The sequence below is a fragment of the Nocardia sp. NPDC004718 genome (assembly GCF_053601535.1).
This window is the reverse complement of record NZ_JBSGCA010000027.1, coordinates 57,512-104,258: the sequence shown is the minus strand read 5'-3', so window position 1 is coordinate 104,258 and position 46,747 is coordinate 57,512. Positions and strand designations below refer to the sequence as shown.

The window sequence follows — 46,747 nt, the reverse complement described above, 5'->3', positions numbered from 1 at the left end:
GCGAGACCTCCCCGCGCCGGGGGGGGGGGGGCGCCCCGCGCCCCCCCCCCCGGCCGCATCCGGCCACCGACCCCGGTCGGGGCAGGCGGATCGGCGTCGACGTCGGCAGTGTCCGGATCGGGGTCGCCGCGAGCGATCCCGACGGCATCCTCGCCACCCCGGTGGAGACCGTGCCGCGCGCGAAACCGTCCCGGCGATCGGCTCCCGCACCCGATATCGAAAGAATTGCCGAAATTGTGCGGGAGTACGAGGCAGTCGAGGTAATCGTCGGATTGCCGCGAACATTACGCGGGGAGAAAGGCACTGCGGCTACGCTGGCCAGCGCATTCGCTGAGCGATTGCGGGCTGCTGTCGGTCCGGTGCCGGTCCGGCTTTCCGACGAACGTTTGACTACGGTGTCAGCTGCACGTGCATTGCGGGACAGTGGAGTTCGCGCGCGTGGCCAGCGGCAGGTGATCGATCAGGCGGCGGCCGTGTCGATCCTGCAAGGATGGTTGGACGAACGGAGTGCGGTGTTGAGGTCGGTGGAAGCGGGACGTCCTGCGTCGTCCGGGGACGATGCATGACGGATCGGTGGGCGCGGGCCGAGGAACTGTTCCGACAGCGCGAAGCTGATCGGCGTTACCGGAGAGACGACCAGGCCTGGGGCGAGTACGACGGCGACCGGTACGACGACTACGACGACGACGACACGACCGTCATCCCCCGCTACGTCGACGACGAGGAAGAGCCGGAGCCCGCTCCGCCGCCACCGGCCCCACGGCGTGGCGGACAGCGCCCCAGGACGACGCGTGTCGAGGAGCCGCGCCGCTCGAAGCGCGTGGAGTCGAAACGCGCCCGGCCCGAGCGCTCCGGCCGCTCCCAGCGCGGCAAGCGATCCAGGGTCGCCTCTCGCAAAGCCGCCGAGCGCAAGAAGCGCCGCCGCAACCTATGGTTCGTCGCGGGTGTCTTCATCCTTCTCTTCGCCGGCGCCGTGATCTTCGCCGGGATGAAGCTGGTCGCCAGTATGGCTCCGCCGAAAGACTTCGCGGGGCCAGGGGGACCGCTGGTGGTGGTGCAGGTGCATCCGGGCGACACCTCCCAGCAGATCGCGGCGACGATGGTCGAGCGCGGCGTCGTGGCGAGCTCGGCCGCGTTCTTCCAAGCGGCCGTACGCAATTCGAACATGAACGCGGTGCAGCCCGGCTTCTACGCGATCCCCAGCCAGAGCCCGGCCGCCGAGGCGGTGTCGGCGCTGGTGAGCAAGTCCTCGCGGGTCGGCAATCTGGTCGTCTCCGAGGGACGGCTGCTGCACGACCAACACGACATGAGCACCGGCGGGCGGTACGACGGCATCTACCGCAAGATCGCGGAGGCCAGCTGCATCGGCACCGGCACCAATCAGAAGTGCGTGAGCTACGAACAGCTCGATGCCGCGGGCGCGAGCCTGGACCTGGCCGCGCTCGGAGTGCCGGCGTGGGCGATCCAGGGTGTCAAGGACTGCCCGGACCGGACACGGCAGCTGGAAGGCCTGATCGCCGCGGGCACATGGGATTTCGATCCGAGCGGGACGCCCGCGGAGATCCTGCGGCAATTGGTGACCGCGAGCGCGAAGAGCTATGAGTCCACCGGACTGCTGCAGTCCGGCGCCGACACGAAACTGACGCCGTACCAGACGCTGGTCGCCGCCTCGCTGGTAGAACGCGAGGCGAAGCCCCAGGACATGGGCAAGGTGGCACGGGTGATCGTGAACCGGCTGCGGGTCGATCAGATGCTGCAGTTCGACTCGACGGTGAACTACACCCTGGATCGCACCGAGGTGGCGACCACAGACGCCGACCGCGCCCAGGAAACCGCCTGGAACACCTATGCGATGCGTGGCCTGCCCAAGACCCCGATCGCCGCGCCGTCGTTGAACGCTCTGCGTGCCATGGAGAATCCGGAGCAGGGCCCGTGGCTGTACTTCGTCACCGTCGACAAGCAGGGCACCACCCTGTTCACCGACGACTATCAGGAGCATCTGCGCCTGATCGCACGGGCGCAGCGCAGCGGCATCCTCGACAGTTCCAAGGACAGCGGTGGCCGGTAATCGCAAGGCGGCGGTGCTCGGAAAGCCGATAGCGCACTCGCGATCGCCACAGCTGCACTCGGCCGCGTACCGCGCGCTCGGACTGGACTGGAGCTACGAGCGCATCGAATGCTCGGCGGAGCAGCTGCCCGGGCTGGTCGACGGGCTCGGGCCGGAATGGGTCGGGCTTTCGGTGACCATGCCCGGCAAGGAAGCGGCACTGGCCTACGCCGATGAGCGCACCGACCGGGCCGTGCTGGTCGGATCGGCCAACACCTTGGTCCGTCGCGACGCGGGCTGGCTGGCCGACTGCACCGACGTGGACGGTGTCCTCGGAGCGCTCCGCGGCGGTGGTGTCACCGACCTGACCGAGGGCGTGGTGCTGGGGGCGGGCGGCACCGCGCGGCCCGCCCTGCTGGCGCTGTCGGAGCTGGGCGCGAAGTCGGTGACCGTGGTCGCCCGGGACGCCGGACGGGCGCGCGGCGCGCTGGAACTCGCCGAGCGGCTTGGGATGATCGCGTCGCTGGCCGGTTTCGATGCCGGGGCGCTGCGTCCGATCTGCGCGGCCGCGGGAGCCGTGGTGAGCACCATTCCCGCCACGGCGGCGGCGGTGATCGCCCCCGCGGTAGCCGAGGCGCCGGTGGTGCTCGACGCGATCTACAACCCCTGGCCCACCCCGCTGGCCGAGGCGGTGGCCCGGTCCGGGCACACGGTGGTCAGTGGTCTGCAGATGCTGCTGAACCAGGCGTATGGGCAGGTCGAACTGTTCACCGGGCAGGCAGCGCCGCGCGCGGAGATGGCGGCGGCGCTGGACGAAGGGCGTCGTTAGCCTTCTCACCAGCGGTGCGTCTCTGCCCTTTCCGCTGCCGTGATCGCCGGTTATGCTGTCGTCCAACGCGTTTCAACGGGAGGGGTAGCGTTGTGTCGATTCGACTCGGAGTCACCGTCGCGATGGGGATCGCGGCATCCGCGTTCGTCTTCGCCGGACAGTCGGCGGCGAAAGCCGATGGCTGCGCATCGGCGCAGCCGACTTGGGGGTTCCAGTGCGTGGCCGCGGCGTCGAACGTCTCGCTGGCGAACTGCATGAAAGAGGCACCGCTGTGGCACAAAGACGGGAAGTGCATTCAGCGGAACGACGGTAGCGGCAGGTACGACCTGTGGATTCCGTCCAACTGAGACACGCAGGGCCGTAGTCGCTGCCGAGAAACACGGCTATGGTGTTTCGCATGAATGCTTGGTTGTTGCGGGCCGTCGTGCTCGGCGCGCTGGTGGTGGCGCTGCGTGCCGGGCTCGGGTTCGCGATGGTGTACTGGCCGACGCACGGGGCACTGATGCGCATCCTGTGCCTGGTCGTGCTGGTCGCGGCCATCGCGGCCTGGGGTGTGCTGGACGGTCGCAGGGACCGCGTCAAGAGCGGGGACGCCGAACGCGGCGCCGATCTGACCATGATGTGGCTGAAGGCCGCCGTTGTGGGTGGTGTCGGCAGCGGCCTGGCGTCCTGGATCCTGGACTGGGCTCCCCGGTTCGATCTGGGTGACAACGGCCTGCTGTTCGAACTCACGGCGGGCGCGGCGTTCATCATCCTGCTGATCTTCGTGCCCGCGCTGATCGGTGTCGGCGTCGGCCGGATGCTGGCCGAGCGGCAGAACGGCAAGGGGCGCTCCACCCCGCCGTCGCTGTACTCCGCCGCGGGCAGCGCGATCTGATTCCACGAAAAAATGGCGCGCCCGCAGCGGGCGCGCCATTTTTTTCGTCTCTCGTGCCCGACGCGGGCTAGAGCAGCACCGCGCCGCCGCTCGGACTGTCCTCCCGGGCGATCGCCGAGTAGGCGGCGGCCAGCAGGGCGGGATCGGGTCCTTCCAGGCGTCCGGGTTTGGCCAGGCCGTCGAGCACGACGAAGCGCAGCACGCCGGAGCGGGTCTTCTTGTCCGTCTGCATGGCGTCCAGCAGCTGTGGCAGCGCGTCGGCGTCGTAGCTGGTCGGCAGGCCGACGGCGGACAGGATCGCGCGATGACGGTCGGCGGTGGCGTCATCGAGACGACCCGCGAGACGACCGAGCTCGGCGGCGAACACCAGTCCGACGGAGACCGCGGCGCCGTGCCGCCACCGGTAACGCTCCCGCCGTTCGATCGCGTGCCCCAGGGTGTGACCGTAGTTCAGGATCTCGCGGAGGCTGGATTCCTTCAGATCGGCGGCGACGACGTCGGCTTTCACCTGGATCGCGCGACGGATCAGCTCCGGCAGCACCTCGCCGGACGGGTCGAGGGCGGCCTCCGGGTCGCGCTCCACCAGCTCCAGGATCACCGGGTCGGCGATGAAACCGGCTTTGATGATCTCCGCCATGCCCGCGACGATCTCGTTGCGCGGCACCGTCTCCAGGGTGGCCAGGTCGACCAGCACGGCGGCCGGCTCGTGGAAGCAGCCGACGAGATTCTTGCCCGCCTCGGTGTTGATGCCGGTCTTGCCGCCGACCGCCGCATCGACCATCGCCAGCAGCGTGGTCGGCACGTGCACGATCCGCACCCCGCGCATCCAGGTGGCGGCGACGAAACCGGCCAGATCGGTCGCCGCGCCGCCGCCGAGGCTGACCACGACGTCGTTCCGGGTCAGGCCGATACGCCCCAGCACCTCCCAGCAGAAGCCGGCGACCGCCAGTTCCTTGCCCGCCTCAGCGTCCGGGATCTCGATCCGGTGCGCGTCGATACCGGTGTCGGCCAGCGCCTTTCGCACCACTTCGGCGGTCTCGGTGAGCGGCGGCTGATGGAAGACGGCCACGGTGCGCACACCTTTGGTCGCGCTGTGGACGGACTCGACGAGTTCGCCGAGCAACCCGCGGCCGATGATCACCTGGTACGGGTCGGCGGTCCGGACTTCGAGACGACTCGGCTCTGTCACGTGGCTTGCTCCGATTCTGTTGGTGCTGTTGTCGACTGCTGCCGCGCCCGGGAGCGGGCGCGGCGTGCGCGGGCGCGCCGGGATCGGCTGCCCGCCGCCGTCTCCCCGTTGCCCGCCCCGCCCTCGGCGCCGGGTTCGCTCGTGCCGCTCCTGCGGCTGCGCCGGGAGCGCACGGTGGCGGTCACCGCCGCTTCCGCCGCGGCGCCGGTCGCGTTGTCGGTGGTCTCGGACTGATCGGCCGTCTTGCGCCGCGCCGCCCTTGCCCTCGCACGTCGGCGGGCCCGGGATCGGCTGCTGCCCTGCGGGATTCCGCTCGGCGGCGGCCGGAGATCCGTTTCGGCCGGTTCGACCGGCTCCATACCGAGCTTGGTCATGATCATCCGCACCACGCGGCCGGGACTGCGGCCGTCGGTACGAACCCGGACGGTGGCCACTTCCCGGTACAGCGGCCGACGGGTACGCATCAGTTCCCGATATTTCGCGCCGGGGTCGGCACCGTTGAGCAGCGGCCGCTGCGTGCTCGCGCCGGTGCGCCGAAGACCCTCCGCGACACTGATCTCCAGGTAGACGACGGTGCGGCCGTGCAGGAGCGCCCTGGTGTGCTCGGACAGCACGGCACCGCCGCCGAGCGAGACCACGCCGCGTTCGGCGAGGACGGCGCGGCGCACCACCCGCTCCTCGATCTTGCGGAATTCGGGCTCACCGTCTTCGGCGAATATCTCCGGGATCGTGCGACCGGTCTCCCGCTCGATGCCGGCATCGGTGTCGTACAGCTCGACGCCGAGTTCCCTGGCGAGCTTGCGGCCGATCGTGGATTTCCCCGCCCCCGGCGGTCCGACCAGCACCACGCGCGGGGCGCGCGGATCGGTCTGCACGATCATTGCGACCGACTGTCCGCGGGCACGTGCGGGCGAGTGCTGATGCGCTTGACGTAGCTGGTGATGTTCTCGACGGTCTCGGTGAGCGAGTCGCCGCCGAACTTCTCCAGCGCGGCCTGCGCGACGACCAGCGCCACCATGGATTCGGCGACCACGCCCGCGGCGGGCACGGCGCACACGTCCGACCGCTGATGGATGGCGACGGCCTCGTCGCCGGTGGTCATGTCGACGGTGGACAGCGCGCGCGGCACCGTGGAGATCGGCTTCATGGCCGCGCGCACGCGCAGCGCCTCGCCGTTGGTCATGCCGCCTTCCAGGCCGCCGGCGCGGTTGGTGGAACGCAGCACGCCGTCGGGGCCGGGGCGCATTTCGTCGTGCGCCTGGCTGCCGCGGCGGCGCGCGGTCTCGAAACCGTCGCCGACCTCGACGCCCTTGATGGCCTGGATGCCCATCAGTGCGGCGGCGAGCCGCGCGTCCAGCCGGTTCTCGCCGCTGGTGAACGAGCCGAGGCCGACCGGAAGTCCCTCCACGACCACCTCGACAACGCCACCGAGGGTGTCGCCGTCCTTCTTGGCGGCCTCGATCTCCGCGATCATCGCGGCTTCGGCGTCCTTGTCGAAGGCACGCACCGGGCTCTCGTCCACCGTGGCGAGATCGGCGGCGCCCGGCACGAGGCCGGAAGTGTTCTGCGCCGTGCCGATCGACACGACGTGCGAGACGACCTCCGCGCCGAACGCCTGGCGCAGGAAATTGCGCGCGACGGTGCCCGCCGCGACGCGCGCGGCGGTCTCCCTGGCGCTGGCGCGCTCGAGCACGTTGCGGGCGTCGTCGAAGTTGTACTTGAGCATGCCGGAGTAGTCGGCGTGCCCGGGCCGGGGCCTGGTCAAGGGTGCGTTGCGGGCCAGGTCGGCGAGTTCGGCCGGATCGACCGGGTCGGCGGACATCACCGTGGTCCACTTCGGCCACTCGGAGTTGGCCACCTCGATGGCCACCGGGCCGCCCATGGTGCGCCCGTGCCGCACGCCGCCGATGACGGTGACCTTGTCGGCCTCGAACTTCATCCGCGCGCCGCGACCGTAGCCGAGCCTGCGACGGGCCAGCTGCGCGGAGATCTCGTCCGACGTGACCTCGACGCCTGCCACCATCCCCTCCAGGAGGGCGACGAGAGCGGGACCATGGGATTCTCCGGCAGTTATCCAACGCAGCACATTGTTCATCTTCCCATGTCGACGCCCGTGCTCCGGAACGTGGCCCGCCGTGACGAACCGCACGCCGGGGAGCCGGGGTACCGCGGGCCGAGGCGCTCAGCGGGCTATGACGATGGGGCGGTCCACCGAGCGGAGCAGCGCGTCACCGACCGAGCCGGACAGCAGCCGCCGCAAAGTGCCTCGGCCGCGGTTGCCCACCACCAGCAGCTGTCCGTCGCGGGAGCGTTCGAGCAACCCTCGCTCCGGACGGTCGCGGACGACCTCGCGCCGGATGGTCAGCTCCGGGTACTGCTCCTGCCAGCCGGCCAAGCCGGTCGCGAGCAACGCCTCCTCGGTCCGACGCAGGGCGGTCCAGTCGGTGCCGATCGCGGCCAGCGGCTCGACCTCGCCCCAGGTGTGCACGGCCACCAGTTCGACCCCGCGGAGCGACGCCTCGGCCGCGGCGACCCCGATGGCGGCCTGCTCGGCGGTGGAGCCGTCCACGCCGACGATCACCGGGCCGGTGGTCGCCCGGTCCCACAGCGGCGTCTCGGCGGGGACCACCGCCACGGGGCATTCGGCGTCCCTGGCGACGGCGGTGCTGACCGAGCCGAGGAGGACGCGCTGGACGCGGCCGATCCCGCGCGTGCCGACCACGAGCATCGCCGCGCTACGGGAGCGCTCGATGAGTGCGGTGGCGATGTGCGCGGTGCGGATCTCGGTGCCGATGGTGATGTCGCGCACGGTGTGCGCGGCCGCCACGGCGGCGTCCGCCGCGCGCTCGATCGCCTCGTCCGCCTCGCGCACCCGCAGCAGCGCCGCCGGACGCGGGGGATCGTCGTCGTCGGAGCCGAGCGAGGACTCCACGACGAGCGAAATGTGCAGAGGAGCGTCGTGCAGCGCGGCGGTCTGCGCCGCCCAGCGGACCGCGACGATCGATTGTTCCGAACCATCGGTTCCCACGACGATCGGTCCCCGCGACGGATGCCTCGGATTCACTGGGCGGCTCCTTCTCGACGCTGCTTCCGCTGTACTGGCGCACTCGAGGGACGACTTCTCCGAGGTGCCGCAGCTCGAGCGCTGACGCGGCGGCGGCGGCTCGGAAAGTCGTTGCCCGCGATTGATACTACCGATGAATTGCTATCGATTTGCTGGCTTTCTGCGGCGCTCAGCGCGGTCCGGCGGCGTTCTGGTGGTGTCGGGCGGAGCGGACTCAGGTCGAGTCGAAGGCCGACGACAGCAGGGCCAGCAATGTCGCCAGGCACATCGCGGGGCCGTGCGGCACGGTGAGCGCGCTCTCGCCCGAGTCGGCGGTGCGGGAGCCGAATGCGCGTTGGCAGACCAGTGCTCCGAGCGCGACGCATGCGGTGAGCGCCGGTGCTCCGAGTGCCGCCCAAACCCACGGACGGGCGCCGCCCAGGGCGGTCGCCCCGCCCAGCATCACCGCGAGCTTGACGTCGCCCGCGCCCAGCGCGGCGGGTGCGGCGAGGTGCACCAGCAGGTACGGCGCCGAGAGCAACAGCGCGCCCAGCAGTGCGGTGGTGAAATGCTTTGTGTGCAGGGCATATCCGAGGACGGCCAACGCTCCAGAGCCGGTCAGCCGGTTCGGGAGGCGTCCTTCACGCAGGTCGAACGTCGTCAGTGCCGCGCACCAGACGGTGAGCGCGGCGCACGCGAGTGGAGTCATGGCTCCACCTTCGCCCGGTTCCGGCGCGGGTCACCCGCTCCGGCCCGGAATGTGCACAACCGGTTCGGGTGTGAACAGGCGATGGGTCAGTAGGCCTCTGACTGTCGAGAAATGCTGTGCCGCAATCTTTTTGAGCGAAAATTGATGATTCGACAGCAGTGCACGGCCATGCCGATCACGTGTTGGCTGTCGGTGTGCGGTGTGTCGGCGGTAGTTTTGACACATGCGTGCTGATCACCAGGGTCATGTGCCGGACTACGCGGCGCGGCGTGGCGCGCTGCGCAGCCTTCTGGTGGAGAACGGGGTGGACGCCCTGCTGGTCACCGACCTGGTGAACATCAGATATCTGACCGGGTTCACCGGCTCCAACGCGGCGTTGCTGGTGCATTCCTGGGACACGCGCGCCGCCGAGGACCGGACCGTGATCGGCACCGACGGCCGGTATCGGACCCAGGTCGCCGAGCAGGTTCCCGATCTGCGGGCCGAGATCGCGCGCGCCGCCGCTCGGCGGATCGTGCAACTGGCCGGGGAGTGGCAGGTCGGCCGGGTGGGTTTCGAAAGCCATGTGGTCACCGTCGACCAGCATCGCGGTTTCCTCGAACAGCGCACCGGCCTGGACTTCGTCGCCTCGCCCGGGCTGGTGGAGCAGTTGCGCATGGTCAAGGACGCCTACGAAGTGGAGCAGTTGCGGGCGGCCTGCGCGGCGGGCGATGCCGGCCTGGCCGCGCTGCTGCAGCACGGCGGACTGCGTCCGGGCCGTACCGAGCGTCAGGTGGCCAGGGAATTGGAATGGGCCATGTTCGAACACGGCGCCGAAGCGGTTTCGTTCGAGACCATCGTGGCGACCGGCGTGAACTCGGCTGTCCCGCATCACCGCCCGACCGACGCCGTGCTGGCCGCGGGTGATTTCGTCAAACTGGACTTCGGGGCGGTGGTGGGCGGCTACCACTCCGACATGACCCGCACCTTCGTGCTCGGCGCGCCGACCGACTGGCAGCGCGAGGTGTACGCGTTGGTCGCCGAGGCGCAGCGGGCCGGGCGGGAGGCGCTGCGCCCGGGGGTCCCGGTATCCGACGTGGACGCCGCGTCGCGGGCGGTGATCGAGGCCGCGGGGCACGGCAAGTTGTTCGTGCACGGCCTCGGCCACGGGGTCGGTCTGCAGATCCACGAAGCGCCCGGAATCGCGAAAACCGGAACCGGTACACTTCTGACTGGCGTGGCGGTGACCGTCGAACCAGGTGTGTACTTTCCCGGCCGCGGCGGGGTCCGGATCGAGGACACGCTCGTGGTGCGCGAAGGGGGCCCGGAGCTGCTCACCCACACCACCAAAGACCTGACCGTCGTCGACTGACGCCGGTCTGCCCGAGACCAAGCGGTAGAACGAGGAGATCCGAAGACAGTGGCGGACACCAGCGACTTCAAGAACGGCCTTGTGCTGAAGATCGACGGTCAGCTCCAGCAGATCACCGAATTCCAGCACGTCAAGCCGGGCAAGGGCCCCGCGTTCGTGCGGACCAAGCTGAAGAACGTCGTGTCCGGCAAGGTGGTCGACAAGACCTTCAACGCCGGTGTGAAGGTGGAGACCGCGAACGTCGACCGCCGCGACATGACCTACCTCTACCACGACGGCACCGACTACGTCTTCATGGACGGCGAGACCTTCGACCAGATCTCCATCGCCGAGGAGACCATCGGCGACGGCGCCCGCTTCCTGCTGGAGAACATGACCGTGCAGGTCGCCACGCACGAGGGCGCGCCGCTGTACGTCGAACTCCCGGTCTCGATCGAGCTCGTGGTCCAGCACACCGACATCGGCCTGCAGGGTGACCGCTCCACCGGCGGAACGAAGCCCGCCACTCTGGAGACCGGCGCCGAGGTGCAGGTCCCGCTGTTCATCAACACCGGCGACAAGCTGCGCATCGACTCGCGCGACGGCAGCTACCTCGGCCGGGTCAACGCCTGAGCCGCGGGCCGGCCGATTCTGGAATGATGTGACCGTGGCTGACCAGCCCGTGGACAAGAAGTCCACGTACAAGAAGCTCGGCGCGCGGCACAAGGCGCGCCGCCGTGCGGTCGACCTGCTGTTCGAGGCGGAGGCCAGGGACGTCGACGCCGCCGATCTGCTCGACGAGCGCGCCGAGCTCGCCGCCCGCGACCAGTCGGTCGCGCCGGTGCACGCCTACACCCGGACATTGGTCGAGGGTGTGGCCGACGATCTCGACCGGGTGGACGGAACGATCGAGTCGTACTTGCAGGACTGGACCTTGTCGCGGCTCCCGGCCGTGGATCGCGCGATCCTGCGCATCGCGGTCTGGGAGCTGTTCCACGCGAGCGACGTGCCTCCGGTCGTCGCCGTGGACGAGGCGGTGGAGCTGGCCAAGGAGCTGTCCACCGACGACTCCCCGTCCTTCCTCAACGGTGTGCTGGGGCAGGTCGTCCTGGTGGCGCCGCAGGTGCGCGCCGCCGCTGCCGCGACGAGGGCCCCCCGCCCGGAGTCCGAGGCGTGAACAAGTACCTCGTCCTGGCGATGCGCACACCGCGCTTCGATACCGCCGTGATCGAGCCGCACCGGCAGTTCCTGCAGTCGCTGCAGGATCTGGGGCGATTGCAGGAGAGCGGCCGCTTCACCGACGGCACCGGAGGCGCGTACATCATCTACGCCGAAAGCCTCGACGCCGCAAGGGAAATTGTGTTCACCGATCCGGTGCACACCACCGGGTCCTCGGAACTCACGATCTACGAGTGGGAAGTCACGGCGCCGAGCTGACTTCGACTGCGCGTCGGAGCCTGCGCGGGCTTCCCGGCTCGGTTCGCTTTCCTGCGCGGCAGCGTGAGGCCGGGCAACGCGACGTCCGTGCAACTCCTACCGGAGACCGCGCATGGCTCCCGCTGGTGGGTGTACGGATGCCCAGCGGGAGCACCGGAACCTGGGTTCCGCGCGGAGACCGAACCTGGACGTGCCGTCTGGATCCTGCCTCGACAGTATCCTCGTACCTCGACCGCACTCGAGGTCAAGCGAGGCGCTGACTTGCGGGTGTCTCGGCGGCTAACTCGTCATCAGCAGCGCTGTGACCGCGCCTGCGGTGGCGACCGTCGCGAGCGCGGCGCCGGTCAGGACGAAACGTCGCATGGGTACCCGTACGCCGTGCATGCGGCAGAACTCCAGGCACAGCAGTGTGGCGAGCGAGCCCCACGGCGTGACGATCGGGCCGACATTGGTGCCGATCAGCAACGCGAGGAGCTGATCGCTGTTCTGCGCGGGGATCACCGCCTCGCCCGCGGTGTAGGCGGGCAAATTGTTCGCGACATTGGACAGACCCGCACCCGCCGCGGCGGCTCGGAACGCGCCGGACGCACCCGAGTCGGTGCCGATCAGAGCATGCATCGAGTCGCCGAGGCCGAATCGGCTCAGGGTGGGCACCACCAGGAACAATCCGACCACGAACACGAGCAGTTGCCACGGGATGAGCGACAGCCGCAACGCGCCGCGATCGAATACGGCGAACGCCGCCAAGGCGATGAGCGCCGCGACCGTCGCCGCGACGCCGATCCGGTCGCCGACGAGGGGGATCGCGACGATGAACAACAGACAGGCCCCGGCTGTCGTGTAGAACAGCGAGCGCTCCCGGAAGTTCACGGCTCGGATCGGCTCGGGCGGCACGTAGCGGTCGGTTCCCCGGCGTCCGCGCCGCCAGTACCACACCCACAGGCACACCGTCGTCGCGGTGATCGAGACCATTTGCGGCGCCAGCATTCTGCTCGCGAATCCGGTCGCGGTCAGTGCCACCCGGTCGGCGGCGAGCAGATTCGTGAGATTGGAGACCGGTAGCAGCAGGCTCGCGGTGTTCGCCAGCCACAGGGTGGTCATGGCCAGCGGCAGTGGTGGGATCCGAGCGGGCGCGGCGAGTGCCAGCATGACCGGGGCGATGAGCACGGCTGTGGTGTCGAGGTTCAGCAGCACCGTGGTGGCGGAGGCGAACAGCACGCACAGGCCGAACAGCGCCGGGTAATGGCCGCGACCGAGGATCGCGAGGCGATGGGCGATGGCGTCGAAGACCTTCGCCTGCCGGGTGAGCTCGGCCAGCACGATCACGCTTGCGAGAAACAGCAGCAACGGGCCGATGCGGCGCATGTTCGCGGCGGCCTCGTCGCGGGGCAGGAGCCCGGTGAGCACGCACAGCAGACCGACCGCCAGCAGGGCGAGCCGGACCCGGTCCAGGACGCTGAGCCGCCGCTCGGAGGTGGTCGCGGGCGGGTTTCGTGCGGAGGAATCGACCAGTTCGGGCACGAGTGCCATCATCGCAGCCCTTTGTTCGCGTCCCTTCCCGGCCGGGATGGGGCAGGGCAGTTCTCGCTTACCCATTGAACGTGCCGTTATTCGATGGTACGTTATGCGGGTCACACAGGTCGGACGTCGGTTCCGGCACAACCGGCCCCATTGTTCGGGTGGAAAACGTTGTGTCCGAGGCAATCTCGGTGTTCGTCCGCCGTCGAGCCAAGGATGTATTGCCCATGAGCCTCGTCATCGGACTGGTATTTCTGTTCATCCTGGTCGGAGGCAGCCTACGGTCGGCCGAAGCCGGCTGTCAGAACACGTTGATGAACCACATGAAGAACATGTGGCTCTGCGCCGTGATCTCGTATGCCGTTGCGCTGACCGGCTTTTCGATCTTCCTGGCCCTGTCGTCGAAGACGCCGTGGCCGACGCTCGACGACGTTCGGAACATGCCGTGGTGGGCGCCGTTCGGCGGCCTGCTCGGCGGCGCGGCGGTGATGGGGATGATCGCGGTCGCCCGGCATGTCGGCGTGGCGACCTTCAGCGCGCTGGTGATCGTCGGCGAGATGGTGGTCGCCGTGATCATGGATCACTTCGGACTCATGGGATTCGAAGAACGATCCGCCAGCGTTCCGCGTCTGGTGGCCTGCGGGCTGATCACGCTCGCGATCTACCTGATGGCCGATGAGCCCGCGGGCGACGAGCCCAGGGTCAGCGTCACCTGACAGCAGTACGCCCACCGCTGCCGGTTTCAGCCATCCCACTCTTCGCACCCTCCCGAGGATTCTCGATGACGGTTCAGACCGCCGAAAAGCCCCGTGCCGCGCTGCCCCGCGTCACGATGGCACTCATCTTCGCGTTCATCCTGGTCGGCGGCGCGCTGCGCTCCGTAGAAGCCGGTTGCCAGAACTCGCTGAAGCTCGCATTGAAGAACGTCTGGCTGTGTGGCGTGATCTCCTACGCCGTCGCATTCACCGGCTTCGCGATCTTCCTCACGGTGGCGCTGCTGGTTTCCAGGAACCGGCCGTGGCCGACGAAGGCCGACATCCGGAGTATGCCCCGCTGGGCGCCCTTCGGTGGCCTGCTCGGCGGGGCCGCGATCCTGGCGATGATCTCCGTGGCCTCCGATGTGGGCGCGGGTACGTTCAACGCCCTCATCATCGCGGGACAGATGTTCGGTGCTCTCACGATCGACCACTTCGGGCTGATGGGATTCCCGCGGCGCACGGTGAGCTCCAAACGCGTCGTCGCCTGCGTCATGATCATCGCCGGGATCTATCTCATGGCGACCTACTGAACATCCGCGCGGACCTGGTCGACAGCGATGTTCTGAGAGACAGATAGGGTAGCTATCGCAATGTTGCCTCGCTGAGGGAAGTAGGAGACATGGCCGCGAACGAGCTGACCGTGACGGGCATCCGTACCGCGCAGGAGGCGTGGGCGCTGTTCGACCGACTCCCCGTGGCGCGGGTCGAGGACATCACGACCGGGCGCTGGCGAGGCGAGGAACTGAACACCGGTCATCCGATGGATGGTGTGCTGGTGGCTTCCGGCTGGTACGGCAAGCAGTTCGACGGCCCCGACAGCGTCCATCCGCTGTTGTTCACCTCGGGCGGCGCGGTGTTCGCCGTCGATCCGCGCCGCGTCCCGGTCGCGTTGGCCGGGCGGGTACCGCTGCCCGGTGTGCGCGCCCTGCGCAAGTTGCTGCCGATCCTGCGTCCCGCGCTGCGCACGCGCAAGCACACCGCGCGTCTGCGTGAGGTCGAATACCGCGGTGTGACAAGTGCCGCGATGGTCTACGACCACCTGCCGATCATCGATCATTTCCGGCGCGCCGACGAGCACACCCTGCTCGGTGTGATGGATTTGCGCGGTATGGCCGAACCGTATTTCTTCGTGCTGCATCGGGATATCGGCTGAGCCGGTCGGCCGTCGCCGATCCGGGTCCGGCGCCGCGCCCGCCACACTAGGATTTGCGCGAACAGGCGACACCTTGCGGCGATGTGGTGACCGAGGGAGACACAGTCGATGGAGCGCACGACATGCCTGGTGGTTGGTGGGGGACCGGCCGGAATGATCCTCGGGCTGCTGCTCGCCAGGGCCGGGGTCGAGGTCACGGTGCTGGAGAAGCACAAGGACTTCCTCCGTGACTTCCGCGGCGATACCGTGCATCCCACCACCCTCGATCTGCTCGACGAACTGGGTCTCGGCGCGGAGTTCGCGAAACTGCCCGCGCGCAAGGTGGATCGAGTGCAACTGCCGATCGCGGGCGGCCTGCAGACGCTCGCCACGCTTACGCATCTGCCGGGCAGGCACAAGTACATCGCCATGGTGCCGCAGTGGGATCTGCTGGATCTGCTCGCGCGTGCCGCGGCCGACGAGCCCACCTTCCGGCTGCGGCTGAACACCGAGGCCACCGACCTGGTCTGGATCGACGGCCGGGTAGGTGGCGTCGCCTACCGAACCGTCGACGGCGCCACCGGCGCGATCGAAGCCGACCTCACGGTGGCCTGCGACGGACGCGGCTCACTGCTGCGGTCGGCCGCGGGACTGCCGATCCGCACGTGGTCGACACCCATGGACGTCTGGTGGTTCCGCCTGCCGCGCACCGAGATCGATCCCGCGGGCGCGCTGCCGATCGTCAGCGCCCGGCGGGTGGCGGTGCTGCTCGATCGCGGCGACTACTGGCAGTGCGCGACGTTGATCGCCAAGGGCGCCGACGAATCCGCCCGCCGCGGGCCGGTGCGGGACGTCATGCGGAGTCTGGCCGAGGCCGCTCCCTGGCTCTACGACCGGATCGACGCCTTGACCAGCTGGGACGAGGTCAAGTTGCTGGAGGTGAAACTCGACCGGCTGACCAAGTGGTACACGAACGGCCTGCTGTGCCTGGGCGACGCCGCCCATGCCATGTCCCCCGCCGGCGGTGTCGGGATCAACCTGGCCGTGCAGGACGCCGTAGCCGCGGCCAGGATCCTTGCTCCGCCGCTGCTCTCGGGGACGCTCGGCACCAGGGAGTTGGCGAAGGTGCAGCGACGGCGCCGATTCCCGACTGTGGTGACACAGGGAATGCAGCGACTTCTGCACACCGTAGCGATCGCGCCCGCCCTCGACGGACGAGTCGACATCGCGAGTTCCCCGCGCGCACCGCTGCCGGTCCGTATTCTGCGGCGCATGCCCGTGATTCGCAGCGTGCCGACCTTCTTGATCGCTCGCGGTGTCTTGCCCGAGCACGCCCCGCATTTCGCGCGGCGGTAGCGCTCAGGCCGGCAGGTCGGGGGAGGACGTAGGCGCGGTGGCGATCCAACCCGCGACGACCGCCAGACCCGTCGGGCGGTGCACGGCGAGGAAACCGAAGGGCCGGTCGAAGACCACCGAGACGACAGGCGCGTAGTCGTGCCGCAGGACGGCCGCTGCCGCGCGCAACGCGAAGGCCGTCACGGCGGCTGCCTCGAAACCTTCGTGGCCGAACCGGGCGAGCGCTTCCTGCGCTCCCTGGCCGACGCACAGTGGGTCCGGGGAGATCGCCGGGAAGTGGCCGTGGGTGCAGTCGGTCGCGGCGGTCAGGCCGAACAAGCCCGGCGCGGTGAGCAGATCGTGGGTGGAGCGGACCTCGAAAGGCGGCAGCTGGACGCGCAGTCGGCCAGTGTTGGGCACCACCGGCTCGGTACGCACGTTCAGGCCCGGTCCCGTCGTGCCGACCGGCAGATCGGAGCGGATCGGCACACTGCTGGACAGCGCGGCCAGGCCCGTTTCGAGCACGGCGCCGGGTGCCCCGGTGCCGAGCAGAAGGTGGACGTCGAGGTCGGCGACGCCTTCGACGACCACGCGGGTGACCGGTTCCGATGCGTCCAGGATCGCGGCGTTCGTCAGGTCGCGGCTCGTGCGGGACAACCCGGGTCCGCGATGTCCCCGCCACGGCCCGTCCTCGGGTGCCAGCGTCCCGGCATCGAAGGGCACCTGCCATTTCGTCTTCGCGACCAGCGCGGTGGCGAGCACCAGCAGCGTCTCGGGATCGACCGTGAGGGGAAAGCGTTCGATCAGCCCATCGGTGTGCCGGGCCGCCCAGCTGTCGAGCTCGGACTGCCCGGCCAGCCGCGCGAGCACACCCTCGGGAAGCGACTGCGACCACGCCTCGTGCAACGGAAGATCGCGGCGCACCCACACTCCGAGTGCGGCCGAAACCGCCTCCGCGCGCTCGAGATCGTCCAGCAGTCGGAGCGCCGCGGCTTGCCCCTCCGCCGCGGGCAAGCCGGTCGCGGTCGTCAGTTCGTCCCGAGCCGGACCGTCCGCGGCGGAAGCGAGCAGGGCGAGCAGCGGCCACACCCCGGCGCCGGACACCACGAAGTCTCGTTCGCCCGCCGCCGCGCACCACCGCGCGGTGAGCGCGTTGGCGGCGCCGACATGGGATTCCACAGAAGTCCGCACGAGCCCACCCTAGCTACGCCGGGGCCGCGCGGCGTTATCCGGACACGGCGGAGCCCGGGCGCAGCACGATCTTGCCCAGTACCGTCCTTTTCTCCAACAGGCGATGCGCGCGGCTCGCCTGCTCCAGCGGCAGCACGGCCTCGACCAGCGGGTCGAGGCCGCCCGCCGCCGCGCGGGCCAGAACGGCGGTGCGCGCCTCGGCGACTCGGTTCAGCCAGTCCGGTCCCGCGCAACCGATGAAGGTGAGCCCGCGCATGAGCAGGTCGCTCGCCGACACCTGCGCGGGTGTTCCGGACAACCATCCGTAGCCCAGCATCCGGCCGCGCAGGGGTGTCAGGAGATCGAGCAGGCCGGCGGCGCTCGCGCCGCCGATCGAATCGAACACCACGTCCACCGTTGCGCCGTCGAGTGTTTCACGCAGCCGGGTGGTCCAGTCCGGATCGTTGTGGTCGATCACCTCGTCGGCTCCCAGTTTGCGAGCGTGGGCGACCTTGTCGGGACCCCCTGCGGTCCCGATGACGCGAGCTGCCCCGAATTCTCTCGCCAATTGGGCCAGCGCGCTGCCGATGCCCGTGGCGGCGGCTTCGATCAGGACGGTTTCGATGCCGGTGAGCGCGGCGGCCTCCAGCAGTGGAATCGCCACCGATCCGTTCATCAGCACCGCCGCGGCGTCCACGAAGGACAGGCCGTCCGGAATGGAAACCACGGAATCCGCGTTGGCGGCGACGAATTCGGCGTAAGCGCCGGAGCCCTGGGTCGACACGACGACCCGGCGTCCGATCAGCGCCGGATCGACTTGCGCGCCGACCTCGGTGACGACCCCTGCGGCTTGGAAACCGAAAACCAGCGGCAGCGGCGCGCCGAGCGGGAACTCGCCGGAGCGCAGCTTGGTCTCGGGGAACAGCACCGGGATCGCCTCGGCGCGGATCACGACCTCGTCCGCGCCCGCCCGTGGCGCCGGGACCTCCGCGGTGACCAGCACGTCCGGGCTGCCCGGCGCCGTCATTACGATTGCCTGCATATGAACTCCATAAGTTGACTGACGGTCCAATTGACTCACCGATGATATGGACCGTCGGTCAACTTGTCTAGAAAGTGGGTGCGATGGGCGACGGACGGCCGAAGGAACGGGCGGACGCGGCGCGCAACCGGCGGGCGATAGTGGACGCCACCTTCGCCCTGTTGGCCGAGCACGGCGCCGAAGCGATCACGATGGACCGCGTCGCGGCCGCCGCGGGAGTGGGCAAGGGCACGATCTTCCATCGCTTCGGCAGCCGTGCGGGGCTGTTGCACGAGATGGTCGCGCAGAGCGCGGTCGCGCTCATGGACGCGGTGACCAGCGGCCCGCCACCCCTCGGCCCCGGTGCGCCCGCCGATGCCCGGCTGATCGCCTACTTCGACGCCATGGCACGGTTGGTGATCACCAATTCCGAGCTGATGGTCGCCTATCGCACCGAGCCGCCGCATCCGCGAACCGCCGAATTCCACGCGTTCTGGGATCACCACATCACAACGTTGCTGCGGGAGGCGCGTCCGGACCTGGACGCCGAAGTGGTCGGGCGGCTGTTGCTCGGCGCGCTGAGCGCCGAATTGGTGCCTGCCATGGTCCGCGCGGGCGAGACGGAACGGTTGCTGGCCGCGGTGCGCGAGCTGGTCGAATCGGTGCTACGCACGCCGTGACGACTCGTGCGGCATCGCGACCGGCGCGTTGGTCTGTCCACGGCTCGACCGCTCGTGGGCGGCATGGGGTTGATCCGCTCGCACCTCGCGCGACGATCAGTCCCGAGACAGAATGGCCTCGAACCGTTCGTCGGCTCGGTCGAGCTGATCGAGGATGTGCTGCCGGACATGCTCGGCCAGCGGGGTGTCCGGCCGGGTCACCAGATCGCGGTACACGTCGGTGAGCGGGCGATACTTGGCGGCGAGTCTCGCCATCGCGGGGCCGGTGGCGTAAAGAATTCCGACGCCGTTGTCGGTGAAATCGGAGAGCTTGATGACGCGGGCCCACGGGTCCCGATCCAGATTCGTCGCGACATGCTCGCGGTACTGCGCCTGCCGGTCCCGAGCCGGATCCGGCTCGGGATTGGTCACCGCGGCCACGAGATCGGCCACTCGCGCACCGAACCGATCGGTGAGCGCGCCCAGTGCGGCGTCGACGGTGGGTCCGGGACGATCGGCGGCCAGCTCGGCGGCGTGGTCCTCGACCGCGTCGTGCAACAGCCCCGCCGCGACCACGTCCGGATCACGGACCTCGTAATGGCTGATGATCCGAATCGACACGCGCAGAAGATGACTGAGATAGGGCTCGCGGCCGTACCGATCGTCGCGATGCAGATCGGCCGCGAGGTCGAGCGCCGCGGCCAAGCGTGGTGTGTCCGGCAACTCGGCGATTTCCAGCAGTAATCGTTCGCGCAGCCCGGCCTCGCCGTAGACCTCGCTGATCGTGTGCAGCGGCATCACGGCCAAGACCCCCGCCCCTGGATTGCTCATGATGCCAGGCTAACCGGAGCGGAGGACACGTGACGGACGACGATCACTTCCGACCTCAACGATGGTTCAGCTCGAAACGGTGCGTGGGAGCTGGGTCAGCGGACGCCGCGTGGACGGTACTGGATGCTGATCCGCGGACCGGTGGGCCTGCGCGTCTTGGGCACGGCGTGCTCCCAGGTGCGCTGGCAAGAGCCGCCCATGACCAGCAGGTCGCCATGTCCGACAACGTATTTGATGCTCGGCCCACCGCCGCGCGGCCGGAGCAGCAGCGCCCTCGGCGCCCCGACCGACACGATCGCGACCATGGTGTCGTGGGTGGCGCCGCGGCCGATGGTGTCGCCGTGCCAGGCGACGCTGTCGTGCCCGTCCCGGTAGTAGCACAGGCCCGCGGTGCGGAACGGTTCGCCGAGTTCGCGCCGATAGTGCTCGCTCAGTGCTGTGCGCGCGTCCCCGAGAGCCGGATCCGGCAGCGGTTCGTGCTCCGCGTAGAACCGCAGCAGCCGGGGCACGTCGACCACGCGGTCGTACATCGGCCTGCGTTCGGCTTTCCACGGCACGCCGTCGACCAGCCGATCGAACAGCGCGTCCGCGCCCGAAAGCCAACCGGGCAGCAGATCCACCCAGGCGCCGTGGTCGAGCACCGTACGTCGCGCGTCGCGCAGCGGCCCGAGCTCGGTCTCACCGAACCCGTCGAGCAGCGATCCCTGTAGCGGTGTGGACATGCGGCCGAGCGTACCGCGGATCGAACATATGTGCTAGCGGTTTTCGGTCATGTTTGTCGAATCCTTCGCCCGCGATCGACTGGGCAACCTCAGCGTGAGGGATGACTCGCCGGTCGGCGAGCTGATCGGACGACGGGAGTCGTCATGACCGGAAGACCGCCGCAAGCCCCCACGGCCGGCGTGGCGATGACCGCGATCGGCGTGGCGGTGATCCGCGCCCGGGAATCGCGGCGGCCCGACCGCCTCTACGACGACCCGTGGGCGCAGCTGTTCGCCGACGCCGCGCGACGCGGATTCGCCGCCGAGCCGGACGGCGAAGCGCGCTGGGCCCGGCTCGAGGCGCTGGCCGAGAAGTTCCACGAGGGCCGCAGCGTTTCCGTGCGACTGGTGGACGACGACGTCCGGGCTGCCGTCGCGGCGGGCTGCCGACAGCTCGTCACCCTCTCGGTGTGTTTCTCGCCGTCCGCCGACAGGGGCCGAGGCCACGCGCTCAGTGGCCCCGCTCACAGCGCGATATGCCTGGTGAAACCGGGGGCCCGGGCGCTGCTACGCTGCTTGCCGTAAGACATCCTTTAACGGACCGTCCGGTGAGGCGGGGAAGGAGGTCGGCATGGCCGTGCCCGAAGAACGGGCCGCCAAGTCCGGCGCTGCCGAGACATCGCAGCGACATACCCCGGAATGGGTGGCGGCGGGACGAGAGCTGTTGTCGGCTTCGGATGTCGGGCGGACCGTCGCGCGCATCGCGCACCAGATCATCGAGAAGACCGCGCTGGACGCGGGTGAGCCGGGCGCGCCACGCGTGGTTCTGATCGGCATCCCCACCCGGGGCACCACCCTGGCCGCGCGGCTCACCGGCAAGATCGAGGAATTCTCCGGCGTCCGCCCGGCTCTGGGCTCGCTCGACATCACCCTCTACCGGGACGATCTGCGCAGCCGCCCGCACCGGCCGCTGGAGCGCACCTCCGTTCCGGAAGGCGGTATCGAGGACGCGCTCGTGGTACTGGTCGACGACGTCCTGTTCTCCGGCCGCACCGTCCGCTCCGCGCTCGACGGTCTGCGCGACCTCGGCCGCCCGCGCGCGGTGCAGCTGGCGGTGCTCATCGACCGCGGTCACCGAGAACTGCCGATCCGTGCCGATTATGTCGGCAAGAACGTGCCGACCAACCGCTCCGAGGACATCTCGGTACTGCTGACCGAACACGACGGCCGGGACGGCGTCTACCTGCACCAGGAGGAGGCGTGATGAAGCTGCCACACGCCGGCTCGCGGCAGGAGGCAGGCGCGTGAGGCATCTGCTGTCGGTCGCCGCGCTCGATCGCGCCGCCGCGAACGAGCTGCTCGACGAGGCCGAGCGGTTCGAACAGGCCCTGCTCGGCCGCGAGGTGCACAAACTGCCCACGCTGCGCGGGCGCACCGTGATGACGGTCTTCTACGAGAACTCGACCCGGACCCGGGTCTCGTTCGAGGTCGCGGGCAAGTGGATGAGCGCGGACGTGATCAACGTGAGCGCGAGCAGCTCCTCGGTCGCCAAGGGCGAGTCGCTGCGCGACACCGCGCTGACCCTGCACGCCGCGGGAGCCGACGCGCTGATCGTCCGGCATCCGGCTTCCGGCGCCGCGCACCAGATCGCGCGCTGGATGGACGAGTGGGCGGTCTCGTCGGGGCGCGGCTCCGGCCCGGCGGTCGTCAACGCGGGCGACGGAACGCACGAACACCCGACCCAGGCGTTGCTGGACGCGCTGACCCTCCGGCAGCGGCTCGGCGACATCGAGGGCAAGCGGGTGGTCATCGTCGGTGACATCCTGCACAGCCGGGTCGCGCGATCGAACGTCTTCCTGCTGGCCACACTCGGCGCGGAGGTCGTGCTGGTCGCTCCGCGCACGCTGCTTCCGGTCGGCGTGGAGAGCTGGCCCGCCCGCGTCTCACACCACTTGGACGCCGAGCTCATCGGCGCCGACGCCGTGCTGATGTTGCGGGTGCAGGCCGAGCGGATGAACGGCGGGTTCTTCCCGTCGGCCCGCGAGTACTCGATCACCTACGGACTCTCCGAACGCAGGCTGGCCCTGCTGGAAGACCACGCGGTCGTGCTGCACCCCGGCCCGATGCTGCGCGGCATGGAAATCGCGTCCTCCGTGGCGGACTCGCCGAAAGCCGCTGTGCTGCAACAGGTCACCAACGGGGTGCACGTGCGGATGGCGGTGCTGTTCCGCCTGCTCGTCGGAACCCAGGAGGCAGTGGCATGAGTGGAGGGAACGACGCCATCGTTCTGATCAAGGGCGCGCTGCTGTACGGCGAAGGCGAGCCGGTCGACGTGCTCGTCGCCGACGGGGAGATCCGTCAGATCGGCACCGATCTGGGCGTGGTGGACGCCGAAATCATCGACGCGCAGGGCCAGATCCTGCTGCCCGGCTTCGTCGACCTGCACACCCACCTGCGTGAGCCGGGCCGCGAGGACACCGAGACCATCGAGACGGGTTCCGCCGCCGCCGCCCTCGGCGGCTACACCGCGGTGTTCGCGATGGCCAACACCAACCCGGTCGCCGACTCGGTGGTCGTCACCGACCATGTGTGGCGGCGGGGCCGTGAGGTCGGCCTGGTCGACGTGTATCCGGTCGGCGCGGTCACCGTGGGCCTGGAGGGCAAGCAGCTCGCCGAGATGGGGACCATGGCCGCGGGCGTCGGGGCGGTGCGCATGTTCTCCGACGACGGTCACTGTGTCTACGACCCGTTGATCATGCGCAGGGCCCTGGAGTACGCGAACTCGCTCGGGGTGCTGATCGCGCAGCACGCGGAGGAGCCCAGGCTGACCAAGGGCGCCATCGCGCACGAGGGGCCGACCGCGGCCCGGCTGGGGCTGGCCGGCTGGCCGCGCGCGGCCGAGGAGTCGATCGTGGCGCGCGACGCCTTGCTGGCGCGCGACGCGGGCGCCCGCGTGCACATCTGCCACGCTTCCACCGAGGGCACCGTGGAACTGGTGAGGTGGGCCAAGTCCCAGGGTATTTCGATCACCGCCGAAGTCACCCCGCACCACCTGCTGCTGGACGACTCCCGGTTGGAGACCTACGACGCCGTCAACAAGGTCAACCCGCCGCTGCGCGAGGCGTCCGACGCCGCCGCGCTGCGGGAGGCGCTGGCCGAGGGCATCATCGATTGCGTCGCCACCGACCACGCGCCGCACGCCGAGCAGGACAAGTGCTGCGAGTTCGCCGCGGCTCGGCCCGGCATGCTCGGCTTGGAGACGGCGCTGTCGATCATCGTGCAGACCATGGTCGAGCCCGGGCTGCTGGACTGGCGCGGCGTCGCCCGCGTGATGAGCGAGCGACCGGCCGCGATCGTCGGCTTGGACGAGCACGGCAGACCGCTCGAGGTCGGCGAGCCGGCCAACTTGACGCTGGTCGACCCGAAGGCGAGCTGGACGGTGCGTGGAAAGGACCTGGCCAGCATCTCGAACAACACGCCGTTCGAGGCGATGACCTTCCCGGCCCGGGTGACGGCGACGTTGCTGCGCGGCCGGGTCACCGCCAGGGACGGCAAGGCGCTGGTCGACCGGGCGGAGGCGTAGATGAGCAACCGAGGCGCAGCCGTTCGAGGAGGTTCGTAGTGGAGAGAACACTCTGGGTGGTCGGGCTGCTGATCCTGTTCGCGGCCTGCCTGTGGCTGATGTACCGGGGCTGGCGCAACCGCGCGGCGCGCCAGGCCGAGCGCGTCGGCGCGCTGCCCGCCGTGCCGGCGGAACTGGGTGCGCAGGTATTGGAGCCGACCACCGGCCTGTACTTGGGCAGCACCATCGCGCCGAGCTGGCAGGACCGGATCACCGTCGGCGATCTGGGTTTCCGGGCCACCGCGGAACTCACGCGGTTCGAAAAGGGGATTCTGCTCGAACGCGACGGCGCGACGGTGATCTGGATTCCGGACGAATCCATCACCGCGGTGCGCACCGAACGTGGGCACGCGGGCAAAGTGATGACAGAAGATGGTGTGCTGGTCATTCGCTGGAAGCTGCCGACGGGAACCGAGATCGATACGGGTTTCCGCGGCGACGACAAGTCGGTCTACCCGGCTTGGCGCAGGCTTCCGGCGGCGGATCAGAGCGGGACGATGACGGGAGATGACGAGGGATGACAGGAGAAGCAGCACTCGTGCTGGAGGACGGCCGGGTGTTCCGCGGCCAGGCCTACGGCGCCGTGGGCCAGACGCTCGGTGAGGCGGTGTTCTGCACCGCGATGACCGGGTACCAGGAGACCCTCACCGACCCGTCCTACCACCGCCAGATCGTGGTGGCCGCCGCGCCGCAGATCGGCAACACCGGCTGGAACGACGAGGACGACGAGTCCACGAAGATCTGGGTCGCCGGGTACGCGGTGCGCGACCCGGCGCGGCGCGCCTCCAACTGGCGCGCCACCAGGACGCTGCCGGACGAGCTGGAACGTCAGCGGATCGTCGGCATCGCGGGCATCGACACCCGCGCGCTGGTACGTCATCTGCGCACCCGCGGTTCGATGAAGGCGGGCATCTTCTCCGGCGACGCGCTGGCCGCCGCGGAGGAGTTGGTGGACCGAGTGAACGGTCAGCCGTCCATGCTGGGCGCCGACCTCGCCGGCGAGGTGACCACCGACGCGCTCTACACGATCGAGCCGGAGGGCGACCATCGCCGCACGGTCGTCGCCGTCGATCTCGGGATCAAGACCAACACCCCGCGCATGTTCGCGCAGCGCGGCATGCGGGTGCACGTGGTGTCCTCGAACACCACGCTGGACCAGATCCTCGAACTGAAGCCCGACGGGGTCTTCCTGTCCAACGGTCCCGGCGACCCGGCCACCGCCGACGCGGCGGTCGAGTTGACCCGTGGCGTGCTGGGCGAGGGCCTGCCGCTGTTCGGTATCTGCTTCGGCAACCAGATCCTCGGCCGCGCGCTCGGCCGGGGCACCTACAAGATGAAGTTCGGCCACCGCGGCATCAACATCCCGGTGGTGGAGCACGAGACCGGCCGGATCTCGATCACCGCGCAGAACCACGGGTTCGCGCTGGAGGGCGAGCGGGGCGAGCGGTTCGACACCCCCTTCGGCACGGCCGAGGTGAGTCACGTCTGCGCCAACGACGGCACGGTCGAGGGCGTCCGGCTGGTCGACGGCCGCGCCTTCTCCGTGCAATACCACCCGGAAGCCGCCGCCGGACCCCACGACGCCGCGTACCTGTTCGACCGTTTCGCCGGTCTCATGGAAGGAGCCTGATGCCTCGCCGCGAGGATCTCGAGCACATCCTGGTGATCGGTTCTGGCCCGATCGTCATCGGCCAGGCGTGCGAATTCGACTACTCCGGCACGCAGGCGTGCCGGGTGCTGCGGGCCGAGGGCCTGCGGGTGTCGCTGGTCAACTCGAACCCGGCGACGATCATGACCGATCCGGAGTTCGCCGACTCCACCTACGTGGAGCCGATCACGCCGGAGTTCGTGGAGAAGGTGATCGAGAAGGAGCGTCCGGACGCCATCCTGGCCACCCTCGGCGGCCAGACCGCGCTGAACACCGCGGTCGCGCTGCACGAGCGCGGAGTGCTGGCGAAGTACGGCGTGGAACTCATCGGCGCCGACTTCGACGCCATCCAGCGCGGTGAGGACCGGCAGAAGTTCAAGGACATCGTGGCCAAGGTGGGCGGCGAGAGCGCCCGCTCCCGGGTCTGCTTCACCATGGACGAGGTCCGCGATACGGTCGCCGAACTCGGCTACCCCGTGGTGGTGCGCCCGTCGTTCACCATGGGCGGCCTCGGTTCCGGCATGGCCTACAACGAGGAAGACCTCGATCGCATCGCGGGCGGCGGCCTGGCCGCCTCGCCCACCGCGAACGTCCTGATCGAGGAGTCCATCCTCGGCTGGAAGGAATACGAGCTGGAGCTGATGCGGGACGGCCGCGACAACGTCGTGGTGGTCTGCTCGATCGAGAACGTCGACCCGATGGGCGTGCACACCGGCGACTCGATGACCGTCGCCCCGGCGATGACGCTCACCGACCGCGAATACCAGAAGTTGCGCGATCTGGGCATCGCCATCCTGCGCGAGGTCGGCGTCGACACCGGCGGCTGCAACATCCAGTTCGCGGTGGACCCGCGCGACGGCCGCCTGATCGTCATCGAGATGAATCCGCGCGTGTCGCGTTCGTCCGCGCTGGCGTCGAAGGCGACCGGCTTCCCGATCGCGAAGATCGCCGCCAAGCTGGCCATCGGTTACACGCTCGACGAGATCGTCAACGACATCACCAAGGAAACCCCGGCCTGCTTCGAGCCGACCCTCGACTACGTGGTCGTCAAGGCCCCGCGGTTCGCGTTCGAGAAGTTCCCCGGCGCCGACGGCACGCTGACCACCACCATGAAGTCCGTCGGCGAGGCCATGTCCCTCGGCCGCAACTTCTCCGAGGCGCTCGGCAAGGTGCTGCGTTCGCTGGAGACCAAAGCCGCGGGCTTCTGGACCCAGGACGACAGCGCGTGGACCGACGTCGAAGCGATCCTCGAAGACCTGCGCACGCCCACCGAAGGGCGCATCTACCAGGTCGAGCGGGCGCTGCGGCTGGGCGCCAGCATCGAGGACGTCGCCGCCGCCTCCGGCATCGACCCGTGGTTCGTCGCGGAGGTGGCCGGTCTGGTCGAGCTGCGCCAGGAGATCCTCGACGCGCCCGTGCTGGACGAACCGCTGTTGCGGCGGGCCAAGCACTACGGCCTGTCCGATCGTCAGCTGGCCGCGCTGCGACCCGAACTGGCGGGGGAGAGCGGTGTGCGCGCCCTGCGCCACCGGCTTGGGGTCCGCCCGGTCTTCAAGACGGTCGACACCTGCGCCGCCGAGTTCGAGGCCAAGACCCCGTACCACTACTCGGCCTACGAACTCGATCCCGCGGCCGAGTCCGAGGTGGCGCCGCAGCCCGACCGCGAGAAGGTGATCATCCTCGGGTCCGGGCCGAACCGCATCGGCCAGGGCATCGAGTTCGACTACTCGTGTGTGCACGCGGCGCAGACGCTGTCGAAGGCCGGATACGAGACGGTGATGGTCAACTGCAACCCCGAGACCGTCTCCACCGACTACGACACCGCCGATCGCCTCTACTTCGAGCCGCTCACTTTCGAAGACGTGCTCGAGGTCTACCACTCCGAGTGCGAGTCCGGCACCGTCGCCGGTGTCATCGTGCAGCTGGGCGGGCAGACCCCGCTGGGCCTCGCGCAGCGGCTCACCGCCGCGGGCGTGCCGGTGGTCGGGACCAGCGCGGCCGCCATCGACCTGGCCGAAGACCGAGGCGAATTCGGTGACGTGCTGGTCGCGGCCGGTCTGCCCGCGCCGAAGTACGGCACCGCGACCACCTTCGCGCAGGCGCGCAAGATCGCCAACGACATCGGCTACCCGGTGCTGGTGCGTCCCTCGTACGTGCTCGGCGGCCGGGGTATGGAGATCGTCTACGACGAGAACTCCTTGGAGGGCTACATCTCCCGGGCTACCGAGCTGAGCCCGGAGCACCCGGTGCTGGTCGACCGGTTCCTGGAGGACGCGATCGAGATCGACGTCGACGCGCTGTGTGACGGCGAGGAGGTCTACCTCGGCGGCGTGATGGAGCACATCGAGGAGGCGGGCATCCACTCCGGTGACTCCGCCTGCGCGCTGCCCCCGATCACCTTGGGCCGCAGCGATATCGAGGCGGTGCGCCGCTCGACCGTCGCGCTGGCCAAGGGCATCGGCGTCCGCGGCTTGCTCAACGTGCAGTACGCGCTCAAGGACGACGTGCTCTATGTTCTGGAGGCCAATCCGCGCGCGAGCCGGACGGTTCCGTTCGTGTCGAAGGCCACCGCGGTGCCGCTGGCCAAGGCCGCCGCGCGGATCATGCTGGGCGCCACCATCGCCGAACTCCGCAAGGAGGGCATGCTGCCGAGCGAGGGCGACGGCGGGCACGTCGCGCTGGACGCTCCGGTCGCGGTCAAGGAGGCCGTGCTGCCGTTCCACCGCTTCCGGCGCGCCGACGGCAGCGGCGTGGATTCGCTGCTCTCGCCGGAGATGAAGTCGACCGGCGAGGTGATGGGCATCGACGCCGATTTCGGCACCGCCTTCGCCAAGAGCCAGACCGCCGCCTACGGCTCGCTGCCGACCGAGGGCACCGTGTTCGTCTCGATCGCCAACCGGGACAAGCGCGCGATGGTCTTCCCGGTGAAGCGCCTGCACGACCTCGGCTTCCGCATCCTCGCCACCGAGGGCACGGCGGAAATGCTGCGCCGCAACGGGATTCCGTGCGAGCAGGTGCGCAAGCACTCCGAGGTGGGGCCGGACGACGAGCCGACGATCGTGGAGCAGATCCGTGACGGCGAGGTCGACATGGTGTTCAACACGCCTTACGGCAACTCCGGCCCTCGCGTGGACGGCTATGAGATCCGCAGCGCGGCGGTCGGGGTGAACATCCCGTGCATCACCACCGTGCAGGGTGCGGCGGCCGCGGTGCAGGGCATCGAGGCCAGCATCAACGGTGGCATCGGCGTGCGGTCACTGCAGGAACTGCACTCGGTGCTGCGTGGGTGAGCCGCGACCGGACGGAACAGGTGCGATGAAGACCTTCGGCGACCGCCTGCGGCACGCGATGCGGCAACTGGGGCCGGTGTGCGTCGGCATCGACCCGCACCCGGAACTGCTGCGGTCCTGGGGACTGACCGAAGACGTCGAGGGACTCGAGCGGTTCGCCGAGATCTGCGTGGAGGCGTTCGACGGCCTCGTCGCACTGGTCAAGCCGCAGGTCGCGTTCTTCGAAGCCCACGGCTCCGGAGGCCTCGCGGTCCTGGAGCGCACCATCGAGGTGCTGCGGGCCTCGGGAACCTTGGTGCTCGCCGACGCCAAACGCGGCGATATCGGGTCCACCATGGACGCCTACGCGCGGACCTGGCTGGCCGACGGCCCGCTCGGGTCCGACGCGGTCACGGTCTCGCCGTATCTGGGCTTCGGTTCGCTGGCACCGGCGCTGACGCTGGCCGAGGCAGGCCGCCGCGGCGTCTTCGTGCTGGCGGCGACCTCGAACCCCGAGGGAGCGCAGGTACAGCGGGCGGTCGCGGCGGACGGCCGCACGGTCGCGCAGACCATGGTCGACGACGCGGCGGCGCGCAACGCGGGCGCGGAGTTCGGTTCGGTCGGCGTGGTGGTCGGCGCCACGCTCAGCGAGGCGCCCGATCTCTCCGCGCTCAACGGCCCGATCCTCATGCCCGGGGTGGGCGCCCAGGGCGGCGGCCCGGAGACCATCAGGGAGCTGGTCCCGGAGGCGATGCTCCCGGCCGTTGTGCCGAACGTCTCGCGGGAGGTGCTGAGGGACGGGCCCACCGTTCCGGCACTGCGTGCCAGAGTGCGCGCTTTCCAGGACGCGTTCGCGTTCCTCCGAGAATGACCGCGAAAGGCCGGCGCATCCGCGCCGGCCTTCGTCGTTTCCGTCTCCTGTGCGTGCAGGTGTTCGCACGCACGTGCCCCTTAGCGGTGCCTGTGCGCGCTCCTGCGCTGATTTCGGGGCCGATCGGTGCACGGATGGGCGCAACGCTCCTGGACCGACGTACAGGGCCGGTATCCGGCACCCAATGCCGGTCAGGGCGGCCGAAACGGCTCCGATGTGACGCCCGACACGCGCAAAAAACTCGCGACACGCGGAGAATTTCCAGAAAGTTCCTGGTAGGGCGCGTGAGGGGTTGCTGGAGAGATGCGCTGCCGTCTCGCAACCCTTCCGCAAACCATTCGGTTTGTCGAAAACGCCCAGCTGGCGGCACATTTCGCTGATTCGGTATCGCGATGCGCTCGATGGCGCGGGCGGCACCGGCGCCGGGCCGCCGTGGTGCGGTCCGTATCCGGAATCATGCGCTGACCTGGGGGGTGGGTTCGCAATCGGCGGACGTCGTGGGTACGGTCGCTGAGACTGCCGGGTTACCGGCAGGAGTTGAATGCAATGAACGATGAGACGGAGGAACCGTGGCCCTTCCCCAGCTGACTGACGAGCAGCGCGCCGCTGCTTTGGAGAAGGCGGCTGCCGCTCGCCGCGCTCGGGCGGAGCTCAAGGAGCGCTTGAAGCGTGGCGGCACCAACCTGAAGCAGGTGCTCACCGACGCCGAGACCGACGAGATCCTCGGCAAGATGAAGGTGTCGGCGCTGCTGGAGGCCCTGCCGAAGGTGGGCAAGGTCAAGGCGGCGGAGATCATGAGCGAGCTGGAGATCGCCCCCACCCGGCGGCTGCGCGGACTCGGCGACCGGCAGCGTAAGGCGCTGCTGGCCCGGTTCGACTTCGACGCCTGACGACGAGGGTGATCGAACACACGCGGAAGGGTCGACTGGTCGTACTGGTCGGCCCCTCGGCCGTGGGCAAGTCCACCGTGGTCCGCTGTGTCCGCGAACGACTGCCCTACCTGGTCTTCAGCGTGTCGGCAACGACCCGGGCCCCGCGGCCCGGGGAGGTCGACGGCCTCGACTACCACTTCGTCTCCCGTGCGGAGTTCGACGCGATGATCGAGGCGGATGAACTGCTCGAGTGGGCGGACATCCACGGCGGGTTGCAGCGTTCGGGCACCCCCGCCGGGCCGGTGCGCGCCGCGCTGGCGCAGGGCCTTCCGGTACTGGTCGAAGTGGATCTCGAGGGCGCGCGATCGGTGCGCCGGGCGATCCCCGACGCGATCCTGGTTTTCCTTGCCCCGCCGAGCTGGGACGAGTTGGTGGCGCGACTGACCTCGCGTGGCACCGAGTCGCCCGAGGTGATCGAGCGGCGCCTGGAGACGGCCAGGATCGAGCTGGCGGCCTGTGACGAGTTCGACATAGTTATCGTCAACGACGAGGTGACCAGCGCCTGTGAGCAGTTGGTATCGTTGTTCGTTAGCACAAATTCGAGTTCGTGACCCCCACCTGCGCATGAGCGATCAGGCCCGGAGGAGGTAGCCTGCGTATTCACGTAGGGCCTCCGCGCATGCGCAATCCACTCCGGCATGAGTGACCAGGCCCGGAGGCGGCATGCCGCCGCACTCGCAGGGCCCCTCGTTCATCCGACCGACCACAGCAGGAGTCTTCCTAGTGACGGACACCAAGACCGCGCCCGCTTACGACACGCCGGTCGGCCTCACCAACCCGCCGATCGACGAGTTGCTGGAGCGCACGTCGTCCAAGTACGCCCTGGTCATCTACGCGGCCAAGCGGGCCAGGCAGATCAACGACTACTACAACCAGCTCGGTGACGGCATCCTCGAGTACGTCGGCCCGCTGGTCGAGCCGGGTCTGCAGGAGAAGCCGCTGTCGGTCGCCCTGCGCGAGATCCACTCCGACCTGCTCGAGCACTCCGAAGGCGAGTGAGGCGAACCACGGTTCGCCGTGACCACTACTAGGCCGGAGGCGTAGTGACCACAAGGATCGTCGTCGGTGTAGCCGGAGGCATCGCCGCCTACAAGGCGTGCTCTCTGGTCCGGCGATTCACCGAGACCGGACATGACGTCCGGGTGATCCCCACCACCTCGGCGCTGGAGTTCGTCGGCAAGGCGACCTTCGAGGCACTGTCCGGGAACCCGGTGCACACCGGCGTGTTCTCCGACGTGCCCGAGGTCCCGCATGTTCGGCTGGGCCAGGAGGCGGACCTCGTGGTCATCGCCCCGGCGACCGCCGACCTCATGGCCCGCGCCGCGTCCGGCCGCGCCGACGACCTGCTCACCGCCACGCTGCTGACGGCCCGATGTCCGATCTTGTTCGCGCCCGCGATGCACACCGAGATGTGGGAGCATCCGGCGACCGTCGCCAACGTCGCGACCTTGCGCGCCCGCGGTGCGATCGTCATGGAGCCCGCGGCGGGCCGGCTCACCGGCGCCGACACCGGCCCCGGACGGCTGCCCGAGCCCGAGGAGATCTTCGGCCTCGCGTCGCTGCTCATGGAGCGTGCCGACGCGATCCCGCGGGATCTGGCGGGCCGCCGGGTCGTCATCACGGCGGGCGGCACCAGGGAGCCGCTGGATCCGGTGCGTTTCCTGGGCAACCGCAGCTCCGGCAAGCAGGGCTACGCGCTCGCGCGGGTCGCGGCCCAGCGCGGCGCCCACGTGACGTTGATCGCGGGCAACACGATCGAGATGGCGGCGCCCGCCGCCGTCGACCTGGTGCACATCACCACCGCCGAACAGCTGAAGACCGCCGTCGACAAGCACGCCGTCGGCGCCGACGCGGTGATCATGGCCGCGGCGGTCGCCGATTTCCGGCCGACCAACGTCGCCGCCGCCAAGATCAAGAAGGGCGCCGGCGAGCCCGACGTCATTCCGCTGACCAAGACCGACGACATCCTCGCCGGCTTGGTGCAGGCGCGCCGCGACGGGCAGTTGCCCGGCACCGCGATCGTCGGTTTCGCCGCCGAGACCGGTGACGAGCACGGCGACGTCCTCACCCACGCGCGGGCCAAGCTCGCACGCAAGGGGTGCGACCTGCTCGTGGTCAACGCGGTCGGCGAGGGCAAGGCGTTCGAGGTGGACACCAACGACGGCTGGCTGCTGGGCGCGGACGGCACCGAACAGGCGCTCGATCACGGCTCCAAGGCGTTGCTGGCCAGCCGTGTGCTCGACGCGCTGAGCGTGTTGCTGCGCTGAGCCGGGCCGCGTCCCTGCCAGGATTGCCATCTGGTCCGTCGTTCGCGACGCCGTCATCAATTCGGCACCGGCGCGACACCGGGAGTTCAGCTGTCCGGGATGGCTGCGGCGTTGAGGTCCGCCCTGTCGGTGATTTGGAATAGGCTGAGATATAAGGGTTGCGCAGTCGCGACATCGCGTTATTGTCGCAAGCCGATACGAGTAACCCGTTGAGGGAGAGGGAAGAACTGTGCGCACGTCCGGGAGCCGGCTTTTCACCAGTGAGTCCGTGACCGAAGGTCATCCGGACAAAATCTGTGATGCCATCAGCGATTCCATTCTCGACGCGTTGCTCGCGGAGGATCCGCGCAGCCGGGTCGCGGTGGAAACCCTCGTGACGACCGGCCAGGTCCACGTCGCGGGTGAGGTCACCACGTCGGCGTACGCCGATATTCCCCGAATTGTCCGGGAAAAGGTCCTGGAAATCGGATATGACTCGTCGGCAAAGGGATTCGACGGAAATTCCTGCGGTGTGAATATCGCGATCGGCGCGCAGTCGCCGGATATCGCGCAGGGTGTGGACACCTCGCACGAGGCGCGCATCGGCGGCTCCGACGACGAGATCGAGCGGCAGGGTGCGGGCGATCAGGGCCTGATGTTCGGTTACGCCACCAAGGACACCCCCGAGCTGATGCCGCTGCCGATCGCGCTCGCGCACCGGTTGTCGCGCCGCTTGACCGAGGTGCGCAAGACCGGCGTGCTGCCCTACCTGCGTCCGGACGGCAAGACGCAGGTCACCATCGAGTACGACGGCGATCGCCCGGTCCGCTTGGACACGGTGGTCGTCTCCACCCAGCACGCCGCCGACATCGACCTGGACAACCTGCTCGCGCCCGACATCCGCGAGAAGGTCCTCGACGCGGTGCTCGCCGACCTCGAGCTGCCCAGCCTGGACATTTCGGACATTCGCCTGCTGGTCAACCCCACCGGCAAGTTCGTGCTGGGCGGCCCGATGGGCGACGCGGGCCTGACCGGCCGCAAGATCATCGTCGACACCTACGGCGGCATGGCCCGCCACGGCGGCGGCGCTTTCTCGGGCAAGGACCCGTCGAAGGTGGACCGCTCCGCCGCCTACGCCATGCGCTGGGTCGCGAAGAACGTCGTCGCGGCAGATCTGGCCGACCGCGTCGAGGTCCAGGTGGCCTACGCGATCGGCAAGGCGGCTCCGGTCGGCTTGTTCGTCGAGACCTTCGGCACCGAGAAGATCGACCCGGCGCGCATCAGCACCGCGATCACCGAGGTCTTCGACCTGCGTCCCGGCGCCATCATCCGCGATCTGGACCTGCTGCGCCCGATCTACGCGCCGACCGCCGCGTACGGCCACTTCGGCCGCACCGACGTGGACCTGCCGTGGGAGCACACCGACCGCGCCGACAAGTTGCGCGCCGCCGTCGGACTCTGACCTCGATCAGGTCCGAGTGAACGAACCCGCGGCGGACCACCCCGCCACCGAGGCGGACCGTCCGGCCGCGGGTCCCGCGGGCGTGGAGTTGCCGATCGCCCGGGTGCTCCCGCTGCTCTCGCCCGCGCATCTGGACCGCGACTTCGACTACCTGGTGCCTCCCGAGCTGGACGAACTCGCCCAGCCGGGGGTCCGGGTGCGGGTCCGTTTCGCCGGTCGGCTGGTCGACGGCTATCTCCTGGCTCGATCGAGGCACAGTGACCACGGCGGAAAGCTGGTCAAGCTGGAACGCGTCGTCTCCGGCGAACGCGTGTTGACTCCCGAAATCCTGGACCTGGCCGGCAAGGTCGCGGCCCGATACGCGGGAACGCGTGCCGATGTCCTGCGTCTGGCGATACCACCGCGGCACGCCCGCACCGAAACCGGTGGCGGGAAGAAGTCCGCTGCGGCCCGAGCCGATTCCGCGAACGAGAACCCAGCCACCGCAATCGGTCCCGTGCAGTCGGACGTGGCGAGTTCCGTGTCCGCTGGAGAGTTGCCCGTTGCGTCGCCGGAATCCTCTGACCTGCAAGCCGATTCGGCCGATGTGCGCAGCGCGGCTCCGAAGAGTGGTGCTGCGGCACAACCGGATTCGAAGCGCGATAGCCCTGGCGCCGGCCGATATGTGCCCGCGCCGGAGAGCGATGAGAATCTCGATGCCGAGCCGTCCGCACGTGCGCATCTGAGGCTCGGACCAACCGGCGCGGGGGACTCGGGCGGCGCTGGGGAGGCGAGCGGCGACACCGAAGGCCGAACCGCCGTTCTCGATTCGGCGTTTCCGGCCATAGACCTCGCGCCTTGGGAACGGTACGTCCACGGGGCGGCGTTCGTCGGCGCCCTCGCCCAGCGGAAAGGGGCACGCGCGGCCTGGCAGGCGCTGCCCGGTGAGAATTGGCCCCGGCGGCTGGCGGAACTCGCCGCAGTGGTGGCCCGGCAGGGGCGCAGCGCGATCCTCATGGTCCCCGACCAACGCGACCTCGACCGGGTCCTGGCGGAATGCGTTGGACTGGTGGGGGACTCGGCAGTCGGGTTGTCCGCCGGTCTCGGTCCAGCGGCTCGGTACCGGCGTTGGCTCGCGGTGCTGCGCGGTTCGGCGCGAGTGGTCGTGGGCACGCGCAGCGCCGTGTTCGCACCGGCGGTGGACCTCGGGCTGATCGCGTTGTGGGACGACGGTGACGACACCTACGCCGAACCCCGTGCGCCGTATCCGCACGCGCGTGAGGTGGCGATGTTGCGGGCGCACGAAACCGGTGCGGCCTTCGTCGCGGCGGGTTTCGCGCGCACCGCGGAGATCCAAGCGGTGGTCGATTCGGGTTGGGCGCACGATCTGGTCGCCGATCGTGCCGTGCTGCGCAAGGCCGCGCCGCGCATCAGCGCCCCCGGCGACAGCGATATCGCGCTGGAACGCGATCCGGTCGCCCGTGCCGTCCGAATCCCCGGCGTCGCCTTCGCGGCTGCCCGCGCCGCGCTGAAGGAAGGCGCACCTGTGCTGGTGCAGGTGCCGCGCCGTGGGTACATTCCCGCGCTGGCCTGCGGGAAATGCCGTACTCCTGCCCGATGCCGACACTGCAACGGGCCGCTCGCACTGCCGGAAGTTCGCGGACCGCGCGGATCGGCCGCCGACTCCGGCGCAGCCGCGCAGAGTCCCGCTTGCCGTTGGTGCGGGATCACCGAGACCGCGTTTCGTTGCACCACCTGCGGGTCGCGCGCACTGCGTGCCGTGGTGATCGGGGCGGCACGCACGGCCGAGGAGCTCGGACGTGCGTTTCCCGGCGTACCTATCCGTGCTTCCGGCGGCGGTACCGTGCTCGACACCGTGGAGCCGGGCCCGCAAGTGGTCGTCGCTACGGTCGGCGCCGAGTCGGTGGTTCCTGGCGGCTACGGCGTCGCGTTGTTGCTCGATGGCTGGGCGCTGCTCGGCCGAGCCGACCTGCGGGCCGCCGAGGACGCGCTGCGCCGCTGGATGGCCGCCGCGGCGCTGGTCCGCGCGCACGGCCAGGTCATCGTCGTGGCCGAGCCGTCCATCCCCACCGTGCAGGCGTTGGTCCGGTGGGATCCGGTGGGCGCCGCGCGCGCGGAGGTCGCGGCACGGGCCGAGGTCGGCTTCCCGCCTGCCGCCCGTCTCGCCGCGATCGACGGCACCGCCGACACCATCGCCGAACTGCTCTCGGCGGCGGACCTGCCCGACACGGTCGACCGCCTCGGACCGGTGCCGCTGCCGGACGGTGCCCGCAAACCGTTCTCCTCCGGCGATGCGCCCGCCGAAGTCGAACGCCTACTGCTGCGGGTCGAGCGCCGCTCCGGAGCGGCGCTCGCGCGTGCCCTGCGCGCGGCTCAGGCGGTTCGCAGCACGCACCGCTCGGACGCCCCCCTGCGCGTGCAGATCGACCCGGTCGACATCGGCTGACGGCTACTGGAGTCGGTGGCTCCACCGCTGCCCCGTCGGCATGGGCTGCGGTAGCGCCTCCGGATACCCGGGGCTGTGTCGCGAGGAGGTCGCCGTACTCGGACCGGGCGCGGATCGTACCGCTCGCTTCGCCCCATCTCGTGCGCGCGTGTCTCGGGCTATCACGGCGAACAGTCCGCAACGGACCCGCGCCGCCCTGGCTGACTGCACTCGTTCTCGCCCAGCCCGGGTGAGCATGATCGCCTCGCTGTTCCGGGCCGGTGAAACGTCGAAGCCGGCGATCATTTCGCGACAGCGCAGCGCTCGGCCGAGCTTCAGGCGAAGGCCGCTCGATTGCGAGCCGCCCAGTCGGCGTATTTCGTGGCCGGGCGTCCGAGCACACGCGGCACATCGGGGCTGATCCGCTGCTCGGCGGGCGTCGGCTCGCCGAGGATGGTCAGCGTGTGGTCGGCCACCGGCTCGGGCATGAAGTCGAGCATTGCCGAACGGGCCTGTGCCCGAGTCAATTCCACGAATCGTAGCGGCTCGCCGACTGCCGCGCCGAGTGCTTCGGCCTGGGCACGCGGGGTAGCGAGCTCGGGCCCGGTCAGGGTGTAGACCTGTCCGTCGTGCCGGTCGTCGCGCAATGCCGCCGTTGCGACCGCGGCGATGTCGGCCGGATCGATCGAGGGAAGACCGACGTCGCCGAACGGCGCTGCGACCAGGCGCTGCGTGCGCACCGCGTCCGCCCACGCGTAGGTGTTGGAGAAGAATCCGGCGGGCCGAAGGAAGGTCCAGGCCAACCCGGAGTCCCTGATCGCCTGTTCGTAGGCGATGAGCCGGGCGTAGCCCGCCGCGTCCGGTCGAGTGGCAACGCCCTGCGAGGATACGAAGACCACGCGCCGCACGCCTCCCGAGGCGGCGATTTTCAGCACCTGCTCTGGTTCCGGACCCGCCACCAACTGCTCGCCGGTGATCAGGAGAAACAGGGTGTCTGCTCCCGCGAGGGCGGGGGAGAGGCTTTCCGGCTCGCCCAGATCGGCCCGAACCGAGCGGACTCCGTCGGGCAGCGAAAGGTCCGCATGCCGCGCGACGGCTGTCACCTCCTCGCCGGCGTCCGCCAGCGCCCGCACGAGGGGCGCGCCGATATTTCCGGTAGCTCCGGTGACCACGATCATTGAGACTCCTTAGTTAGTTGTCTGACTAAAAAGACGGTAGCCGGTCATCGCCGTGCTGTCTACAGTTAGTTGTGTGACTGACTCACAGGCGAAGGCCGGATCGGGCAAGCGGGAGCGGCTGGTCGAAGCTGCGGTGCGGGTGTTCTATCAGCAGGGCGTGGAGAAGACGACGATCGCCGACATCGCGCGTGCCGCGGACGTTCCGGTCGGCAACGTCTACTACTACTTCAAGACGAAAGACCAGCTCATCGAGGCGGCGATCGGCTCGCACGCGCGCATTCTCGATGCCGTGATCGCCGCGAGCGACCGGCACGAGACGCCTTCGGGGCGGCTGAAGGCCCTGATCGCGGGATGGGTCGCCGATCGTGAGCAGACCATGCGTTACGGCTGCCCGTTCGGGACTTTGTCCTCGGAATTGGACAAGCGGGCGGACGGGCTCGATACCGCGGCCGCCGAGGTGATGCGCGTGCTGGTGGATTGGGCTGAACGGCAGTTCGCCGCGATGGGGCGCGCGGACGCGAGGGAGCTCGCGATCGCCTATGTCGCGGCATATCAAGGAATTTCCCTGCTCACCAACACTTTTCGTGATCCCGGACTGATGGTCGCCGAAGGGGCGCGGCTGTCGCGCTGGATCGATTCGCTGGTGAGCTGATCTCCGGCCGGGCGCGGATGCCGAAACCGGGTCTTGCATTCGATGCATTGCCGATATATCGTCGATAACATGATTCGAACACGAGAGCCTTGGGAGGCTGACATGGAACACCGAGAACATCGAGAATTCGGCCGGCGTGGCCGCGGGCGGGTGCCCGCTCACGAGGGCTTCGAGCACGGGCGGCGCTTCCGCCGCGGCGGACATCACGGCTTCGGCCCGGAGTTCGGGCCGGGCTTCGGTCCCGGCTTCGGGCCTGGCTTCGGCCCGCACTTCGGACGCGGGCGCGGACGCGGCGGCCGGGGTAGGCGTGGTGACGTACGCGCGGCCGTGTTGCTGCTGCTCGCCGAGCAGCCCATGCACGGTTACGAACTGATCCAGCAGATCCGTGAGCGCAGCAACGACATCTGGTGGCCGAGCCCCGGATCGATCTACCCCGCGCTGGCGCAACTGGAGGACGAGGGCCTGGTCCTCATCGAGAAGGTCGCCGGGCGCAAGACCGCGAAGCTCACCGAGTCCGGCAGCGAGTACGTCGCCGCGCACCGGGACGAGCTGGGCGATCCGTGGGTGGACGTGCAGCAGGACGTCGGCGCTCAGGCGATGGACCTGCGCGCGCTCGTCGGACAGCTGATGGGGGCGGTGGCCCAGGTTGCGGCGGCAGGCACCCCGCAGCAGGCGGCGCGGGCGGCGGAGCTGCTCACCGAGACCCGCAAGTCCCTTTACCGCATCCTCGCCGAGGACGAGACCCCCGAGAAGTAGGGGAGGCGAAACACCCCTATACCGCGCGCATTTCGAGCCGATCAGAGGGATCATTGTGAGATGCGACAGTCGAGCCGAGCGAGAACTTGGGGCGTTTCACACTTGCGTGATGCCGTGCTGGCCTGCGTAGTGGCCGGTGTGGCCACGCTCGGCCCGGGCGTGGCGTCGGCCGAGCCGCTCGGCTTCCGCCCGCCCGACGTGCCGACGTACGCCGCTCCACCGCAATCGGACCACCTGGCCGCCGCGTGGTATCAGAAGAGTCATCCGAACGCGGTCCCGAGCGGTACCAACGATTTCGGCTGCGTGCCCAGCGCCCGGCATCCCCGTCCGGTGGTGCTCGCGCACGGGACCGACTCCACAGCCTATTCCGACTGGGCGGGGATCGCGCCGCAGCTGACCGCGGCCGGATTCTGCGTATTCGCGCTGAACTACGGCGGCAAGCCCGGCGCGCACAGCTACGGCACCGAGGATCTGGTGCTCAGTGCCTACCAGGTCGGTGCGTTCGTCGATCGAGTGCTCGCGGCGACCCACGCGGACAAGATCGATCTGGTCGGATTCTCGCAGGGCGCCAACGTGACTCGTTACTACGTCAACAAACTGGGCGGTGCGCCGAAGGTCGAGCAATGGGTCGGCCTCGCATCGCCCAGCTACGGCGGTGTGATGTACGGGCTGGTGCCGGTCGCCGAGGCGATCCCGGGCGCTCTGCAGGCGTTCGCTCAGGTGACTTCGCTCGCCGCCGTGCAGCAGGTCGAGGGGTCGCCGCTCATGCTCGATCTCAACGCGGGCGGCGACACGGTGCCCGGGGTGCGGTACGTGACCGTCGGCAGCCACGTCGACGAGATGATCCAGCCGTTCGAGAACATCGCGCTGCGCGGGCCCGGCGCGCGGAACCTCGCCCTGCAAGATCTGTGTCCGGCCGACCTCACGGGGCACTTCCACATGGTGTACGACCCGTTCGTGCAGGAGTTGCTGCTCACCCTGCTGGATCCGGGCAGTCCGGCCCCGGTGTGCAGGCCGGTCCCACTGGGCACCGGTATCCCGGAGGTCATCATCGCGGGTCATTCCTGACCGGAACCGCCCGCGGCGCCTGGTTCGCGGACTGCTGCGACCCGGTAGGACGGTGATCGGACTCGGTTCAGCTAGCACGCGTACAGGCTTATCGAGGCAGCCGAACGTCTGCCGGAGGCGGGCGCCGTGCCCACCGCCGAGCGGCCGATGCGTGTCGCCGAGTTCGCCGTGTTCTTCGCCCGTGTGGGTTCGGTACGCGCGCCGGGCTGACGCCGACGCGGCTGGATCCGGTCCGCTGACCGCGGCACGGCAACCTCGCGGTCTCTCGGCTTTCGTCGACCACCTCGGGCAACCAGGACATAGCTCGGCGCGGCGTCGGCTCTTGCGTGAACAAGTTTCAATCAATGATTGAATCAACGATGGAAAGATGCTTGACTGGGCGCATGCCGAAACCGGTCTCCGACGCCGCGACCACCCGCGATCGTCTGCTGACGGCCGCCGAGCGACTGCTGCTGGAAGGCCGATACGACGAGGTGTCCGTGCGGGGTATCTGCGCGCAGGCAGGAGCGAACCCGGCGGCGGTGCACTACCACTTCGGGTCGAAGGACGCCCTGGTCGCCGCGTTGCTCGAGGAGCGGTTGGGTCCGGTGTGGGCGGACCGGCTGGCCGCTGTCACCGGCGGGCACGGGTCGATCGCCGAGGTGGTCGATGCGGTGATCGAGCCGTTCGTCGAGTTGGCCGCCGATCCGGTGGGGCGGTTGCATCTGAGACTGCTGGCGCAATTCGTCCTCGGCAGGCAGGTGACCGAGTGGCGGCAGCCGTGGTTCCGGATCGATGCGTGGGTGAGCCTGTTGCCGGGCGTGAGCGAGCGCGAGAGCAGGCGCCGGTGGATGTTGGCGTTCGACCTCCTCATCATGCGATTCGGCAGTGCGGAGCACCGAGAGATGTCGCAGGAGGCGGTGGCCACCCTCCGGGAATTCGTGGTGGCCGGATTGACCGCTCCGACAGGAGAGAAACAATGAACGACGTATTCGCACCCGCCCAACTCGGGCCGATCACCCTGCGCAATCGGGTGATCAAGGCCGCGACCTTCGAGGGCCGCACGCCGGACGCGCTGGTGACCGACGACTTGATCGAGTTCCATCGCGAGGTCGCCGCCGGGGGCGTCGGGATGACGACCGTGGCCTATTGCGCGGTCGCTCCCGGCGGCCGGACCGACCGGCATCAGATTTGGCTGCGCCCGGAAGCGGTGCCGGGGCTCCGGAGGCTCACCGAAGCCGTGCACGGTGCGGGTGCCGCGGTGAGCGCGCAGATCGGCCATGCCGGACCGGTGGCGAACGCGGCCTCCAACCGAGTTCCGGCGCTGGCGCCGAGCCGGATGTTCAGCCCGCTGTCGATGCGGATGATGCGAACCCCGGACGAGAACGGGATCCGCGAGCTCGTGGCCGCTCATGCCGGCGCGGCGAAGCTGGCCGAGGAGGCGGGTTTCGATGCGGTGGAGATCCATTTCGGGCACAACTATCTGGTCAGCTCGTTCCTGAGCCCCAAACTGAACCGTCGCGCGGACCGGTACGGCGGCAGCTTGGCGAACCGGGCGCGGCTGGCGCGTGAGATCGCCGCCGCGGTAAGGGAAGCTGTGGGCGGCAGGCTCGCGGTGACCGCGAAGCTGAACATGGAAGACGGAGTGCGGGGCGGGCTCACGGTGCCCGAGTCGATCCAGGTCGCCGCGTGGCTGGAAGCCGACGGCAGCCTGGACGCGCTGGAACTGACGGCGGGTAGCTCACTGCTCAACCCGATGCTGCTGTTCCACGGTGACGCCCCGCGGAAATCGTTCGGCGACGTTCTCCCGGTGCCCGCGCGATGGGGATTCCGGATGGTCGGCAAGGCATTCCTGAAGGAGTATCCGTACCGGGAGGCGTATCTCCTCGAGCGCGCACGGCACTTCCGCAGGGAATTGTCGATGCCGCTGATCCTGCTGGGTGGCATCACGAATCTGGACACCATGCGGCTCGCGCGGGCAGAAGGCTTCGAGTTCGTCGCCATGGGTCGTGCGCTGCTGCGGGAGCCGAATCTGTTGCGACGCATCCAATCGGATGCGTCGACGCGGTCGGCGTGCGTGCACTGCAACGAGTGCATGCCCACGATCTACACCTGTACTCGGTGCGTATTCCGTCCTGGTCAGCCGCGCGATCCCGTCGAGCTGACACTGTCGGGCATCGGCGGCGCCGGCACGCGGCGATAAGCGGTCGCTGATCGACCGGCACCGTGTCGGCGAGGGGCAGTCGAACGCGGGCCGTGGACCGGATGGCATCGCCGTGCCAGAAGAGGACGAAGAAGCGTGTACGTGTCCGAAACGCGAATTGCACGCGGCAGTAGGCCGGAACCCCACTTCCTTGCGGCGAACCAGCCGATCACCGGGTACGGCAGATCAGCCCGAGCGGTGGCGTCGTGAACGTGCTCCGTTGGGGATGCGTGGGTGCCGAGCGTGGCGTAGATCGTCGCCAGCGCGGCGACACAGTGGTACAAAGCGGTGCCGAACCGGTCGGCGCGATCGGCGGGACGGTCGCGCGTCGCGGCGGCGATCAGCCACAGCGGGGACGCGATCGGGAGGGTGCCGAAGAGTCCGGAGTACGACGACCGGGAGTAGCGGCTCAGGATGACGCGGTATCGGCAAGTACCGAGCGCGAGCACCCGCCGCGCTGACCCGTCCTACCTGGGGGAGGGCGTGACGCGCGAACCGAACTTCGTCGCTCCGGATTCGAGGCCGGTCTTCCGGGTATGCGCCAGATGTCAGCTTGTTCCGATATTCCAGGAGGTTGTTGTGGCTGAACATGGAAGCGGTGCTCGCGAGGGCGTCGAGGGCGTCGTCGAAGACGCCAAGGGCAAGGTGAAGGAAGCGGCTGGCACCGTCACCGGTCATGAGGACCTGAAGAACGAAGGTCGCGCGCAGCAGGACAAGGCGGAATCGCAGCGCGAGGCGGCCAGGAAGGAAGCCGCGGCCGAGAAGGCGCGAGCCGAAGCCGACGTCGACGAGGCCCGTCAGTCCGCCCATCAGCACGGGCGCTGATCACGCGCTGGTTCGTCCCACCGCGGGTATCCGCCGCCGTCAGCAGAGCTGGCGGCGGCGGACCGGCGTCATGGGCCCGCTTCGCTCAGTCGCGGTGAACGAGGATCGTCACGGGCCGATCGGGATGCGGGGTGCCCCGGCCGCCCCGCACGGCGAACACGTCAGCGGGCTTTCTGGGCCTCGGTAGCTTGGCCAAGAGAGTGAACTGGTCATCGAGTGCGGTGCGCATCGCGTCGACCAGAGCGCGGTCGAAGCGAAGCGTGCGCAGCGAGGTGTAGATGTCCACCCAGGCCGGCAGCGCGAAGGAAGCATCGAGCCAACTGTGCTGGTCGGGCAGGTACACGGTAAGAATCGGCGGATCGTTGTACCCGAGCCCGGGCCAGGAGTCCACCGACTGACCGGCCACTTGCATGACGAAAGTCAATGCCTCGGAGTGTAATTGCAGCATGCCGCGTTTGACGGCGTGGCGGGGGTCATCGCTCCATCCGCTGACATCGAACCGCCTGCAATCGATCACGGTGCGGCGGGAGCCCCAGTGCTCGGAGAACCACCGGCGGATCTCGCGATTCCATTCGAGCGCGGCCAGTATGTCGACACCTCCCGCCTGTGCCTGCTTCAGATCGGGAACCCTTTCGGCGATCTCCGTCATATCCAACGCGGCCTCGGACTTCGGGTAGCGCCGTGCCAGCCGCACCGGCGATTTGTGCCGTCGGCCGTATCGTCCGAGCCCTGCGAAGGCGGCGTAGTGGATATCCCAGCCCTGCGGATGGTTGGTCGGCGGCGGTAGGTCGACGGGGCGGCCCGCGACCAGTGCGTCGGCGATCCGATTGGCCACTCCGGCGTCGTCGTAGTGGGTGCGCAACAGCCGTAATGTGCACACCGCGGCGAGTACATCGATGATCAACGGCGCGTAGCTCGGTACGTCCAAGACGAGGGTGGACGGGGGAAACAAAGGCTGGTTCTGTTCGGAACGATCCGGTAGCAGATTGCGCGACGACATCGCTCGGTCGAGCGAGATTGTCTGCTGCACAGAGATATCCGCCACGGTACGTCCGCGAAGAAAATCGGAGTGTTCCAGCAGATACTGGGTCAACTCGACCTCGCGTCGACACCACAGGCTGGCGGTGTAGGTCTCGGACCGCACCCGGGCGATCGCCGGTGTGGCGGCGAACAGGCGCCACACCATGCCCGTGTTGGACTCGCCGGTAGGGACGGTCATCGCGTCGATGGCCACGTCGGGGGCGCGCCACAGACCGAGTTCGATCAGTTCGGGCTTCGTGTCGCCGGACCGATGGCTGAGCGCCAGAGAAGGCCGTGGCCACCACGGGGCTATGGCGGCGAACGCGAAGGTCGCCACGTCGGCGAGCCGGACATCCCGCCACGGATGGGTGGCCGCGGCTTCCAGCCAGGCCAGAGTCCGCAGTCCCAAGGCATAGCGGCGCAGGACGCACAATCCCAGCGCGCTGACCGGACGATCCCTGCTGATCAGATAGCCGATCGCGTCCATGATCGGCGGACAGACCAGCAACCTCGCGACGATGGCGACGGCTTCCCGCAGCCGCTCCGGTTCCAGCTCCTGCGTCAACCAGAACCAGTGGTCTCGCCACTCGAGTGATTGTCCTTGTTGCGTGGGTACCTTGATCGGCAGCCCGTCGGGCCACGTCGCGCAGTAGAAGGTCTCGATCGCTTCGGCGAGATCCATTCGCAGGTGGCGTGTCTGCTCGAACACCCCCATCGCTTGGTCGACCCGGCGGATCGTCACGTGATACAGCAGATCCGCATCCGTGGAGGGCGCGCGGAACATGCTCGAAAAGGTGTTTCCGACGATAGAGGTGAGCCACGCGCGGATGAACTGCGATTGCAGGCGGGCTTGTGACGGTTCCTCCGTACTCGTTCGCTGTAGCTCATCCGACAACGAAATCAGCTGCGCAAGACTGTATTCGCGATCATATTCGAGCGGACCCGCTTGCGCGAGGACGTCATCGAGCGCGGCCGAGTTGGTCGAACGGCTCGCACCGGGTGGAAACAGGTCCCATTCCGTCGCCCCGAAAAGCGGCCAGTCGTCGAGCGCGCCGCGGTGGGACCAGATCTGGTAGGCGAGCGGGAGCGGTACCCCCTCGATGGCGTGTTGCACCCCGTGGGCGACCCAGTAGTCGTGAGGCCACGGCTCGGTCCACAGAATCGTCGTGTCGTCGCCGAATTTCCGATCCAGCCACCGCCACCACGACTCCCACAATCCGGGATCGATTCGCCGGACCGCCGTCCGGAACCACGCGTAGGCTCCGGCCGCCACCGCCGATGCCTCGGACCGCGACATGCTGCCTCGAATTCGGTTGTCGTGCGGATCGATTCATTTGAGAATACGGTGCTGCGCCCGAATGCGGCAGCCGACGAGACTCGTTGGTAGCGCGGCCGCGGCCGGTGCGGGGTCGGCGGCAAACCTGTGGGCATCGCGGGCGGGCTCGTACTACCGATAATCGGGGGGCGCGGCAGCCCGGCGAGCCGGCGCCTAGGCGTACGGCTCGACGGTGCGCACGTACTCGAGCCTCGTGAGTCGCTCGGCTGTCTCCGGCGACGACGTGATGACCAATCGGTTGGCGCCGCCGTCCTCGACGACTTCCGCACCGGATCTCCGCAGCCAGTCGAAGAACTCCGAACGGATTGCCGTGAGAATGGTGTCGTCGCCGAGGTCACCCGGAATCAGGAGGACGAGGTATCGGCGGTCTTGCGCTGGCATAAGGCTCTCCTTCGATCATCCCCGGGACTCGATCGGATCAGGGCGGTGGCCCCTTTCACCGGCGAACTGCCGCCCTCGGATGCCTCGGCGGAGTCACGAAGTCCGCATGTTACGCGGATACTCGCTCGCTGGATCGCACGCGCGGCCGATCGACCCGGCTGCGCTCGGAACCGATTCCGTCCGGCGAGCCGGAAGTGCCGCTCGTCGGGAACGAACGGTCCGTCCGCGCAGATCCGCGCAGTAGATCAGCGCGAAGACCCGTCGGCCGCTGCCCGGCGGGCCGCGCTG

General features: G+C 69.1%; 48 protein-coding genes (1 of these 48 only partly in view). 34 read left to right on the top strand and 14 right to left on the bottom strand.

What is annotated here, in order from left to right:
• The 5 genes from ruvX to ACWEH3_RS21485 all read left to right on the top strand — a co-directional run.
• Positions 1 to 566, top strand: a 566-nt coding sequence (gene ruvX / locus ACWEH3_RS21505) for a Holliday junction resolvase RuvX (protein WP_452358374.1), incomplete at its 5' end; no start/stop codon positions are given.
• A complete protein-coding gene (gene mltG, locus ACWEH3_RS21500; RefSeq protein ID WP_450015622.1) occupies positions 563 to 2,068 on the top strand; it encodes an endolytic transglycosylase MltG in 1,506 nt (501 codons plus the stop codon). The genes ruvX and mltG, both read left to right, overlap by 4 nt.
• Positions 2,058 to 2,876, top strand: coding sequence for a shikimate dehydrogenase (locus ACWEH3_RS21495; protein ID WP_450015624.1), 819 nt, complete (start codon positions 2,058 to 2,060; stop codon positions 2,874 to 2,876). The genes mltG and ACWEH3_RS21495 overlap by 11 nt, the downstream gene beginning before the upstream one ends.
• Positions 2,877 to 2,968: 92 nt before the next feature.
• Entirely contained in the window at positions 2,969 to 3,223 is a 255-nt protein-coding gene (locus tag ACWEH3_RS21490) for a hypothetical protein (RefSeq protein WP_450015626.1), read from the top strand.
• A gap of 50 nt (positions 3,224 to 3,273) precedes the next feature.
• Positions 3,274 to 3,753: a B-4DMT family transporter gene (locus ACWEH3_RS21485; protein WP_450015628.1), complete on the top strand. Its 480-nt coding sequence runs from the start codon at positions 3,274 to 3,276 to the stop codon at positions 3,751 to 3,753.
• A 67-nt stretch (positions 3,754 to 3,820) separates the two neighbouring features.
• On the opposite strand, the gene aroB is transcribed toward ACWEH3_RS21485, so the two are convergent.
• The 5 genes from aroB to ACWEH3_RS21460 all read right to left on the bottom strand — a co-directional run bounded on the left by aroB (position 3,821) and on the right by ACWEH3_RS21460 (position 8,694).
• Positions 3,821 to 4,942, bottom strand: a complete 1,122-nt coding sequence (gene aroB / locus ACWEH3_RS21480) for a 3-dehydroquinate synthase (RefSeq protein ID WP_355070584.1) — start codon at positions 4,940 to 4,942, stop codon at positions 3,821 to 3,823.
• On the bottom strand, positions 4,939 to 5,823 hold the full coding sequence (locus ACWEH3_RS21475) for a shikimate kinase (protein ID WP_450015631.1): 885 nt from the start codon (positions 5,821 to 5,823) through the stop codon (positions 4,939 to 4,941). Before ACWEH3_RS21475 ends, aroB begins: the two co-directional genes overlap by 4 nt.
• Complete coding sequence (gene aroC / locus ACWEH3_RS21470) at positions 5,820 to 7,028, bottom strand: chorismate synthase (RefSeq protein ID WP_450015820.1); 1,209 nt, start codon at positions 7,026 to 7,028, stop codon at positions 5,820 to 5,822. The genes ACWEH3_RS21475 and aroC overlap by 4 nt, the downstream gene beginning before the upstream one ends.
• 96 nt (positions 7,029 to 7,124) lie before the next feature.
• On the bottom strand, positions 7,125 to 8,006 hold the full coding sequence (locus ACWEH3_RS21465) for a universal stress protein (protein ID WP_450015633.1): 882 nt from the start codon (positions 8,004 to 8,006) through the stop codon (positions 7,125 to 7,127).
• 214 nt (positions 8,007 to 8,220) lie between these two features.
• Positions 8,221 to 8,694, bottom strand: coding sequence for a prepilin peptidase (locus ACWEH3_RS21460; RefSeq protein ID WP_450015635.1), 474 nt, complete (start codon positions 8,692 to 8,694; stop codon positions 8,221 to 8,223).
• A 223-nt stretch (positions 8,695 to 8,917) separates the two neighbouring features.
• On the opposite strand from ACWEH3_RS21460, the gene ACWEH3_RS21455 reads away from it, so the two are divergent.
• From ACWEH3_RS21455 to ACWEH3_RS21440, 4 genes are read left to right on the top strand one after another with little or no spacing between them, the layout of a single operon-like run.
• Complete coding sequence (locus ACWEH3_RS21455) at positions 8,918 to 10,045, top strand: M24 family metallopeptidase (protein WP_450015637.1); 1,128 nt, start codon at positions 8,918 to 8,920, stop codon at positions 10,043 to 10,045.
• Between the two features lie 48 nt (positions 10,046 to 10,093).
• Positions 10,094 to 10,657: an elongation factor P gene (gene efp, locus ACWEH3_RS21450; RefSeq protein WP_355070592.1), complete on the top strand. Its 564-nt coding sequence runs from the start codon at positions 10,094 to 10,096 to the stop codon at positions 10,655 to 10,657.
• A gap of 34 nt (positions 10,658 to 10,691) precedes the next feature.
• On the top strand, positions 10,692 to 11,201 hold the full coding sequence (gene nusB, locus ACWEH3_RS21445; protein WP_364425835.1) for a transcription antitermination factor NusB: 510 nt from the start codon (positions 10,692 to 10,694) through the stop codon (positions 11,199 to 11,201).
• A complete protein-coding gene (locus tag ACWEH3_RS21440; protein WP_450015640.1) occupies positions 11,198 to 11,461 on the top strand; it encodes a YciI family protein in 264 nt (87 codons plus the stop codon). The genes nusB and ACWEH3_RS21440 overlap by 4 nt, the downstream gene beginning before the upstream one ends.
• Positions 11,462 to 11,740: 279 nt before the next feature.
• Here the strand turns inward: ACWEH3_RS21440 and ACWEH3_RS21435 are convergent, their stop codons facing one another.
• The gene (locus tag ACWEH3_RS21435) at positions 11,741 to 12,991 is read right to left on the bottom strand and encodes an SLC13 family permease (protein ID WP_450015822.1); all 1,251 of its coding nucleotides are present in this window, start codon (positions 12,989 to 12,991) and stop codon (positions 11,741 to 11,743) included.
• 71 nt (positions 12,992 to 13,062) lie between these two features.
• Between ACWEH3_RS21435 and ACWEH3_RS21430 the strand changes: the two genes are divergently transcribed.
• The 4 genes from ACWEH3_RS21430 to ACWEH3_RS21415 all read left to right on the top strand — a co-directional run bounded on the left by ACWEH3_RS21430 (position 13,063) and on the right by ACWEH3_RS21415 (position 16,225).
• Complete coding sequence (locus ACWEH3_RS21430; RefSeq protein WP_450015642.1) at positions 13,063 to 13,695, top strand: DMT family transporter; 633 nt, start codon at positions 13,063 to 13,065, stop codon at positions 13,693 to 13,695.
• Between the two features lie 65 nt (positions 13,696 to 13,760).
• Positions 13,761 to 14,267 (top strand): DMT family transporter, encoded by a 507-nt coding sequence (locus tag ACWEH3_RS21425; RefSeq protein WP_356961700.1) that lies wholly within the window; start codon positions 13,761 to 13,763, stop codon positions 14,265 to 14,267.
• Between the two features lie 89 nt (positions 14,268 to 14,356).
• Positions 14,357 to 14,890: a DUF4334 domain-containing protein gene (locus ACWEH3_RS21420; protein WP_450015645.1), complete on the top strand. Its 534-nt coding sequence runs from the start codon at positions 14,357 to 14,359 to the stop codon at positions 14,888 to 14,890.
• Positions 14,891 to 14,998: 108 nt separating this feature from the next.
• The gene (locus ACWEH3_RS21415; RefSeq protein WP_450015647.1) at positions 14,999 to 16,225 is read left to right on the top strand and encodes an FAD-dependent oxidoreductase; all 1,227 of its coding nucleotides are present in this window, start codon (positions 14,999 to 15,001) and stop codon (positions 16,223 to 16,225) included.
• Between the two features lie 3 nt (positions 16,226 to 16,228).
• Here ACWEH3_RS21415 and ACWEH3_RS21410 read toward each other — a convergent pair whose 3' ends face one another.
• Both ACWEH3_RS21410 and ACWEH3_RS21405 read right to left on the bottom strand, forming a co-directional pair.
• Complete coding sequence (locus tag ACWEH3_RS21410; RefSeq protein ID WP_450015649.1) at positions 16,229 to 17,395, bottom strand: serpin family protein; 1,167 nt, start codon at positions 17,393 to 17,395, stop codon at positions 16,229 to 16,231.
• Between the two features lie 34 nt (positions 17,396 to 17,429).
• A complete protein-coding gene (locus ACWEH3_RS21405; protein WP_450015651.1) occupies positions 17,430 to 18,416 on the bottom strand; it encodes a quinone oxidoreductase family protein in 987 nt (328 codons plus the stop codon).
• Positions 18,417 to 18,499: 83 nt separating this feature from the next.
• On the opposite strand from ACWEH3_RS21405, the gene ACWEH3_RS21400 reads away from it, so the two are divergent.
• The gene (locus ACWEH3_RS21400; RefSeq protein ID WP_450015653.1) at positions 18,500 to 19,075 is read left to right on the top strand and encodes a TetR/AcrR family transcriptional regulator; all 576 of its coding nucleotides are present in this window, start codon (positions 18,500 to 18,502) and stop codon (positions 19,073 to 19,075) included.
• A gap of 96 nt (positions 19,076 to 19,171) precedes the next feature.
• Here the strand turns inward: ACWEH3_RS21400 and ACWEH3_RS21395 are convergent, their stop codons facing one another.
• Entirely contained in the window at positions 19,172 to 19,885 is a 714-nt protein-coding gene (locus ACWEH3_RS21395; RefSeq protein WP_450015655.1) for an HD domain-containing protein, read from the bottom strand.
• A 95-nt stretch (positions 19,886 to 19,980) separates the two neighbouring features.
• Positions 19,981 to 20,607, bottom strand: coding sequence for an alpha-ketoglutarate-dependent dioxygenase AlkB (locus ACWEH3_RS21390; RefSeq protein WP_450015657.1), 627 nt, complete (start codon positions 20,605 to 20,607; stop codon positions 19,981 to 19,983).
• 144 nt (positions 20,608 to 20,751) lie between these two features.
• On the opposite strand from ACWEH3_RS21390, the gene ACWEH3_RS21385 reads away from it, so the two are divergent.
• The 14 genes from ACWEH3_RS21385 (at position 20,752) to ACWEH3_RS21320 (ending at position 37,082) form a co-directional block, all read left to right on the top strand.
• On the top strand, positions 20,752 to 21,171 hold the full coding sequence (locus tag ACWEH3_RS21385; RefSeq protein WP_450015659.1) for a class I SAM-dependent methyltransferase: 420 nt from the start codon (positions 20,752 to 20,754) through the stop codon (positions 21,169 to 21,171).
• A gap of 46 nt (positions 21,172 to 21,217) precedes the next feature.
• On the top strand, positions 21,218 to 21,850 hold the full coding sequence (gene pyrR / locus ACWEH3_RS21380) for a bifunctional pyr operon transcriptional regulator/uracil phosphoribosyltransferase PyrR (RefSeq protein ID WP_379250969.1): 633 nt from the start codon (positions 21,218 to 21,220) through the stop codon (positions 21,848 to 21,850).
• A gap of 40 nt (positions 21,851 to 21,890) precedes the next feature.
• Complete coding sequence (locus ACWEH3_RS21375; RefSeq protein ID WP_397076811.1) at positions 21,891 to 22,850, top strand: aspartate carbamoyltransferase catalytic subunit; 960 nt, start codon at positions 21,891 to 21,893, stop codon at positions 22,848 to 22,850.
• Positions 22,847 to 24,169 (top strand): dihydroorotase, encoded by a 1,323-nt coding sequence (locus ACWEH3_RS21370; RefSeq protein WP_450015663.1) that lies wholly within the window; start codon positions 22,847 to 22,849, stop codon positions 24,167 to 24,169. Before ACWEH3_RS21375 ends, ACWEH3_RS21370 begins: the two co-directional genes overlap by 4 nt.
• 38 nt (positions 24,170 to 24,207) lie before the next feature.
• The gene (locus ACWEH3_RS21365) at positions 24,208 to 24,729 is read left to right on the top strand and encodes a PH-like domain-containing protein (protein WP_450015665.1); all 522 of its coding nucleotides are present in this window, start codon (positions 24,208 to 24,210) and stop codon (positions 24,727 to 24,729) included.
• Entirely contained in the window at positions 24,726 to 25,838 is a 1,113-nt protein-coding gene (gene carA, locus ACWEH3_RS21360) for a glutamine-hydrolyzing carbamoyl-phosphate synthase small subunit (protein WP_450015667.1), read from the top strand. The genes ACWEH3_RS21365 and carA overlap by 4 nt, the downstream gene beginning before the upstream one ends.
• Positions 25,838 to 29,146, top strand: a complete 3,309-nt coding sequence (carB, locus tag ACWEH3_RS21355) for a carbamoyl-phosphate synthase large subunit (RefSeq protein ID WP_450015669.1) — start codon at positions 25,838 to 25,840, stop codon at positions 29,144 to 29,146. The genes carA and carB overlap by 1 nt, the downstream gene beginning before the upstream one ends.
• Positions 29,147 to 29,171: 25 nt before the next feature.
• Positions 29,172 to 29,996, top strand: a complete 825-nt coding sequence (gene pyrF / locus ACWEH3_RS21350) for an orotidine-5'-phosphate decarboxylase (protein ID WP_450015671.1) — start codon at positions 29,172 to 29,174, stop codon at positions 29,994 to 29,996.
• A gap of 569 nt (positions 29,997 to 30,565) precedes the next feature.
• On the top strand, positions 30,566 to 30,886 hold the full coding sequence (gene mihF / locus ACWEH3_RS21345; protein ID WP_028476708.1) for an integration host factor, actinobacterial type: 321 nt from the start codon (positions 30,566 to 30,568) through the stop codon (positions 30,884 to 30,886).
• Between the two features lie 8 nt (positions 30,887 to 30,894).
• A complete protein-coding gene (gmk, locus tag ACWEH3_RS21340; protein ID WP_450015673.1) occupies positions 30,895 to 31,479 on the top strand; it encodes a guanylate kinase in 585 nt (194 codons plus the stop codon).
• 172 nt (positions 31,480 to 31,651) lie between these two features.
• The gene (gene rpoZ / locus ACWEH3_RS21335) at positions 31,652 to 31,927 is read left to right on the top strand and encodes a DNA-directed RNA polymerase subunit omega (protein WP_355070636.1); all 276 of its coding nucleotides are present in this window, start codon (positions 31,652 to 31,654) and stop codon (positions 31,925 to 31,927) included.
• A gap of 44 nt (positions 31,928 to 31,971) precedes the next feature.
• The gene (gene coaBC / locus ACWEH3_RS21330; RefSeq protein ID WP_355070638.1) at positions 31,972 to 33,195 is read left to right on the top strand and encodes a bifunctional phosphopantothenoylcysteine decarboxylase/phosphopantothenate--cysteine ligase CoaBC; all 1,224 of its coding nucleotides are present in this window, start codon (positions 31,972 to 31,974) and stop codon (positions 33,193 to 33,195) included.
• A gap of 229 nt (positions 33,196 to 33,424) precedes the next feature.
• Positions 33,425 to 34,636, top strand: a complete 1,212-nt coding sequence (gene metK / locus ACWEH3_RS21325; RefSeq protein WP_379250955.1) for a methionine adenosyltransferase — start codon at positions 33,425 to 33,427, stop codon at positions 34,634 to 34,636.
• An 82-nt stretch (positions 34,637 to 34,718) separates the two neighbouring features.
• Positions 34,719 to 37,082, top strand: coding sequence for a primosomal protein N' family DNA-binding protein (locus ACWEH3_RS21320; protein WP_450015824.1), 2,364 nt, complete (start codon positions 34,719 to 34,721; stop codon positions 37,080 to 37,082).
• 314 nt (positions 37,083 to 37,396) lie between these two features.
• Here ACWEH3_RS21320 and ACWEH3_RS21315 read toward each other — a convergent pair whose 3' ends face one another.
• The gene (locus tag ACWEH3_RS21315) at positions 37,397 to 38,239 is read right to left on the bottom strand and encodes an NAD(P)H-binding protein (protein WP_450015676.1); all 843 of its coding nucleotides are present in this window, start codon (positions 38,237 to 38,239) and stop codon (positions 37,397 to 37,399) included.
• 73 nt (positions 38,240 to 38,312) lie between these two features.
• Here ACWEH3_RS21315 and ACWEH3_RS21310 point away from each other — a divergent pair, with 73 nt between their 5' ends.
• From ACWEH3_RS21310 to mbp1, 6 genes are all read left to right on the top strand, one after another.
• Positions 38,313 to 38,891: a TetR/AcrR family transcriptional regulator gene (locus ACWEH3_RS21310; protein WP_450015678.1), complete on the top strand. Its 579-nt coding sequence runs from the start codon at positions 38,313 to 38,315 to the stop codon at positions 38,889 to 38,891.
• Between the two features lie 102 nt (positions 38,892 to 38,993).
• Complete coding sequence (locus ACWEH3_RS21305; RefSeq protein ID WP_450015680.1) at positions 38,994 to 39,647, top strand: PadR family transcriptional regulator; 654 nt, start codon at positions 38,994 to 38,996, stop codon at positions 39,645 to 39,647.
• Positions 39,648 to 39,749: 102 nt separating this feature from the next.
• The gene (locus tag ACWEH3_RS21300; protein WP_450015682.1) at positions 39,750 to 40,715 is read left to right on the top strand and encodes an esterase/lipase family protein; all 966 of its coding nucleotides are present in this window, start codon (positions 39,750 to 39,752) and stop codon (positions 40,713 to 40,715) included.
• Positions 40,716 to 41,098: 383 nt separating this feature from the next.
• Positions 41,099 to 41,677, top strand: a complete 579-nt coding sequence (locus tag ACWEH3_RS21295; protein WP_450015684.1) for a TetR/AcrR family transcriptional regulator — start codon at positions 41,099 to 41,101, stop codon at positions 41,675 to 41,677.
• Positions 41,674 to 42,897, top strand: a complete 1,224-nt coding sequence (locus tag ACWEH3_RS21290) for an NADH:flavin oxidoreductase (protein ID WP_450015686.1) — start codon at positions 41,674 to 41,676, stop codon at positions 42,895 to 42,897. Before ACWEH3_RS21295 ends, ACWEH3_RS21290 begins: the two co-directional genes overlap by 4 nt.
• 579 nt (positions 42,898 to 43,476) lie before the next feature.
• Positions 43,477 to 43,722 carry a microaggregate-binding protein 1 gene (gene mbp1 / locus ACWEH3_RS21285; RefSeq protein WP_450015688.1) on the top strand — a complete coding sequence of 82 codons (246 nt, stop codon included), beginning with the start codon at positions 43,477 to 43,479 and terminating at the stop codon, positions 43,720 to 43,722.
• Positions 43,723 to 43,807: 85 nt separating this feature from the next.
• On the opposite strand, the gene ACWEH3_RS21280 is transcribed toward mbp1, so the two are convergent.
• From ACWEH3_RS21280 to ACWEH3_RS21270, 3 genes are all read right to left on the bottom strand, one after another.
• Positions 43,808 to 46,039, bottom strand: a complete 2,232-nt coding sequence (locus tag ACWEH3_RS21280) for a hypothetical protein (RefSeq protein WP_450015690.1) — start codon at positions 46,037 to 46,039, stop codon at positions 43,808 to 43,810.
• Positions 46,040 to 46,231: 192 nt separating this feature from the next.
• Positions 46,232 to 46,459 carry a hypothetical protein gene (locus ACWEH3_RS21275; protein ID WP_450015692.1) on the bottom strand — a complete coding sequence of 76 codons (228 nt, stop codon included), beginning with the start codon at positions 46,457 to 46,459 and terminating at the stop codon, positions 46,232 to 46,234.
• Between the two features lie 245 nt (positions 46,460 to 46,704).
• Positions 46,705 to 46,747 carry the 3' end of an acyl-CoA dehydrogenase family protein gene (locus tag ACWEH3_RS21270; protein ID WP_450015694.1) on the bottom strand. Its footprint extends 1,172 nt past the window's final position, so only the last 43 of its 1,215 coding nucleotides appear in the window; the start codon falls outside the window, past its right edge — the gene reads right to left on this strand; the stop codon is at positions 46,705 to 46,707.

Bases quoted from the DNA above. Each gene is read 5' to 3' on its own strand.
- mltG (WP_450015622.1), top strand. From the start codon at position 563: ATGACGGATCGGTGGGCGCGGGCCGAGGAACTGTTCCGACAGCGCGAA.
- ACWEH3_RS21485 (WP_450015628.1), top strand. From the start codon at position 3,274: ATGAATGCTTGGTTGTTGCGGGCCGTCGTGCTCGGCGCGCTGGTGGTG.
- ACWEH3_RS21475 (WP_450015631.1), bottom strand. From the start codon at position 5,823: ATGATCGTGCAGACCGATCCGCGCGCCCCGCGCGTGGTGCTGGTCGGA.
- ACWEH3_RS21460 (WP_450015635.1), bottom strand. From the start codon at position 8,694: ATGACTCCACTCGCGTGCGCCGCGCTCACCGTCTGGTGCGCGGCACTG.
- ACWEH3_RS21455 (WP_450015637.1), top strand. From the start codon at position 8,918: ATGCGTGCTGATCACCAGGGTCATGTGCCGGACTACGCGGCGCGGCGT.
- ACWEH3_RS21435 (WP_450015822.1), bottom strand. From the start codon at position 12,991: ATGGCACTCGTGCCCGAACTGGTCGATTCCTCCGCACGAAACCCGCCC.
- ACWEH3_RS21425 (WP_356961700.1), top strand. From the start codon at position 13,761: ATGACGGTTCAGACCGCCGAAAAGCCCCGTGCCGCGCTGCCCCGCGTC.
- ACWEH3_RS21420 (WP_450015645.1), top strand. From the start codon at position 14,357: ATGGCCGCGAACGAGCTGACCGTGACGGGCATCCGTACCGCGCAGGAG.
- ACWEH3_RS21415 (WP_450015647.1), top strand. From the start codon at position 14,999: ATGGAGCGCACGACATGCCTGGTGGTTGGTGGGGGACCGGCCGGAATG.
- ACWEH3_RS21405 (WP_450015651.1), bottom strand. From the start codon at position 18,416: ATGCAGGCAATCGTAATGACGGCGCCGGGCAGCCCGGACGTGCTGGTC.
- ACWEH3_RS21400 (WP_450015653.1), top strand. From the start codon at position 18,500: ATGGGCGACGGACGGCCGAAGGAACGGGCGGACGCGGCGCGCAACCGG.
- ACWEH3_RS21395 (WP_450015655.1), bottom strand. From the start codon at position 19,885: ATGAGCAATCCAGGGGCGGGGGTCTTGGCCGTGATGCCGCTGCACACG.
- ACWEH3_RS21390 (WP_450015657.1), bottom strand. From the start codon at position 20,607: ATGTCCACACCGCTACAGGGATCGCTGCTCGACGGGTTCGGTGAGACC.
- ACWEH3_RS21385 (WP_450015659.1), top strand. From the start codon at position 20,752: ATGACCGGAAGACCGCCGCAAGCCCCCACGGCCGGCGTGGCGATGACC.
- pyrR (WP_379250969.1), top strand. From the start codon at position 21,218: ATGGCCGTGCCCGAAGAACGGGCCGCCAAGTCCGGCGCTGCCGAGACA.
- ACWEH3_RS21370 (WP_450015663.1), top strand. From the start codon at position 22,847: ATGAGTGGAGGGAACGACGCCATCGTTCTGATCAAGGGCGCGCTGCTG.
- carA (WP_450015667.1), top strand. From the start codon at position 24,726: ATGACAGGAGAAGCAGCACTCGTGCTGGAGGACGGCCGGGTGTTCCGC.
- carB (WP_450015669.1), top strand. From the start codon at position 25,838: ATGCCTCGCCGCGAGGATCTCGAGCACATCCTGGTGATCGGTTCTGGC.
- pyrF (WP_450015671.1), top strand. From the start codon at position 29,172: ATGAAGACCTTCGGCGACCGCCTGCGGCACGCGATGCGGCAACTGGGG.
- ACWEH3_RS21315 (WP_450015676.1), bottom strand. From the start codon at position 38,239: ATGATCGTGGTCACCGGAGCTACCGGAAATATCGGCGCGCCCCTCGTG.
- ACWEH3_RS21305 (WP_450015680.1), top strand. From the start codon at position 38,994: ATGGAACACCGAGAACATCGAGAATTCGGCCGGCGTGGCCGCGGGCGG.
- ACWEH3_RS21295 (WP_450015684.1), top strand. From the start codon at position 41,099: ATGCCGAAACCGGTCTCCGACGCCGCGACCACCCGCGATCGTCTGCTG.
- ACWEH3_RS21290 (WP_450015686.1), top strand. From the start codon at position 41,674: ATGAACGACGTATTCGCACCCGCCCAACTCGGGCCGATCACCCTGCGC.
- ACWEH3_RS21280 (WP_450015690.1), bottom strand. From the start codon at position 46,039: ATGTCGCGGTCCGAGGCATCGGCGGTGGCGGCCGGAGCCTACGCGTGG.
- ACWEH3_RS21275 (WP_450015692.1), bottom strand. From the start codon at position 46,459: ATGCCAGCGCAAGACCGCCGATACCTCGTCCTCCTGATTCCGGGTGAC.